This is a genomic window from Rahnella sp. CJA17(1/100) (assembly GCF_963881615.1).
Taxonomy (GTDB): domain Bacteria; phylum Pseudomonadota; class Gammaproteobacteria; order Enterobacterales; family Enterobacteriaceae; genus Rahnella; species Rahnella aceris.
Map to the genome: position 1 here is coordinate 342,501 of NZ_CAWOJA010000011.1, position 57,671 is coordinate 400,171.

Genomic DNA, 57,671 nt, shown 5'->3' on the forward strand with positions numbered 1-57,671 from the left:
TTCACCGGTACGCTGGAACCGCGCATGGCATTGTTGCGTCTCGGGCGTAACCTGGCGGTTTTCCAGAATATTACCGTACCGGATTTAGTGTGTAAGCTGCTGCGCCAGCAGAATATCAGCCACATTGATTTGCGCCTGCGTGCGACTTATCAGCCGCGTGAATACTGCATTCAGTATCGCGAATCCGATTTTGACTTCATTAGCCGTCTTCTTGAGCAGGAAGGGATCTATTACTTCTTCCAGCATGATGCCGGGCAACACACGCTGGTACTGGCCGATCATCCGTCCAGCCATCAGTCTGGCAAAACGGCGGAGTTACCCTTTATGCCGCTGCAGGGGCGAGGCGATGGCGTCGGTATCCTGAACTGGGTGGCCAGTTCTTCACTGGCGGCCTCTTCCGTGATGCTCAAAGGTTTTAACATTGTGCAGGCGGCCAGTGTGGAGGGCGAATCGAAAGCCGTGGAAGCGGAATATTCCGTGCCGGGTGTCAGCTACGTGGACGCGCACGGCCATGAAAAACGCGAATTACTGCAATCAGAAGCCCGGCTGAAGATGGAACAGCTTGAGGCCGATAACCAGCAGTTCTACGCCGAAGCCAGCGTGTGGTGGCTAGGCTGTGGCGATAAATTCCTTCTGAGCGGGCATCCTTCCTGTCGGGGAAACTACCGAATCAAGTCGGTTCATATGCATGCATCAAGTAACATTGATGACGGGCAGCCTGATTTTGGCTACGCGCTCACTGTGTTGAAAGACAGCCTTTCCTGGCGTCCGCCGTGCCTCACCAGACAACCTGAAATCGCCGGTATTCTGACTGCCATCGTTGTCGGGCCAAAATCAGAAGAAGTCCACACGGACGAATATGGCCGCATCAAAATTCAGTTCCCGTGGGATCGCGAAAACAAACATGACGACGGCAGTTCCTGCTGGGTGCGGGTTTCGCAGCCGTGGGCGGGTGGCCGTTTCGGCGCCATGTTCCTGCCTCGCGTCAACAGCGAAGTTACGGTCAGCTTTGTGCATGGCAACCCTGATTATCCTCTGGTGACCGGCTCAGTATACAACGGGCAAAACAAACCGCCGCTGAGCCTGCCTGAGGAGAAAAATCACGCCGGATTCGTTTCACGCAGTTCCCTCAACGGCAATGTTGAAGAAGGCCATGAATTGCGCTTCGACGATAAAAAAGGCGAAGAGCGTCTGGTCATCACCTCGCAAAAAGATCTGCTGCTGACGGTGAAAAACGACGTCACCACCCGTATTACCAAAAACGTCACTGAAACCATTGGTGAGAACCGCACGACCGAGTTAACCAAAGGTAATGAAAGCCTGACGCTCAAACAGGGCGATTATGCCCTGGATATTAAAGGCAATTTGCAGGAAAGCCTGACCAGCGGTAACCATCAGCTAAACATCAGCGGTGGCGGTAGCACGGTCAAAGCGGACAAAGCCTGCGTTATTGAATCTACCCAGTCTATCGAATTAAAAGTCGGTAGCAGCAAAATTACTCTTTCTCCTTCCGGCATTACGCTGAGCGGCACCACGATCAAAATTGAAGGGAAGGGCACGGCAGAACTTAAAGGTGCGATGGTCACTGTTCAGGGTAGCGGTATGACCCAGATCAAGGGCGGCGTGACGATGATTGGCTGAGGAAATGAATAACATGAAAGAAAAACTACTCACGCCGGAAGCGCTTGCTGCTTACAACCCGCTGCAAAACGGCGCTGAAAACGCAGCGCAACTGATGATCGCAGAACGCTGGGAAGATGCGCTGGCAAGCGTGGCGGCTGATTCTGTGCAGGAGAAACTGCTGGCATGGACGCTGCAAAAGGCGCTGACCCGCCCTGAATCACAGGAACCCGCGATGCAGCAATGTGCCAGTGAAATCCATCAGTGGCTGGCAAATCCTGATGATGACCGGCGTTTCCGTATTTTCCAGCAGGCAGAACAGCTCGGGTTTGATACCCCCGTTGGCGCGCTCGGCCTGTCACTGTTCTGGATGCAAGGCAGCATGACACCCGCAGAGTTCGATGCGGTGTACCCAGAACCCCATTTGTCCCGTCTGATGCTCCATTGTGCGTTGAAATTGCTCAGCGTGGCGATCGCGGCGGAAGACGCGCCACTTAAGGGAGCACAGACATTGCTTTCTGAGTGGCACGCTGCCGGGGGAGGTTACTGATGGGACAGCCCGCTGCTCGCGTTGGCGATATGCATGTTTGCCCGATGGTGACACCCGGCTTACCCCCGATTCCCCACGTTGGCGGACCGGTGACCACTCCCGGTACGCCGACCGTACTTATCGGAGGTATGCCTGCCGCGACTATGGGCTCGATGGCAGTGTGCGTCGGACCACCGGATTCGGTCATCATGGGCAGCACGAAAGTGCTGATTGGCGGTAAACCCGCAGCGCGGATGGGCGACAGCACGGCGCATGGCGGAACCATTGTTGCGGGTTGTCCGACCGTACTGATTTCATAGAGTGTATTGAAATGATAATGAATGTTGAGTCTTTGCTCGCCCCGGTCAGTGACGATCGGCCCGCTGGCCGCAATATGGAATATGAGCAGGTCTATAACGAGATCCGTGAGGCGCGGGAAAGCGATCCTGACTATTTGCCGCAGGGCGAATGGGCCACGGAATTACGGAAAGCCGACTGGAGCAAAGTTGTTCGCTTAAGCGCGAAGGTGTTGCAGGCGGAAAGCAAAGATTTTCAGGTTGCCTGCTGGCTGATTGAAGGGTTGAGCCAGCAACACGGCATCGCGGGGCTGCTGGAGGGCGTCGGTTTTCTGACGCCGTTTATCCAGACTTACTGGCAAAACGGCTGGCCGGAACAGGATGAGGACGGCCTGGTGATCCGCCATGGCATGATCAACCGTCTGGACCGCCAGCTGGCGCAACTGCTGCATTGTCATCCGTTGTTTGGTCAGCCGGAAAGCACGCTGGATCACTGGCGCAAGGTGCTCGCTTATGAGCACCGGGTGACGATGAAACCTGACAGCGCTGCGGAACGGGGCAGTGACGATGATTTCTCGATGGATACCTTCAACCGTTGGGCTGCCACACTGGATCCGCAGAAAGTTGCGGCACAGAACGAGGCGTTAACTCAACTGATGACTATGCTGGATACGCTTGAAACCCTCTATGGTCAGCTGAATCCGCAGGCTGATTCTCTGGCAATGGGGCAGATGCGTAGTGCCGTCGCCGAAATGCAGGAATTTGTGAAACGCCTGTTTGACCGTGCGGCACCGGCTTATGACGACGTGATGACCCTTAACGTATTAATGCCTGACGAAGATGAGCAAGCCAATGACGTCAGTTCACTGATGAATAACACCAAAAAACAAACGATGTCACGGGATCTGGCCATCAGCCAGATGCTGACCATTGCCCATTTTTTCCGCCAGACCGAACCGTCAAGCCCCGTCCCTTTTCTGATGGAGCGTGCGGCGCGCTGGGCGGCTATGACGTTGACCGAATGGCTGGAAGAGATGTTGCAGGATGACAGCAGTATGCGCGATATCAACAAAGTATTGAAAGGACACGGCAGAGAATGAGGGGGAAAAGGGGACTGACCGGGCTGATACTGAGTGTCATGCTGCTGGCAGGTTGCGCGTCAGATGATGGGCAAAGCCGTCAGAAGGCGATCAGCGAAGTGGCTGCGCCTTTCGCGAATGGGGCTATCACTCTGCAACTGCGGGCTGAGCCGGGGCTGAACAGCCTGAACGACATGCCCAACAGCTGTACAGTATTACTGCTACAAGCCAAGGATAAACCGACGCTGGATAAAATACTGGATAATCCCGCGACGCTGAAAAGCTTGTTTGCCGGTGCCGGCAGCGAAGGAGACGTTTTGCAGGTGGATCGTTACGTCATGATGCCGGGACAAACCAACACGGTGCATATTGATCGCGCCCGAGATACCCGCAATGTGGCGCTGGTCGCAGGCTACTATCCGTTCCCGGTAAAGAAACACATGGTCAGCGCACTGGTGCCGGTAGAGTCTGAGAGCACTGGCTGGTGGGAGCCTGTCTGGCAGGCGCATTTAGCGCCGGTCACTCTTTCTGTGACCTTAGGCAGTGAAAGCATTGTCAGTGCAGATGTCCCTGTTGCCGGAGAGAAAAAATAATGTATCCAGAACAACAGCAAATTTACTGGCATTCCGGGCTTTATCTGCAACCGCAGCACTTTCAGTCACTTGACCTGCATTATGAATGGAACCTCGCGCAGCATTTGCGGCTGGCGCAGCCCTATAATCACGGGCTGATTGAGGTCAGTATTAATGAAGCAGCACTGAGCGACTACGTGATCAGCGTTGAGCAGATCCGTTGTATTTTGCCCGGCGGTACCTTGCTCTCGCTGCCCGGCAACAGCCGTGTTGAACAACGCAACTTCCGTGACCTCTGGAAACAGCGCGATCAGCCGCTGACCATCTGGCTGGCTTTACGTCGCTTTGATCCGCTGCACAGTAATGTCACCACGCTGGAAAAAGAGCATGATCGCGCCGTCACGCGCTGGATCAACACCAGCGAAGAGCGGGTGATGAAAGATGTCTATGATCATGCGCCGGATGCTGCAGTGGCACGCCTGTGCTACAACGTCAGGTTGCTGACGGACGTTGAAAAAGACGATGCGGTTGACTGCGAATGCATTCCACTCACCCGACTGCGTTATGAAAACGAACGGGTGATCCTCGATCCGACATTCTCGCCACCTTCCGTGACGCTTTTTGGATCATTCAGCCTCGGCAAGCTGATTGACACTATTTATTTTGAACTGAGTGCGCGGGCCAGGAAGCTTGAAGAATACAAACGCTCAGAGCGACTGGTCAGCGATGCCGACCGTGGCGACCAGGTGACACAGTTGTTAGCGATGCGTTCTCTCAACCGTGTGTTGCCACAACTGAAAAATTTCTGTCAGGCGCGCCAGGTTCATCCGTGGCAGGTCTACAACGTGTTGTGCCAGCTGGTGGGCGATCTTTCCTCATTCAATGACAGCTGCACCTTCCTTGGTGAGTGGCACGACGGTGAAAATTCACTGCAAACCTACAACCACAATGAATTGCTGAGTTGTTTCGAAAGCGCCCGTAAGACGCTGATTACCTTGTTGAACAGTCTGGTGCTTGAGGACAATACGTATATCACGCTGGAAAACGATCTTCAGGGCGTGTTCACCGGAAGCTTTGACAGCGCGCAGAGCAAAAATCCCGAAACGGTACTGCTGCTGTTACGTTCCGCCAGCATGCCGATGGAAAATCGTCAGATAAAAAATCCGGGCGGCATCAAACTGGCTTCACCAAGAATGATTGAACCGCTGATCCAGCATGCTCTGCCGGGCATTCCGGTAGTTCGTTGTCCACAGCCACCGCGGGGTGTACCAAACCGCAGAGATTCGCATTATTTCCTTGTCGAGCAGGATAGCGAATTGTGGAACAAAGCCCGGCAGCACAGCAGCATTTCCTTCTACTGGCCAGACATGCCGGAAGATCTTCAGGTGCAGATTATATTTGTGGTGCCTTCATGATGAGTTTGCTCAATTGTTATTTACCGCTGTTTCGCTATGTGACGGCGTTTTTTATTAATCCGCAGGAATATTCTGATTACAGAGAGTTTCGCGAAAAAATTATTACTTTATTACAGCAGGCGCTGCTTGAGTCAGAACGTCATCATGAAAAAGCAGAGTGCGATGATGCTTATTTCGCGGTGGTGCTGTGGGTAGATGAGCGGGTATTAAGATCCCGCGCGGAGTGGGTGAAAGAATGGCGAAGTAATCTGTTGCAGAAATATTATTTTGATATTTCTGTCGGCGGCGAAGCGTTTTTCGACCGGCTGGATCAAACCGATAAAACCAATACACAACTGAGAATGGTATATCTGTTCTGTCTGCTGATGGGCTTCCACGGAAAATATACCTCACAGGATGCGCAGCTTTTGCAACAGCGCATCGAGGATGAGCGGCAGTGCTTGCCACAAGCCTGGCGTCAGTGGCCGAACAATGCCTTGCTGGTTGAACAGGACGCAGGCGGCGGCGAAAAAAATAAAACGGTGGTGAAAAAACTACGCCAGCGTAAAGGGCTGTTACTGGCACTGCCTGTTGTCGTCTATTTAGTGATTTTGTCCACCGGCTTAGGGATATTTTTCAGGTAACCTATCATGTTTAAAAAATTACTTTCCTTTGTCGCATGGACACTATTTCTGTGCCTGTTACTTATTGTTTGCGTTGTCATGTCTGTTGTTTTCGAACAAACACTCCTTCATGCATTAATTTTGTGGCTGATATTGATCATTGCCGTTTTATTTTCCCGGTTTGTCTGGGGATCTGTTTCCGGTATGGCGCAGGCGAAATATCTCTCCTCCCTGAAGGCAAGATTTAAACTCACCCGGCTGGAATATGTTTTATTCGAACACTGGAAAACCGGGGCTGCGGTAATTAAGCGCATCAGAAGACGCAAACAGCCAATACCCTGGTTTATACTCACTGGCGGGCGAAGTGGTAAAACGACGCTGATGGCCGGTGCAGGATTACCGCTGTTTTCCAATGAACCGGAAAGTTCTCTGGTTGTGCCGACCCGCACCTTACGCTGGTGGTTTTTTCGCTCCGCAGGTTTTCTCGACCTCTCCAGCCATTTTCTGAATAAAACCCCGGCCTTCGAGCGCGGCTGGTTGCGTCTGGTGAACTGGTGTGCCCGTCTGCCTGCGCCGGGTGGCATCGTGGTGTGCGTATCGGTCAGTGAGTTGCTCGAAAAAGATGACGCGGAACTGCATCTGCATGCGCGGCATATCCGCACGCAGATCGAACCGCTGGTCAGTAAAGTCAAACGCCGTCTGCCGGTGTATCTGTTTATCACTTGTTGTGACCGGGTGCCCGGTTTCAGCCACTGGGCCAATAATCTCTCCGCCGAGCAGCGCCAGCAACCGCTGGGTTACTACTGGCGCCGTTCGCCTGTCGTCGACGGGAAAGATCCGGCCTTGCTGGATCCGCTGTTTACGTGCGTGAAAGACGGACTGGATAAAGTGCGGGTCAGCATGCTTTCGGGCGGCGAACCGGATGGCGACACGCTGGCGTTGATGGATTTCCCTGAACAGCTACCGAAATTGCAACCTGCACTGCAACGTTATCTGGCCGCCCTGTGTGAGCCGGACGCTTACTTTCAGCCCGCAGCACTGGGTGGTATCTGGTTTACCGCCACTGAACCTGTCAGCAAAAACAGTGCTTCGCGTCAGGCTTTCTTTATCCATGACCTGATGGCCCGATTACTGCCTGAGCTAAGCCGCCAGCGTGAAATTGAGCCTGTCGGGTTTGGCCGTCGCTATCTGCATAAATGGGGGGCGATGACCTTCAGTGTGCTGGCGATAACCTATGTGCTGTTTTCCGGTTATTTCACCAACCGCCTCACCGGGGGCTCGCCCGCGAAAATGGATGTCACGGCGCAGGTTCAGCAGCTTGAGAACATTGAACACTGGAATGCACATCCGCTGAAATACTTACCTTTTGTTCCCGTTCTCAACCATCGCCATACGCAGCTTGAGGCCAGCATTCTTGCTGCATCCCCACGCGATAAGGTGAACCTGCGGGAGATAGCAGATAACTACCAGCAGCTGTTCACCGACGCCGATCCACAGCAAAAACGCGAGTTGATTCTGAACCTGGCAAGCACGCTTATCACTAAACAGGCCATGTGGGAAAAACAGCCGGTCAGTGAGCTGATAAAACAGGCGCTGGTTCCCGCGGCGCTGAGCATGACCGGGGCCACCGTGTCCTTACCCTATCAACAGGATGTGGTGTTGCAACGCGCGCTGTTACAGTTGCCGGAAGGCGGCAAGCAACTTGTGGTACTGCGCGAATTGCTCGGACGTTTGGTCAACAGTGATCCGCAGATGGCATGGCTGGTGGCTCCTTCAGGCGATCTGACGCCAGTGAATCTGACGGATTTCATGCCCTCGTCTGAGGATAAAACGCAGGTCAGTGGTCTGTGGACGCTACAGGGCACCGCACAAATTCAGGGCTGGTTGAAGGAAATCCGTCGCGCAGGAGGTGAACAGGTCCCGATGCCTGCGCTAGTGGCTTTTGAACAGCACTGGCCTGCGCTGCGCCAGACGCAATGGATGACGATGATGCTGGCGATGAACCAGCAACCCGCCCCGGAGCTGACCAGCGAAGAGTGGCAAACCGCGCTGATTACACTCGATCAGGGTAACAGCCCATCAATGAAATTTTCCCGTTACGTCAATGAACAACTAGAAGACATCCGTGCTCAGGATGCCGAGCCCTGGTTGCGTGAGCTGCGTCGGTTGAATCAGTTACAGGCTATGTCGGTACCCGGTGCGCTGATACCGCGTATCAGCAAGGTCCAGCAGTCTTTTCAGAAGAAAATTTCAGCACTGCTGAAAATCGACAGCAAAACCCTGACACCCGTGCTTTCCGATCTCAATGTGAAAAACTGGAATGCCTGGAAAAACAGTCTGCATGCGGCGGTTTCGGACGTGTTTGCTACGCCGAAAAGTAGCGATCGTCTGACGCGCGGACTGTTCCAGACCGGAGCGGCGGGCGACAGCAATCCACTGCAATTACTCGACAGCCGTTTTAACGTGCTGCGTAAGAGCCTGTCGGCGGAACGCGATGATTTTGCCACCAACGCGGTGTGGGCGTTGTATCAGAATGATGCGCACTGGCTGGTGGCGCATGCCATGCAGCGTTCTGCCTGCTGGCTTGAACAGCAATGGCAGAGCCGGGTGCTGTGGCCAATGGAAAATAATGCCAGCCGTCTGGAGTACGACGACCAACAGGATCTGGCGTGGCAATACCTGTCTGACTTTATCCGTGGACCGGCAAAAAGTGTGCTGGTGGTTGAAGATAACGGGCCAAAAGCGGGCGAATTCAACGGGCAGACACCGGGCCTGACACCGGAATTTCTGCGAATGGTCAATCACGTGTTGCGTCCGGATGACGTGCTGGCGATGCCGGAACGTGAAAATACCCGCAATGACGATGCGCTGGCCGCCCTGAAAGATGAGCAGGCCGATCTGGAGGCTCAAATGGCGGCACTGGAAGCAAAACCGCTGGAACTGACGCTTAAAAGCCTGCCTGCCACCATTCCCGGCGGTGCGCGGCTGATGCCGGTGGGTACTCAGTTGACGCTGTTCTGCGATGAGCAACAGTGGAAGCTCAATAGCATGAACTTCAGCGAACAGGCGGCATTCCGCTGGCGTCCGGGGCATTGCAGCCGTGCCACGCTGGTGATCAAGTTCCCCGGTTTTGATCTGACGTACGAATACTTCGGCGACGCCGCATGGCCTGATTTCCTGCAGGACATTTCCGACGGGCAGCATCGTTTCAAAGCGGAAGATTTCCCGGATGATGCCGCTCAGCTGACGGCACTGGGCATCAAAGAAGTCATGGTGCGTTATCAGAGCGGCTCACAGAACGCGTTGCAGGATCGCTGGCATCAGTGGCAGGAACTCAATCAGGCACTGAATGACAACGCTGAGGCGCAGCAGGAAACCGGCCTTAAAAAAGCGGAAAAACAACGACCGACAGCGCTGAAGAGTGCGTTCTCGCAACTGCCTGTCCGCATTACCGGATGTCACTGAGCGTCTGGTCAGGACGCCTTTTGAAAAATTTAGAAAGGATAATTTATGGGTAATTACCTGAAGAAAATTGTAGAGAAAATGAATGTCGAGGCACGTGAGTGCCTTGATGCCGCGATCAGTCTGGCCGTCAGCCGTACGCATCACGAAGTGGACATCGAGCATTTACTGCTCGCACTGGTGACCCGTCAGCCTGCGCTGATTGAGCAACTCTGTCTGAATGCCGGATTGCGGGGTGATGCGTTAGTCGATGCGCTGAAAGTCAGCCTCAACCACCTGCGCAGCGGCAATACGCGTAGCCCGGTATTATCGGAGCTGCTGGTCGAACACCTGAAGAAATCCTGGTTGCACGCCAGTGCCTGCTGGCAGCAAACGCAACTGCCGGTACAGGCCTTTCTGGGTAGCCTGATTGCCAGTGAAAAAGACAATCAGCTCCACCTGTCGTCAGCCTTACAGCAGGCGCTGCTGTGTCAGGCTGATCGCGCTGACCGGTTGCTGCACGATGCCTGCGCACCGGCACAGGCCACGAATCATCCTGCTGCAACCCGCCACAATACGGATTCTGCGGTGATGAAATTTACCCGTAACCTGACTGAACAGGCGCGTGATGCGGCACTGGATCCCGCGCTGGGTCGCGAGCCTGAAATTCGTCAACTGATCGACGTGCTATTACGCCGCCGTCAGAACAACCCGGTGCTGACCGGTGAACCGGGAGTGGGGAAAACCGCGCTGGTTGAAGGGCTGGCACAACGAATTGCGGATGGCACGGTACCGGAAGCGCTGAAGTCAATGGAGATTCTGTCGCTGGATATGGGGTTGCTTCAGGCCGGTGCCAGCGTGAAAGGCGAATTTGAAAACCGCCTGCAAACCCTGTTGCGTGAAGTGAAAGAATACCCGTCTCCGGTCATTCTGTTCATTGATGAGGCGCATACACTGATTGGCGCGGGGGGGCAGGCCGGTCAGAACGACGCTGCTAACCTGCTTAAACCAGCGCTGGCTCGTGGGGAAATGCGCGTGGTGGCAGCCACCACCTGGGCTGAATACAAAAAATATTTTGAGAAAGATGCTGCCCTGGCACGACGTTTTCAGGTAATCAAAGTGGCGGAGCCTGATGAAGAGACCGCCATCGCCATGCTGCGATCCCTGAAACCGGCTCTCAGCAAACATCATGGCGTGCAAATCCTCGAAAGCGCGCTCGTGGCCGCTGTTCGCCTCTCCAGCCGCTATATTTCTGGCCGCCAGTTGCCGGACAAATCCATCAGCTTGCTGGATACCGCCTGCGCTCGGGTGGCGATTTCACAGTGCCATGAGCCCAAAGAGATCGAAGATCTTAATGCGATGATCAGCAACATTCACACTGAGCGGGAAAGTCTGCTGAAAGAGGGCGAGAATCCCTCCCGGGTGAAATGGCTGGACCAGCGTGAAAGCGAACTGAAGCAAAGTTTAGAGGCATTGCTGCCGGTCTGGCGTCAGCAACAGCAGATCGTGGCGCAAATTAATAGTATCGAGGATGTGGCGCAGATTGCCGCATTGCGTGCGCAACTGGCTGAGATGCATAAAGATCAAGCTCTGGTATATGACTGCGTGGATGCGACCTGTGTCGCAGACGTGATTGTTGGCTGGACCGGTATTCCGCTGGGCCGGATGATGGAAAAAGAGCAGCAACAGCTCGGCGATCTGGTTGCACGTCTGGAAAGCCGGGTGATCGGGCAATCCCACGCATTAGCGGACATTGCGCAGCAAATCCGCATCGGGCGCGCCAATCTGGCGGATCCGGTTAAGCCGACCGGCGTCTTTATGCTGGCCGGGCCCTCCGGAGTTGGGAAAACAGAAACGGCGCTGGCCTTGTCTGAGCTGCTTTTCGGTGGCGAGCAAAGTTTAATTACCATCAATATGTCCGAATATCAGGAAGCACATTCTGTATCAGGCCTGAAAGGTTCCCCGCCCGGGTATGTGGGTTATGGGCAGGGCGGTGTGCTGACCGAGGCGGTGCGTCGTCGTCCATACAGCGTAGTGCTGCTCGATGAAGTTGAGAAAGCCCATCCGGATGTGATGGAAATTTTCTATCAGGTATTTGATAAAGGCGTGATGGAAGACGCTGAAGGCCAACTGATCAATTTCCGCAATACCCTGATTATTCTGACCAGCAATCTGGCCAGCGATCGCGTGATGACCGCCTGTGCCGCCGGAAATACGGATCAGAAAGCGTTGACAGCACTCCTGCGGCCTGAATTCGATCAGTACTTCCGTCCGGCGCTGATGGGACGTTTACAGCTGATCCCTTATCTGCCGGTCGTGGGCGAAACACTGGCAAAAATCATCCGTCTCAAAATCGATAAAGTGTGCAAACGCTTTAGCGGTGCCGGTGAAGGTAATTCCTCCCTGAGCTACAGCGAAAAAGTGGTGGAGTTCATGGCCAGCCGCTGTCAGGTCGAACAAAGCGGGGCGCGCGAAATTGATGCCGTCCTGAATCGGGAATTGCTGCCGTTGCTGACCGATCGTCTGCTGGCGGTCGAAAGCAAAGCCGATATCCGCCTGCAGGTTGGTGTCAGTAAAGATCAGCTCACTCTGACGAAACAGCCAGCGTCAAAACGCTCTGCCGCGAAACAACCCGTCTGAGTGACAGGAAAAGGATAACCATGAAAAACCGGGTGAATTTGCGCGCACTGAAAATTAACGGGCACGATCCGAGGCTCAGCAAATCCTTTCTGTTGCTGAGCAGTGAGCTAAGCCCGCTGAATGGCACCATTCCCGCCAGACTGGACTGGAATGCGCTGGAAGAACGGTGTTTTCAGCTGTTCCATGAATATGGCTACGACCTGCAGAGTGGCATGTGGTTTTGTCTTATCAATCTGCGGCTTAAGAGCTGGAAAGGGCTGGCGCTGGCACTCGATCTGCTTTCGACGGCATTTACCCACAACAGCCAGCGCTGCTGGCCGCCGGTGGCCGCCGTTCAGCAGCGACAGCAGTTGATCGACTGGTTCAATGCCAATGTGGCGACGCATATTTATACGCTGGAGTACGGGCCGGAAAACAGCGCGGAAATGCGACAGGTAGAAAGAAGTATCGGCGTGCTGTGCACACAGTCCAAAAACCTGCAATCACGCAGCCATGACTCGCTGAACAATCTGCATTATTTCCTGCAGGTTCGCTGTCGTTCCGTGCCGTATCCGGTCCACGCCAAAGTGACGAAAGCGATACGTGAGCCCGTAGATAAGACTCCTCAGGTATTGAGTGAGAAAAATGTCGCTGCACTGCTGACTGACATCGTACCTGATGTAGAACCGGTTGAAATCCAGCTTGCTGAGACACATCACCCGCGCCCGTTATTGTGGGGGCTCGGTGGAATGGCTGCTGGCATAGCGGTTTGCGCCGTCGCTGCGGCGTTCTGGTTCTCATCACAGACGTTGAGTTTTAGTGAAAAGTTGAGCGTCCCGTTACTGACATTGCAACACAGTGAGCGTCAAATAAATGACGCCTGGAACAAAGCGCCTGAAGCCGATCTGAATGCGCAAAAAGAGGCAGTGCTAGCGCAGGCGGCGCCGGTGCTGACATGGCTGAGCGAACAACCCTCTGATGTATTGCTGCGTCAGGGTGAAATATTGTCTGATCATCTGGAAAAAGCCTATCCGGGAAATCAGTACAGTGCTCAATGGCAGCGCACAGTAGATGAAAAGGCGGGAGATATTCCGGCGCTGGACGGTTTAGTGCTTGCTAATAAACATCTTGATGAGCTTGAAGCCCGGTTGCTGAACGCTGAAAAGAAACACAGCCAATATATGACCGTGTCAGAATTGAAAACAGCGGTATATCAGATACGGCAGGACCTGCAGCGCAATGGTGTGCCCGCTGAAACCCTACTCTGGCAACTCAGTCAGCAAAATGAAAATACCGATCAGTTTAATTCGGCATTATTAAAGCAGGTCTCACAAAGAATCGAAGCGTTAAATTCAATCTATTTTATGTATTTATTTGAAAAGCACATCTGAAGAATTTATTAATAGTAATCATGTAATGGAGTTACATTATGTTCGGTAAAAAACAGTTAAAGTCTCCCGATGCAGATAAAGTCAAAGCGTTGAAGAAATGGGACGCTCGTGATAAAAAAAGGCAACTGCTGATTCACACGGTTTCTGCTAACTATGTGAATACACCACTGCTCATGAAACCGGGCAGAGATGTTTTTAAAACCTGGGATATTATTTCAAGTTCATTCATTGATCTGGATAACGTGCTGGCTGGTTTCCGGCTGGGGGCCGGACTCACGGTCAGATCGCAATCAGGATTATTTTTCGAAGCAGGCTTTATTCTCGATGTGCCGGTGCAAAATATAATGGGAACATTCAGCGGTGATGTATGGTTCCCTAATCATGCGGGTGTCAGTAATGGTATGGTCTATAACCGTTTTGCCCTTGCTGACAATATTTTCGCGGGCAGATCTAAAAAGAAAGAAATCATTGCTCCCGGTGGTTACAATCAAATTCAGCCACCCCAAAAGATACTCAAGAACACTAATTACCAATGGCATAATGAGATCCTGCTTATTGGTCGTCCGGATATTAATACTTATCAGGGATTACCTCCGACGCGTGAGATTAAAATAGCGGGGATTTTTGTAGCACCTAAGACTATACGTCCGACTCGGCAAGCGACCCTAGAGATTAACGAAAGGTTGTACAAGTTAGTTGAACGGATGAAAAAATGTAATCCTGGCGTTCCGGTTATTGACATTTCTCGTTAAAGATCCCTTTCACAGAGATGAGCGTCATGTGTAAGCCCCCTTAAACCGGTTCGCTTTACGCATGACTATCATGCCCTTAATGTCAAAAGTTAGCCTTGAATAATAAAGCGTTCATCTATACCCGATGGCGTACGAGTGTATCTATACTCTTTCTGTGGGACGACCAACGTCGTCCCGGAAATTGTGAAGCCACTCATGAAGCAAACTAAAAATAAATCATCGCTGCTTACTGTGACCGTGGCCTGTATCGGTGTTGTCTATGGCGACATCGGTACCAGCCCGTTGTATACCCTGCGTGAATGCCTGACCGGACAGGCGGGCATCACCGTGACGCAAAGCGCGCTGTTCGGCTTTCTGTCATTGATCTTCTGGCTTCTCATGCTGGTCGTCTCCGTTAAATACATCAGTTTCGTCATGCGGGCTGATAACGACGGGGAGGGCGGCATTCTCACCCTGATGGCGCTGGCTATCCGCAATCTGAATCCGCGCTGGATCCCGTGCATTATGTTTATCGGCCTGGTCGGCGGCAGCTTCTTCTATGGTGACGGCGTTATCACGCCTGCCATCTCGGTGCTTTCGGCGATTGAAGGGCTGGAAATTATCGAGCCATCGCTCGACCGCTTTATCATTCCGTTTTCTATTGCTGTTCTGACGCTGCTGTTTTTTATTCAGAAGAACGGTACCGGTAGCGTGGGGAAAATTTTCGCCCCGGTGATGGTGGTATGGTTTATCACGATTGGCGCGCTGGGCATCGGCGGCATCGTGCGTAATCCTGACGTATTACAGGCGCTCAACCCTTACTGGGCGGTGCATTTCTTTGTGGAATTCAAAACCGTGTCGTTTTTCGCACTCGGTATGGTGGTGCTTTCAGTCACCGGTGGCGAAGCGCTATATGCAGATATGGGGCATTTTGGTAAGAAACCCATCCGCATCGCCTGGTTTGTGCTGGTCGGGCCTTCGCTGGTGATGAATTATTTCGGGCAGGGCGCGTTGTTACTCAGCCAGCCTGCGGCCATTAAGAATCCGTTTTTCCTGCTGGCACCTGACTGGGCGCTGGTTCCGTTGCTGGTGCTGGCCACGCTGGCGACCGTCATTGCTTCGCAGGCGGTGATTTCCGGCGTGTTCTCTCTGACGCGTCAGGCCGTGCGTATGGGCTATTTGCCGCCGATGCGCATTATTTACACCTCCGATGTGGAGTCGGGGCAAATCTACATTCCGGTCGTCAACTGGCTGCTGTATTTTGCCGTGCTGATTGCGATCGTCAGCTTCAAACATTCCAGCAATCTGGCCTCGGCGTACGGTATTGTGGTCACCGGTACGATGGTGATCACGTCTGTGCTGATCGGCATTGTGATGATTAAAAACTGGGGATGGAAAAGCTGGGCTGGCGGCCTGGTGATCACGGCCATGTTGCTGATTGATGTGCCGTTGTTTGCCGCCAACCTGAGCAAAATTTTCTCGGGCGGCTGGTTGCCAGTGGCAATCGGGCTGACCATTCTGGTGATCATGCTGACCTGGAAAACGGAACGTTCGCGGTTGCTGCGCCGCTTGCGTCAGGATCCGGAAGCGCTGGAGGCTCTGATTACCTCGCTTGAAAAAGCGCCGCCACAACGGGTGCCGGGAACGGCCGTGGTGATGTCGCGCGGGCAATATGAAGTGCCGCTGGTGTTGTTGCATAACCTTAAGCACAACAAGATCTTGCATGAGCGCGTGGTGTTACTGACTATCGTCACCGAGGATGTGCCGTATGTGCATAACGTACAGCGGGTGATTATCGAACAGCTTTCACCGGCATTCTGGCGGGTTATCGCCCGTTATGGCTGGCGGGAAAAGCCGAATGTGACGGATATCCTTTATCGTTGCGGGCTGGAAGGCCTGCAAAGCAACATGAATGAAACCTCATTTTTTATGTCGCGCGACACCTTTATTCTCGGCGAGCCGCGCCCGTGGTACCTGAAGGCACGCGGAAAACTATTCCAGGTGTTGCAGCGAAATTCTCTGCGTGCGCCGGAACATTATCATATTCCACCAAACCGGGTGATTGAGCTGGGTGCGGTGGTGAAATTCTGAGGAAGGCCACAGGTCAACCACCGGTGCATCAGGCACCAGCGGTAAAGGCGGATTAAGTTTGCGGAGCGGAGGAGGTTAAATCTGTGATAACAGACGCTGCTGAATCCTGCGTCGCTTGTGATGCTGGCGACTGAGTGACGGGCGTCAGTTCGGTGATGTTCGGCGTCTGCGTCCCCTGCGTGGTTACCGGTGCGGCAGGTGTTGCAGTTTGCGTTTGAGGAGTCGTTACCGGCGCGGCAGGTGTTACAGTCTGCGTTTGCTGAGTTGCTACCGGCGCGGCAGGTGCTACAGTTTGTGTCTGTTCAGCAGCGGCAGGATCTTCAATTTGTGCTGGCATGCTCGGAATGCTCGGAACGGGTTCTGCCGGAATTGATTCTGACTTCGGTTTCGGAACCGGCGTTGACGCGCGAACGAGGAATGTCGGTTTGAGGTTCGCAACCGAATAGGTTACATGACTGATCACATCGCGCGAAGTGGCCACTTCGACAGGGGATATGGTCACGCGGCCAACAAGTGAACGGGCATAGCCGCCGACTTTATGTTTGCCCTCCGGAAGTTGTAATTCCATACTCTCGCCAATCCCCAGCGCACCGGCATCTTTACCATCAATGGTCACATACAGCTTGGTGCCGTCGTCGGTTTTGGTCGGGACGTGCGTTACGGTCACCCGCGTGGAGCCAAAATCGAAAGCCGGTGCCTGGTCGGCGGTTTTCGATTTTGCGCATCCTGTCAGGGCTAAAACGGCTGCTACGGCAGCCAGGGTGAAACGATAACTCATAGTGCGACGTCTTCCTTTAAGGGATTTTTGTGATCTGCGTACCAATATACCCGATCTCCGGTGAGAGATGAATGCGCATTCCGGGAACTCAGAGCAGTCTGTTATCAGCTATTCTTCGGCCTTGCCCGTTTTCTTTCATGCGATGAGGTTAGTCATGCATCAATTCCATTCTTATTGTATTTCAGCCTCAGGGGAAGAAAGGGGGCAAGGGGATTTCGAGGCCCGTTTTCCTTACTGGAGTTTCACCAAAACCACGATAGCGATTTGCGCGCTGAAGCTCAGTGAACGTGGCGTTTTGCAGCCCGACAGCCGCATTGACGGCGCGGCTTATACACTGCGGCAGCTGCTCAACCACACCGCCGGATTGCCGGATTACGGCTCGCTGAAAATCTATCACGACGCTGTCGCTGCCGGTGAGCAACCCTGGGAGCGCCAAAAATTACTCAATGCCGCCTTAGCCAAAGGCATGCTGTTTGCACCCGGTGAAGGCTGGTCCTATTCCAATGTTGGCTACATGCTGGCCCGCGAGCAGATTGAAGCCGCGTCCGGACAAAGTTTTGCGCAACTGGTGGCAGACATCATCACCACACCGCTCGGGCTCACCAGCATTTCTCTTGCCACCACGCGCGAAGAGTTCGCGCAACTTCACTGTGAAGCCGCCGGAAAGTACGATCCGGGCTGGGTGTATCACGGCTGTCTGGCAGGCAATGTGCGGGACGCCGCCAGACTGTTGCACGGTTTATTCACCGGCAAACTCCTCAGCCCGGCGTCGCTGGCTGAAATGCGGGTGACATACCCGCTCGGCGGAGCCCTTGAAGGGCGACCGTGGACCGAATGCGGTTACGCGCTCGGGCTGATGAGCGGCGCAATGGGAAAAGCCGGACGCTCGGCAGGTCACTCAGGCGGCGGTCCGTCGTGCGTGAATGCGGTCTATCACTTCCCGGATCTCAGCGAACCCGTGACCGGAGCCTGCTTTACTGACGGATATCACGAAGGGGAAGCCGAGACTGAACTCGGCAGACTTGTGCAAAACGTCGAATAATGCGGAAAGGGGTTCAGACCTGCGGTTCATGACAACAAATACACAGTTTATTACCATCGGCGTCGCGGAAATACGCGCCGTAATAATCCGCATGATAATGCGGACGTAATCCCGGCTGGCCTTCGTCCCTTGCGCCATTGGCGATAGCGTATTCATAGATCCGATCAACCGTTTGACGTGTTTTTGCCAGCAATGCCACCATCTGGCCGTTACCGGCGCTGGCGGTATCGCCATCAAGAGGTTTGCCTATCAAAAATAACGGGCGCGGTGCATCAGGTGCCATCCACGCCGCCCAGGGTTTTTCATCGTCACAAAACTTCAGGATATGCCCCAGTTCAGCCATCACCGTGGCATAAAATTTGTAGGCGCGCTCAAAGTCGTTAACGCCGATACAGATGTGTGAAATCATGGGTGCCTCCATTGAAACTGAACACTTTTTATAGCCGGTTATGGCATTGCGTGCAGACTTTTGTCGTCAGACAACCGGAGCATTATTCCACTTTGTGCTAAATTAGCCCTCATTCTTACCCGTATTCCCCGAGGCAACATGTTCACTCCGCTCAACCGTACCACCCGTGAAATGAAGATCAACAATGTTGTGCTGGTCACTAATGCATTGAAATCACTGGGGGCGGCAACAAAAGCAGATTTAGCGGTTGCTACCGGGCTGAGCATTGCGACATGTGGTGCGGTGCTTAATGAACTGAGTCTGCGCCATGAGGTACTGGCGCTGGAACTGGAAGTTTCTCGTGGCGGGCGTCCGGCGCAGCGCTATGCATATAACCCGGACTTCTTCTCCGTACTGAGTTTGTATGCACAGGGCAGTGACGCGGCGGCGCAGATTATCTGGTCGGTGAATTCAGCCACGGGTGAAAGCCTGGCTCAGGGCGAAGTTCGTTTTTTGCCGCTGATGCTGGCAACGTTTTATCAGCAGATTGAATCGCTGCTGGCAGATTACCCGAATATTAAAGCGCTGGGCGTTGGATTGCCGGGTGTGGTGGTGAAAGGTACCGTCGCGACCTGCGATATCACGGTGTTTGCCGGTGTTGCCATCGAACAACAACTGCGTGACCGTTTTGGCCTGTACGTGCAAGTCGATAACGACATGAACTATACCGCCTGGGGTTTTTACCGCAGCAGTTGTGCCGGCGTCACTGCGCCGGTTGCCTATGTATTTAAGCCGGATGTCCCTTGTCTCGGATGCGGGATGGTGATTAACGGACAGGTATTACAGGGCGCAAGCCAGTTTGCCGGTGAAGTTTCCAACCTGCCGTTTGAGCATCTGAACACGCTGCCGGTGGCGGAGGAGATGGCAAAAGTGATTGTCTCGCTGACGGCGATTATCAACCCGGTCACCATTGCACTCTCCGGCCCTAAAATCAGCGAAGCGCTGATCCCGCAACTGACGGCACTCTGCCAGCAGTATATTCCCGCGCAACATATGCCTGAACTGACTTACCGCCCCTCCATGCGTAAGGATTATCTGCAAGGCATCACCGAACTGACCCTGCATAATTACAATCTGTACGTCGCTTTCGGTGAGTAATCCGTATTGACTTTTTTTTGCCCTCACCTCTATACTCGCCACTTATTAAAAGTCTTTTAATAATTAATTTTCTGCCGGGGGAACCTGATGTCACTGTCATCTGAAATGGAAAGTGTAAACGCGCATGCCGGAAGTCCTGCCCGACGTGTCGCCACGCGGGCTATATTTTTTGTTACCGGCATGGCGATGGGGTTGTGGGCGGCGCTGGTGCCTTACGCGCAGTTGCGTACGCATTCCGAAGCGGGTGATCTCGGATTACTGTTGCTGTGCCTGGGCGCGGGGTCACTGTTGTCGATGCTGGGTTCCGGTCGGATTATTGGCCGCTTCGGTTGCCGGGCGGTGATTGTGGCCGCCGTGGTGCTGTATTGCCTGATGTTGCCGTTGCTGGCGGTATTCAGTGATATCGGGTTGCTGGCGCTGAGTCTGTTTATTTTCGGCATGGGAATTGGTCTGGCTGATGTTGCGGTCAATGTGCAGGGAACGCTGGTTGAACAGGCAGCGGATAAACCGCTGATGTCTGGCTTTCATTGCCTGTGGAGCGTCGGCGGTATTGCCGGGGCCGGTGGCGGCGCGTTACTGCTCAGTGCCGGTATTTCGCCGCTCGGCAGCACGTTTTTTGCCGTGGCGCTGGTTATCATCGTGACTGCCTGGTCTTTCCGCGGCATGTTACCGTTTGGCGCGCATGAGGAAGAAGGGGCTGAGGGCAAACCTAAAGCGAGACCGAATTTTCGCCTCGCGCTGATGGCCGTGATGGCGATGATCTGTTTTATGGCTGAAGGTGCGGTGCTCGACTGGGGTGGCGTATTTCTGACTCGTGAGCGCGGGCTGGCGCTGGAACATGCAGGCTGGGGCTTTGCCGTGTTTGCTGTCGCGATGTCGCTGATGCGCCTGACCGGCGATGCCATTGTCAGCGCGCTGGGACGCAAAAGAATTCTGGTGGTAGGCGGTGTGCTGGGGATCGCCGGTTACCTGATGGTGGTGCTGTTACCGGGCTGGATCCTGCCGTTATGCGGGTTTGCGCTGGTCGGTATCGGTGCGGCCAATATCGTACCAGTACTGATTACCCTCGCAGGCCAGGAGAAAGTGATGCCGGTGAATATGTCTGTGGCGATGGTTGCCACACTTGGGTATCTCGGTGTGCTCGGTGGCCCGGCAGTCATTGGCTTTATCGCCCATTTATCCAGTTTATATGTGGCATTTTCGGCGGTAGCTGCCGCGTTTCTAATCATCACGTTTGGCGCATACAAACTGAAGTATTGATTGTTTTCAAAGATCAAGGTTTTATAACTGAGTAGCAAATTTGCCCGCTGGCGCCTCAACCCCGCCAGCCTTCTTTTACTGTTAATGATAAAAATCCGACCCTGCAAGGAGCTGTGATGGCCGTAAAACTTATTGCCGTAGACATGGATGGAACCTTTCTGAACCCGCAACATGAATACAATAAAATCCGTTTTCGCGAGCAATATCAGCAACTGCTGGCGCGCGATATCAAATTTGTGGTGGCCAGCGGTAATCAGTATTACCAGCTTAAATCTTTCTTCGATGACATCGATGAACAGATTGCCTATGTGGCGGAAGGTGGGGGTTATGTCGTCGACAAAAAAGAAGAAGTTTATTGCGGCAAACTCGAACCTGAACAGGTCGCTGACGTACTGCACTGGATCAGCCGGACACCGGGCATTAACACCATCGTTTGCGGCAGAAAGGGCGCGTATGTACTGAACGGCACCGATGAAGCCTTTATCAGCCGGATGCGTCGTTACTATCACCGCCTGAGCAAAGTGAGCGATTATGCCGAAATCAACGACACGATTTTCAAATTCGCGCTTAGCTATAGGGAGGATGACGTTTATCCGCTTATGGGCGAAATTACCCGCCATCTGGGCAATATTGTTGCGCCGGTTACCAGCGGGCACGGTTCGGTGGATCTGATCATCAGCGGAAATCACAAAGCCTGCGGCCTGCAAAAAATCCAGAAAATCTACGGTATCCGGGATGAGGAAGTGCTGGCCTTCGGTGATAGCGGAAATGATCTCGAAATGCTCAGCTATTGCGGATTTGGTTTTGCGATGGAAAACGCCTCGGCAGCAGCCAAAGCTGCCGCAAAATACACGGCACCATCAAACAGCGATGAGGGTGTGCTGAACATTATCGATGATGTGCTTAATGACCGTGCGCCGTTTGCCTGAACGACGAAAGACTGAAAAAAAGTGAACTGAAACAAAAGGCTGCCAGAGAACGGGCAGCCTTTTTAATTGTGCAAAAACTTAAGGTACGTAGTCCGGAGGAACATCGTTGTTTCCCGGCGGGGCCGGATAGTAGTCCGGTGGCACCTCTGACTGTGCCTGAGGTTGCGCACTGTAACCATAGCTGGCATCGACCGGCACTTTATTGCCTTTGGCGTACATACACTGGGTGTAGACGGTATCGTATTGATCCTGCAAATTACCGCTGCTGGCACCTGCGCCGTTACTGCCCATCGCGCTGCCAATCAACAAACCACTGCCTGCGCCAACCAGCGCGCCCGCTCCGGCCTGATGAGACGCCGCGCCTAGCAGCGCACCCGCCGCCGCACCCACAACGGTCCCCGCTGCGGCGGTATTGACCGCGTTATTATTGGCTGTTTGTGCGCCGCCGTTAACACTGTTGTAGGCGTCATTCCGGCAGGCCATTTCATCCATACGGAATTGCTGATAATCCTTACCGGTGCCGGGTAACACCATCACATCGGGCCGGGTGGGAGGAGAAACGCAGCCGGAAAGCGCTGCAGTCAGGGCGATAACCGCCAGCGGAGTGAACCTGTTCATGAAATTATCGCCTGTTAACGCGGTGCGGAATCACCTACAACCACCTTCATCCAGCCGCGCGGACAGCGCTGCACATGCGGATAGTAGCCCGCAGGATTCTGGCAGTAATAGGCATAGTCAGGAGTTTTCTCAACATATGTCTGCGGTTGTGCTGGTGTAACGTAGACCACCGGCGGCGGCCCGTAATACACCGGAGGCGGTGGTGGTCCCCAGGGGATGCCGACGATAATGCGCGGTCCACCGTATCCACCGTGATAGTAGCCGTGACCATAATAACCATGCCCGTAATAGCCATAGGCAAACGATGCAAAGCTGGCAGACATCAACACGCCAGCGGTCAGCATCAACAACAACCTTTTCATAACAACCTCGACGCGCAATGATCGGATACAGGGAATGGCTTAAATGCCACCATTCCTGAGCGTAACGATACGCCCAAGTGTGGGAAAAGGTTGGCGGGAGATCAGGGTGAATCTGACAAGGTAACGCCAGCAATTGTGAGCAAAAAATTCACGGGAAAAGATTACTTTACGAACATCGGGGAGGGCGTGGGAATATCGGGGAAAACCGCCCGGTTCTGTTAAAAAACCAACCCGGCGGCGGATGAGATGCGGCGTTAAATCAGGATTTTTTCTCTGCCGTAAAGCGTCTGAACGCTTCAAGCGTTTCATCGCTGACGTGATGCTCAACACCTTCTGCATCGAGGCGCGCGGTTTCGGGGCTGATCCCAAGGGCAATAAAGAACGCTTCTACGACGTTATGACGCTCGCGGTTTTCCGCTGCCAGCCGCTCACCTTCAGGCGTAAGGAAGGTTCCGCGATAGGGTAACTGATGAACCAGCCCGGCATTGGCCAGCCGTTTGAGCGTTTTTGCGACGGTAGGCTGAGAAACCCCCAGCCGCGCGGCCAAATCGACCTGACGCGCTTCGCCAAATTCGTGGATTAAGTCTGAAATCAGCTCAACGTAATCGTCCATTAATTCCCGGCGATGTGCCTCGCGCACCTGTAAAAAACCCTGAGCGTGTTCTTCCACATCCAGTAATGGATTTATTTTTTTTTCTTTCACTACGCCTGCCTCTTTCTTGCTCAACGGTTTTTACCGTTGCCGCGTACACCACGGCAACTCACGCATTGTAAACCAAGTACACACATCTACCAATTTCTGAAAACTTTGCCTTGGCTATGGAGTATAGCCTGTGCTATATCTGAATAATAAACCGCCGGTTAATGCGCAGAGTGACAGGAGAGATTTGATGGAAAAAGGACAAAGCATCTTAAAATTATTCAGCTATTCGCCGTTTCGTTTGCGACTGATGCTGGTCGGGATGATCGTGGCGCTGATCACCGGAAACGCGCAGGCGGCCGAAAAAGACAAAAAGAAGTTTAAAGTCGTCACCACTTTCACAGTGATCCAGGATATCGCGCAGAACGTTGCCGGTGATGCGGCAACGGTAGAATCCATCACCAAACCCGGCGCAGAAATTCACGATTACCAGCCGACGCCGCGCGACATCGTGAAAACCCAGTCGGCGGATCTCATTTTGTGGAACGGTTTTAACCTTGAACGCTGGTTTGGTCGTTTTTTTGCCAACATCAGGAATGTGCCCTCTGCGACAGTGACGGACGGCATCGCGCCTCTGCCTATTCAGGAAGGACCGTATGTCGGCAATCCAAACCCTCATGCCTGGATGTCCGCGAAAAATGCGCTGGTTTACGTCGAAAATATCCGCGCCGCGCTGGTGAAATATGACCCTGAAAACGCCGCCGTTTATGACCGCAATGCTAAAAATTATGCCGAAAAAATCAGCCTGCTCGATGCGCCGCTGCGTGAGCGTCTGGCGAAAATCCCGGAAGGACAGCGCTGGCTGGTGACCAGCGAAGGCGCGTTCAGTTATCTGGCGAAAGATTATGGATTGAAAGAAGCCTACCTGTGGCCGATCAACGCGGAAGAACAGGGTACGCCGCAGCAGGTGAAAAAAATCATCGATCTGGTGCGTCAGCAAAATATCCCGGTGGTATTCAGCGAAAGCACAATCTCGGACAAACCGGCGAAGCAGGTCAGTAAAGAGACGGGCGCGAAATATGGCGGCGTGTTGTATGTCGATTCACTGTCTGCCGCTGACGGGCCGGTGCCGACTTACATTGATTTGCTGAAAGTCACGGTGAGTACCATCGCAGAAGGGTTCGGACAATGAGTGACACCAGGCTGCATCTCAAGGTTGATGATATTTCGGTGACCTACAACAACGGGCATACCGCGATTGAGAATGCCTCGTTCACGCTGCACGGCGGCTCGATTTGCGCACTGCTGGGCGTGAACGGCAGCGGTAAATCCACGCTGTTTAAAACCATTATGGGGATTATCCGTCCGACGCACGGGCGGGTGACACTTGATGGTCTCAATGTTGCCAAAGCACTGAAACAAAATCTGATCGCGTATGTGCCGCAGTCGGAAGAGGTGGACTGGAATTTCCCGGTGCTGGTGCGGGATGTGGTGATGATGGGGCGCTATGGCAAAATGTCGTTTCTGCGCATTCCCTCACAGGAAGATAAAAAACAAGTTGCTTCCGCGCTGGCGCGTGTTGGGCTGACGGAGCTGGCCCACCGCCAGATTGGCGAGCTTTCCGGCGGTCAGAAAAAACGCGTTTTCCTGGCGCGTGCGCTGGCACAACAAGGGCGGGTGATGTTGCTTGATGAGCCGTTTACCGGCGTGGATATCAAAACTGAAAACGCCATTATCGAATTGCTGCGGCAACTGCGCGAGGAAGGACATCTGATTCTGGTGTCGACGCACAACATCGCCAGCGTGCCCGATTTTTGTGATCGCGTGGTGCTGATTAACCGCACGGTGATGGCTTCCGGTCCGCTGGAAACTACCTTTACCCATCAGAATCTTGAAAATACCTTTGGCGGTGCGCTGCGTAATATCGGCTATCTGGTGCCACAAGAACCGGTGAGGCGGGCGGTATGACCGAACTGTTGCTGGAGCCGTTTCAGTACAACTATATGGTGAAAGCCATCTGGGTGAGTGCGGGGGTCGGTGCAGTGTGTGCCTTTTTATCGGCGTATCTGATGCTCAAAGGCTGGTCACTGATGGGCGATGCGTTGTCGCATTCGGTAGTGCCCGGTGTCGCGGGCGCTTACGCGCTGGGCTTTCCCTACGCGATCGGCGCATTCGGGACCGGTATTCTGGCCGCACTTTGCATGACACTGTTGCGTCACTTCACCAAACTGCGGGAAGACGCGATTATCGGTTTCGTGTTCTCCACGTTCTTTGCCCTTGGCCTGTTACTGGTGTCGCTTAACCCGACATCCGTTAACGTGCAGTCGATTCTGTTCGGCAATATTTTAGGGATTGATGACGCCGATATTTTACAGGTACAAATTATTGTCGGCGTTTCGCTGCTGGTGCTGTGTCTTATCTGGCGTGACCTGCTGGCGGTATTTTTCGACGAAGCGCATGCGGTTTCGGTCGGCCTTTCGCCGCTGTGGCTGAAAGTGATTTTCTTCACTATTTTCAGCGCGTGCAGCGTAGCGGCGTTACAAACTGTCGGCGCAATTTTAGTGATCGCAATGGTCATCACACCCGGCGCAACGGCCTATCTGCTGTCAGACCGTTTTTCACATCTGCTCATTATTTCTGTGATCATCGGTGCAGTGACCAGTGCAGCGGGGGCATGGCTGAGTTATTTCCTCGATGGTGCAACCGGCGGGGTGATTGTTTGTCTGCAAACCACCGTCTTCCTGCTGGCGTTCTTGTTCGCGCCGAAACATGGCTGGCTGGTGAATCATTTCCGCATTAAAAACCGGAGCCGCGCATGATGTCCTGGTTTGATGTGCTGATGGAGCCGCTGAGCTTCGATTTTATGCAACGTGCTCTGCTGACTGCCGCGGCCACCAGTATCGTCTGCGCAATGTTTTCCTGTTTTCTGGTACTCAAAGGTTGGTCGCTGATGGGGGACGCCATTTCTCATGCGGTCCTTCCGGGCGTAGTGCTGGCCTATCTGGCAGGAATCCCGCTGGTGATTGGCGCGTTCGGTTCCGGCCTGTTTTGCGCGGTCGCGACGGGTTTCATCAAAGAACATTGCCGGGTGAAAGAAGATTCGGTAATGGGGATCGTCTTCTCCGGTATGTTTGCCGGTGGTCTGGTGCTGTTCTCGCGGGTGAATACCGAGCAGCATCTCAGCCACATTTTGTTTGGCAACGTGCTGGGTGTGACCGACAGTGAAATGTTGCAAACCCTGATTATCGCCGCTGTCGTGACGCTGGCGATTATCCTCAAATTTAAAGACCTGATGCTGTTTTGTTTTGATCCTGTACAGGCGAAAGTCATCGGGCTGCCGGTACGTTTTTATCACTATGCGTTGTTGTGTATGCTGGCACTGACCATCGTCGCAGCGTTACAGGCTGTCGGTGTGGTGCTGGTGGTGGCGATGCTGATTACGCCGGGCATTACGGCGTTTCTGCTGTGTAAGACGTTGACGAAGATGCTGGTGGTTTCCGTGACGACGTCACTTTTTGCAGCCATCTCAGGCACTTTTATCAGCTTCTATATTGATGCTGCGACCGGGCCGACAATCGTTCTGGTGCAGGCGGCCATTTTCCTGCTGGCGCTGACGGCGAATTTACTGCGCAAATCGATTAAGCCGCGTCAGGCCGCACCGAATACTTAGTACCGGCGCGTCAGGACGCCGTATTCCCTTTTTGAGCGATTCTGATGACGCCGCTGGCTACCTGCCGCATAAAAGCCTACCATCGATCAGCAACACACGGGTTTATTGAAGTTCAATGAAGTAAGAGTTAAGGATTGTTATGAGCGAAGTTGCAAGTTCCATCAGTGTTGGCGATAGCTTTACTGTCAAGAACGGCTCAACCCATGAAGTCACTGGCTTTGTGAAGAAAGGCGAAAGAATTTACCCGACGATCAAAACTGATCACGGCGATTCGAACTTCACCTTCATCAAAGAAATTGTTTCAGTGAATAAAGCGTAACGTTAACGACCTTCTCTATGAGCGCGGCCTGTTTGTATTAAGCAAAGAGCAGGCTGCGTGATGTGGTTGCCTTCAGAAATCCTTCCTGCCTCACCTCTGTCTTTGCTATACCCTATGTCTTTTGATGCACCAGCCCTGTCCGACGGAAGAAACGGGTGCAAATCATTTAACGATATACCGGCAGTAAATTTACGCTCGACAGAATGTGCACTACCGCATTCAGTACGCCAAACAACAGCACCAGCACAATCATTTTATTGCCGCCCCATACACGGTAGAGCGGGCTGCCGAAGCGCTGGCGTGATGCCCGTGCCATCAGTGCCGGAACAATCACCGCCCAGACCGTGGCGGCGAGACCGGCAAAACCAATCGCGTAAATAAAACCATCCGGGTAGATCACACCGCCAATGATCGGCGGCACAAAGGTGATCAGTGCGGTTTTAAATCGACCGGTACGGCTGTCGTCGAATTTGAAAAGGTCAGCCAGATAGTCGAATAACCCGAGTGTCACGCCCAGGAATGAACAGGCCACGGCGAAGTTGGAGAAAATGGTCAGCAGCAAATCCAGCCCCGCACTGTTGAGGATCTGACTCAGGGATTGCACCAGCACATCAATATTGCCACCACGTTCGGCGATGCCAATAAACGCCGTGCGTGGAATGTTACCCATCGTGCCCAGCATCCAGATGACATACAGCCCGAGCGCCATAAGGGTACCCAGCAACAGGCATTTTTTGATGATCTGCGGGTTCTTGCCGTAATATTTCATCAGGCTCGGTACGTTACCGTGATAGCCAAACGAGGCGAGACAAAACGGCAGCGTCGCCAGCACATACGGTGTGTAACTCGGGTTCAGCTCCACGCTGTTAAGCAAATTCACCGGTTTGATGTGCCACAGTAAGCTGCCAAATGTCAGGAAGAAGGCGATGATTTTGGCACCCAGCACAATTGCAGTCATGCGACTCACGGCGCGGGTGCTGAGCCAGACAATAAACGCAACTGCCAGTGCGGTCAGCAGGCCGCCGAGGCGGGGAGAAAAGCTCACTGCCATTTCGCGTAGCGTATGTTGAATAACCGAACCGCTGGCAGAAATATAAGCGTAAGTCAGGATATACAGCACGAACGCGATGGTCATGCCATTCAGCCGGTTCCAGTTTTTCCCCAGCAAATCGCCGGTGACGGTATTAAAACTCGACCCTACCGGATAGTTAAGATTCGCTTCGAGGATCATCAGGCCGGAGTGCAGCATACAAAACCAGATAAAAATCAATGCGGCAACTGACCAGAAAAACCAGGCTCCGGACATCACCACTGGCAAAGAAAACATCCCTGCGCCGATGATAGTTCCACCGATAATCATTGCGCCACCCAATACAGAATGCTGCGGAGCGGTCACGGAAAGCGTCGCCATAGTGCGGATCCTCGCGTGGCTTTTATCACGATTCGTTAAGTGAATTGCTGTAAAAGATTTGATATGAAAATTGTCCGAAAATCGCGCGTTTATGCTGCGGTCAGGGCCATGAGCGCAGCAATATAGTGGATTTGAGCACTGATGTACACTGTTGAACTAGCTTGCTGGTACAAAAGTAGTTGTTATCACGTTCAGCGGGGCGGGGAGGCAGGAGATGTGCACGCAGGATTATTTTTATTCGACTTTTTGGTTACTTGCCTTATCAATATCTTTGGTATAGGTCACAGATTTCATTATGTTTTCTAATATGGCATAGATTAAAAAACCTGTTCGTAAATACAGGGTTGACACACGATTTATAACGAGTAGATTAGAACTCAGCACCAGAGAGAAATGGGATGAAAATTTTATTTCGCGGTGCATTTAGCAGGTTGATAAACTTGCAAGTAATGAGATGCGATAAAGGCCACGAAGTATTTTAGTTTGGGTGATTCAACACCGGATTGTCATTTAAAATCCGTGAGATGATGCTTTAAGGCCATGCAGTAAAGCTGTAAAATCGCATGATGTGGAAGAAAACGCGATGATGTAACGCCTTGTTAGTCAGAGTAATGTTCGCGATTTGGGTACGTTAAGTCTGAAATCGAGAATATCGCGACGAGAGTAAGGTCACGCATCAAAGAGTATATATCGCGAGGGTGATGTACTCATTTATTCCGACTGAAAACCGGTATAAGTGAAATTAACAGGATACCGATGTTATTCCACAAAATTATAGGAGGATAGCGTTACCTGGCTTCAAAATATATCCTGTGAAAATATGTGCATCTTTAGAAGTTGTAATATGTAATTAAGTTGATGAATGTTAAATATTAATTTGGTAGTACCTTAAAAGCCTCGGTTTAACGACTGGGGCTTTTATATTTTAACTGCCAGATTTTAATTACTTTCCGCTAATCGCCCCTTCCAGAATGGCTTCCGCACCCAGACAAACGAGGAAACACACCAGGGTGGTTTCTTTTTTTGCCGAGGCGGCAGGCAATGCACTTTCCTCATCACTGATCGCATCACCTTTTGACAGGCTGACGTCCGCAATGCTGATTTCGCCATCCATGACATACAACCACTGTGCAAATCCCGGATGTGCCGGAATTTCCGTGGTGGTATTTTCATCCATGCGGATGTCATAAACATATACTGCCTGACGAATTTCCAATGGGGATTCAATCCCTTCCGGCGCGGCCAGCAGCGTCCATTCGTTTTGCTTTACGCCGTCCGGACGTTCCATGAACTGCACACGACTCTCGAGATTTGCTTTGCGCGGACGAATGAAAATCTGCAACATTTCGGCGGGCACCAGCGGTGTGGATTCTTCATGCCAGAAGCTTTCTCCGGCATTCATCATCATCAGCTTTTTCGGTGAGAGCGATATCCGATGACCGGCAGAATCTTCGTGCACCATCGAACCGCGCCACATATAGCTGAAGATTTCATCGTTGTTATGCTCATGCATTTTCACCAGCGTACCCAGTTCCAGGTTGGCATGATCGATAACACTGAGCGGTCCGAATGCATCATCGCTATTTTCGGGCAGAATTTTCCCGGGGCGCATGCGGCGGATACGGAACGGGCCGTATTCGAAGGTGGTTTTAGGCTCAGCACGTAAAACGTTAAACATAATTTCTCCGGCAGGAACAGCAATGCGTTGTGTAAGTAAAAATCAATATACAGTTTCTTAACATATGTCTTTAAAGCAGATCCAGCAACGCATTCAGTTCATCAATCTTTTGTTGCCACTGGCGTTGCAATTCCGGTTTCTGATGCTTTGGTTTGCGCGCCAGGTCGTCTTCCAGCTTGTTTTCCAGCGCCATCAGTGTCGCCAGCAAGCGTTCCTCTTCAGTTTCCTGAATCACCACGCTTTCCAGCCTCACGTCCGACACCGGCGCGTCGGCAGGAGGAACCGTGCCTGCCAGAATCGCATACACCGGCGCGGGGGAATGCCATTCTTCCAGACGCTGCTGGTCTATCAGCCAGAAGCGGTTGCAGCTTTGCTCGATCAGCGTCCTGTCATGGGAAACCATCAGCACTGCGCCGCTGAAGGTTTTCAGCGTTTCCGCCAGCTCCTCTTTACCTTCCAGATCCAGATGGTTGGTCGGCTCATCAAGTAACAAAAGGGAATAGTTCGCCAGCGTCAGGCCGATAAACAGCAGCCGTGAACGTTCGCCACCGCTGAGCGTGCTCACTTTTTGCTGATGACGGATATACGGAAATCCCGCGCCAATCAGCGCCATTTTTCGCTGTTCTTCGGTCAGCGGCGCGAAATGCGCCAGGGCATCAGAAAGCGAATCGTTATCCTGCAATTGATGTTGGTTCTGATCGTAATAACCCATTCGCACGCGCGGGTGGAAAATCACGCCTTTGACCGTCGTTTCCGGGCAGATAAACGCCTGCCACAAACTGTGCAGAAGGGATGATTTACCGCAACCGTTAGCGATGTTATCGCCGAATACAAACGCTGGAAATCCGAGTCATGGCGTTACGGCACGTCCGAACAATTCCCGTGGCGCCACCCGATTTTGTATCACATCTGCGTCGAGATGCGTCGAGAAGGCATAGAACGCCGCCTGACACAGCCGGAAATGGACAAGCTGGCCGGTGTGAAGCTGGCGCGCTGGGAGAAAAAATTAGCCGCGGGCTTTTCGGTACCGCCAATCCGCCGACAGATTGCTGCACCAAAGACGCCAGTAGGCCCAACACCGGCCATGCAGATGGCAGCAGGGAAACGCTATGTCGAATGAGTACGAACCGGACGACGATGCCTGCTGGCCAGTCGAACCGGATGAAGAACTGGAATGCCAGCTACTGCAAACGCCAGCCGGTCGCCAGATGTTAGCGAAGTCAAAACAAAACAGCGAGGAATGACCAATGAGCACCACCGTAGAAAAAATACTGAATGAACTGCAGGAAACCGGGAAGGCAACTGCCCTGATCGTCGCGGATTCTCTGGGGCTGGAACCAGGTATCGCTGTGGCGATGCTGAATAACCAGGTCAAAACTGGGAATGTGAAATGCCTGAATGGGTTTTACTCGATCACCGAGAAAGGTCGCGATTACTCTCCTGAAGCATCCGTGCCAGCAAAAACCAACAAACCGCCAAAACCACGCCCTGCGCGTCCTTTGAAAGCAGAACCTGTCAAAAAAGCCGAGGTAACCCCGAAGCAGCCACCCGCCCTGGTCGTCATTTGGAGTGATGATGATTTTCTGACTCTGAGCATCCCGACACCGGAATCCCTCACTAAGCAAATCCGTAAGCATGAAGCCAACGCCAGACGGCTGAAAAAACTTCGCGCCACCATCCGCTCACTGCAGCGCCAGAACGTGCAGGCGGTGCGCCATGTCTGATACCAACAACCTGATTCAGAAGGTCCGCCCTCTGCAGGATGACGGCTGCGACTACACCGCAACCATCATCGACCGCTGGAACTGCGCCGCGCGTGCCCGTAGCCGCGTACCGGCAACACCTCCAGTGAAGCCTGCGCCTGTCACTGAAGCCGCCAGAGCAACTGGTGTTGTTGTGAAGATCGGCAACAGAATTTCTTACGTTAAACGCGTTGTCACCGGCATTTATCAGCTGCACCTGTCCGGTAAAACCAATCGGGAAATTGCTCGAGCACTCTGCATATCAGAAGACTCAGTGAATCACCTGCTCAAGCGCGGAACGCAGGTTTATGGCGCCAGCGAATTACCGGAACTCGAGCCGGGTGCTGATGGGCTGATTACCGTTCACCGGACACCGGAGGAGGTTTTCAGCGAAAAGACTATCGCATCGTTTGAAGGTATGGCGGTAACGATCGGTCAGCGTCGCAGGGATAAAAGCGATCGGGTACGCAGCAGCACAGACAGGTTCCAACGCAGAATCTGCGCGCGGTTCGCTGGAAAGCTTGGCGCGCTTTATGCGTAATAATCCGGGTGCGGAAGGATTTCTGAATCGCCTGGGTGTGCAGACGCGGGACGCCAGCGGCAACATGCGTGACATGTCTGCCGTATTTACCGGTGTTGGCCAGCAACTCAGCAAAATGCCGTATTACCGCGCTAATCAGTATGCTCAGATGCTGGGTATTGATGAAAACACGCTGATGGCAATGCGTCGCGGTATGGGTACGTTCAGCGCTGAATATTCGGCCATGGCAAAAACCATCGGGTATAACGCCGATCAGGCTGCTGTCGGTTCTAACCGTTTCATGACCTCACTGCGTGATTTCAGCGCGATGGCGGGCATGGCGCGGGACAAAATCGGGTCTAATCTCGCTAATGGACTGGCTGGCTCGATCGATAGCCTAAGAAAACAAATCCTCGATAATTTCCCGAAAATTGAAGACACCATTACGCGCGGCGTGCGCGGGCTGTTATGGCTGGCGGATACCATCGGGCGAGTTGTGTTCCGGCTGATTCAGGCCGCCGGTGATATCCGGGAGTGGTGGAACAAACTCGATAAGGGGACTCAGCAGCTTATCGGCACGTTCGGCGCGTTGATGTTGGCATGGCGTCTTCTAAATACCGCCTTCATGACTTCACCGATCGGCATTATTACCACGCTGATTTTATCTCTGGGTTTTCTCTATGATGATTACAAGTCATGGAAGGAAGGCAGTAAAAGCCTGATTGACTGGGAGCAGTGGCAGCCCGGTATAGAGTCGGCCAAAAAAGCACTCGACTGGTTTACCGATAAGCTGAATGACCTCAATACCGGCACTCTCACCTGGAAAGGAACGCTGAAGGGCCTTTCTGATTTCATGAAAGGTGACTGGTCGAAAGCCATTAATGATGCCATTAACTATGTGAATCTCCGGTTCAATGGTTTCTTTGAAGATTTCGGCCGTAAGCTGGCAAACAGCCCGTTCTGGCGACTTCTGCGAAAAGCTCACATCATGTCCGACAAAGATACGCAGGACATGCAGAACTTCTTTAGCGGTACGCCTGATGGCGGTGATCCTGCGCAGTTTGCTCAATCGGTGAGGCGGCCACAAGCATCGGCCAGTGGTGCGGCGTTGCTGGGGTGGTTAAGCCCCACACTGGATAAGCTGGAAGCGCTCTATCATTTGCCTGATGGTTTACTGAAAAGCGTCGCTATCACTGAATCCAGCGGAGATCCGAACGCCCTCGGCCCTCAGACCAAATACGGGCAGGCGCAGGGATTATTCCAACTGATGCCAGGAACAGCTAAAGAATTGGGATTGAAAGGTAATGATGCCTTTGACCCGATTAAATCTGCACAGGCTGCCGCTAAATATCTGGCTCAGTTGCTAAAGGCGAACGGTGGCGATTTGGATAAGGCGCTGGCATCGTATAACTGGGGGATCGGGAACGTCCAGAAGTATGGTTTGGGTCTGATGCCTCAGCAAACGCGGGAATACGTGCCGAAGGTGCGCAGCAATATGCCGGGGAATGGCGTAAATCAGCAGAACGAAACCCACATTTATATCTCCGGCGTGAGCGATCCGCGCGAGGCCGGGAATATCGTTGCTGATAAACAAAACTCCGTAAATTCCAGAAACACGCAACAACTCAAGAGGGGTAATGGCTGATGGATGTTCTCTCTGTTCTTTTTTCCCAGCGTTCGCGCAGGATAGGGATAATTATTCCAGATGTAGTCATTACGGAGAAACACAGTGATTCGCTGGAAATCACAGATCATCCCGTAGAGGTCCCAACATCGAGCAGCGGCGGAGCGAGTGGTGACGGTGTCGGTTATATCGCTGACCATGCTTTTCGCAGACCATCAGAGTTAGTTATGGAAACGGGATTTTCCGGAGGCGGCTCGGTACTGGATTTTGCTGATACGTCAGGGCTTGGTCTGACGCTGGGGAAAAGCCCGAAAGAAATGTACGAGGAACTGCTCGCGCTCCAGCGTTCCCGGAAACCCTTTGATGTAGTGACGGGTAAGCGGATGTATACCAATATGCTGATCCGCGTTCTGGATGTCACCACTGATAAAACGAGTGAAAATGTTCTGATGGCGACCCTCACCCTCAGGGAGTTGATTACCACACAAACGCAGGTGATCGCGGGCGCTGCCAAGGAAAACATGGCTCAGGGTGTGAATACCAGCGCGACGCAAAACACTGGTATTAAAACGCCAAAGGCTGTGAGTCAGTCGATTCTCAGCAGTATCAGCGGGTTCTTCGGAGGATAAATGGTCGTCACTGAAATTCCTTTAACGGCCGATAATCAGACTTTCAACATTACGTTAAACGGTAACGCTTTGACAATGCGGATAGTCTGGCGTGATGCTTTAGGTTGGGTTATGGACCTGCAAGATAGCAGCGGCTCGGATCTTGTAGCAGGTATCCCAATGGTCACGGGGACCAACCTGCTGGCTCAATATGCCTATCTTGGTCTTGGGTTCGGTTTATCTGTAGCGTGTGATGAGCCTGGCGTGGAGTATCCCACTCAAACTGGTCTCGGAACAACGAGCCATCTTTATGTGATAACGGAGTCATAATGTCCGAGAACTGGATGCGTCACTTTGAGATACAGCTCCTTGATGATAATGGCAACGGGATTGTGCTATCTGACTTGAAGGTGACATTCGACATTCAAAAAATGCCTGCCACTGTATTTAACGGTTTTGTTGGAAATTTCAAAATTTACAACCTGTCGCCAACAACACAGAACCGGATACAAAAGAAAGAATTTGGACGCATTCGTGTTATCGCTGGCTACGATGGCAATATGGACGAGATGGGGAATTATCCCGATCAGAATATCGGTATGATTTTTAACGGTGAGATCCGCTTTACCGTTGCGGGGAAAGATAACATCACCGACACATGGATACTGATTCAGTCAATTGATAGCTGGAATGGGCACATGTACGCAGGAATGCGTACCACGATTGCCGCGGGCTGGAAGTGGGACGATGTTTTCAGGGCCGCAATGAAAACGTACGCGCCTTTTGGGATTACTGTTGGGGCGGTGCCGGAAATGCCAAAAACCGTTTTCCCGCGTGCAAAAGTCATTGTTGGCAACACCTCTGATGTGATGAACAGCATTGCGGAACAGTGTAAGGCGGACTGGTGGTTTGAAAATAACCAGGTTCATATCCTTCCAGAAACGGCATACCTTGATTACACAGTTGTCCTTAATGCAAATACCGGTCTTATTGGGATGCCACAGCAGACCATGGAAGCGGGGGTAAACGTTCGCTGCCTCATTAATCCGAACATAAAACTGGGTGGCGTTATTCGTTTGGATCAGGCATCCGTATATCGTGCAAGCCTGTCAAATGAAGCTGTTGGCGTGTCTCCAAGCGCGCTGGGCGAGACAACGATAGATGGGAATATATACGTAAATGGATTGCCTGGCGCACAACTAGCAGCAATCAATACTGATGGCGATTACAAGGTTGGGGCGATAAACTATACTGGCGACACGCGCGGGCAGAGTTGGTATATGGATCTTCTTTGCCTTGCGAATAACGGGAAAGATAAGCTGTCTCAAGCCACCATTGACATAACGACACCGATACCATGAAAAAACTGATTGCATGTGTCATTTTTATTTTTGCTTGCCCTGCCATGGCATCGATAACTTGCACCACAACCGTAACAGGGACAACGTACTGTACCGGAACTGACAATTCCGGACGAGCAGTTGACACTCAGTCGCATACAACAGGAACAGGAGCAACAATGAAGACTGGTAGTGAGAATGGTAGGCAGATTAGTCGTGAGTGTTACACAACTAATACTGGCACAACCTATTGCGAATAGTCATTGGTTAGTCATGGTGATTATGTGTTTGCGGTTTATAATGAATTGGTTTTTTTAACTATATAAATTATTGGTCAGGCTTATGGCTATAACAAAATCCGGCGTAGTAATTTTTTTAGCGTTTATCGGTTTGCTTTACTATGGTACTGCGGAGAAGAACAAGGACAATGATAGATATAATTCTTTAAAAGGAAAGCCGCTATCTGAGTTGTCAATTGAAGATAAATCATTTTTAGAAATAAGAAAAAAAGAAGAAGCAGAAAAAGCTACACGCGAAGCGCTCCAAAGAAAAGAAGCTGCTGCCAGCGCACAAAAAGCAAAAGAGAAAGGAAAGGAGGGTAGAGCAGAGCCCTTATCTGAACAGGTACTTTTACAGAATGAAGTGATTTTTACTTGTAATGATCTTGCCAGAAACATGCTGGCATACCCCGATTCTTACAGTAAAGAACAAACCGAAAGTGGCATCAGCAATGAAAATGGCAAAAAAGTATATTATTACACCCTTCATTTTTCAGGCCTTAACGCTTTTAATGCAAGAGTTATCCACACGATAGAGTGCTACGGGACTATTGGCGACCAATCCAGACGAGTTACCTATAGAACATTCTAACAACCCGCTTCGGCGGGTTTTTTTATGGGGTCCATATGCCAGTTTCTCTAAGTTCCCAGGTCGGTAACCGCGAGCACCTCGACGCCGCACTGTCCAAAGCCATCTCAGCGGGTTTGCGGGTGGCAATGCCGGGGATCATCCAGTCTTTCGACCCGGAAACCGCTACCTGTGTCGTCCAGCCCGCAATCATGGGTACTAAAACTGACGAGGCAGGCAATGAGCAGTCGGCCCCGCTTGCCCTTCTGGCAGACGTTCCTGTGCATTTCCAGTGCGGCGGCGGGGTTACTTTGACTTTCCCGATTAAAGCTGGTGATGAATGTCTGATTATTTTTTCCGATCGTTGCATCGATTTTTGGTGGCAAAGTGGCGGTGTCCAGGAGCCAGTAGATTCCAGACAGCACAATTTATCTGATGCTATTGCTATTGTCGGGCTACGCTCTGAGCCACGAAAAATCAGCGGCATCAGCACCAATACGGCACAGATGCGCAGTGACGACGGTTCAACGTATTTCGAACTTAATCCGGACACACAAAAGATCACTATTGTCGCCCCTGGCGGATTCAGCGTTATAGCGCCGCAATCCACGTTCTCGGCGGCCGTGACTATTCATGGCCTTTTATCGTGGATGGGCGGCATGATCGGCACCATTGCATCCGGCACGGCGGCAACGATTACCGGCGCCATCAAATTTATCGGCTCGCTGACTTCCAACGGCAAAGACATCAGCGATCAGCATACGCACGGCGGCGTCCAGACGGGCAGCGGGAATACCGACAAGGTGAACTGATATGAGATATCGACGCGAAGACGCTGACGGAGATTACACGTTTGGCCGGGGCGATAACACGTTTCTGATTAACTCGCCGGATACTGTGGCGCAGGCGGTGAAAACGCGATTTTTACTCTGGCGCGGGCAATGGTTCCTCGACACGACCGCCGGAACGCCTTACATCCAGTCAGTTCTCGGAAAGCAAAGCCCCGACGTTTATAACCTGGCGATCCGCCAGCACATCCTGCAAACGCAGGGCGTGAATTCAATTATCTCCTTTGATACGTCCGTTGACAGCGCCACACGGCGCGTATCTTTCACGGCTACCATAGACACCATTTACGGCAAGTCCACAGTAACAAGCGAGGCGTAATGGCTATCAATCTTGACACACTGGGGTTATCGGCGACGGTAACAGCTCAGGGGATCAGCGCGCCTGATTACCAGACCATCCTCAGCACATTAACCGGCTACTTTCAGCAAATTTACGGGTCTGATGCCTACTTAGACCCGGACAGTAAAGACGGGCAAATGGTGGCGTTGTACGCGCTGGGAATCCACGACGCCAACAATACTGCGATTGCCACCTATAACTCATTCTCTCCGGCAACGGGTATCGGTGTTGGCCTGTCCAGCAACGTGAAGATAAACGGCATTTCTCGCGGAGTGGCGAATAACTCGACCGTAGATCTGCTGATTACCGGCACCATCGGGCTGATAATCGCCAACGGTTCAGCGAAAGATTCAAACAACATTATCTGGACCCTTCCCGCGTCAGTGGTGATCGGGACCGATGGAACTGTGCTGGTAACGGCCACTTGCGCCACTGCGGGTGCGGTCGCCGCTCTGGCTGGTACGGTCACCGGCATCAATACACCGACACGCGGCTGGGTATCGGTCACTAACCCGAGCGCGGCCACGGTCGGCACTGCAGCAGAGACCGATGCGGCTCTGCGCACGCGGCAAACTCAGAGCGTAGCTTTATCCTCAATAACGCCATTTGATGCGCTTGATGGGGCTATCGCTAACATTTCCGGCGTTAAACGCCATGTGCTTTATGAGAACGATACCGGCAGCGTGGATAGCAACGGATTACCGGCGCACTCGATCACCGCCGTGGTTGATGGTGGTGACGCGACGGAAATTGCAACGGTCATCCGCTTGAAAAAAGGTCAGGGCGTCACGCCGAACGGCAGCACAGTTATCACTATTCTGGACGCCTACGGAAACCCTCACCTCATTGGTTTTAATCGTCCAGTTCCGGTCCCGGTATATGTCGATATAACTATCCAGGCATTTTCCGGGTATACGTCTCAAGTCGGTGAGGACATCAAAACAGCGGTTGCCGCTTACATTAACTCCCTGAGCATCGGGGCTGATGTGCTTTTAAGCCGGGTCTATTCCCCGGCAAACCTCGGCGTGGTCAGTGGTGGAGAAAGTCGCTATTACGATATTACCAGTCTGCTGATAGGGAAAAGCACTGGTTCATTATCGGCCAGCAATATCACCATTGTTTTTGATGAGTCAGCAACCTGTGATGTTGCAAACATCAATATAACGGTTTTGCCATGAGTAAATACACCGAACTCATCACCAACTACCATCGGCAAAAACCTCTCTTTGTCGATCACATTGACCTGATAACGCGACCTTTCACCGATGCTATTGGTTCGATATCAGGTTTAATTTCAAAGTTTGATATTGATGCTGCAGAGGGCGTCCAGTTAGATATTTTGGGGAAATGGATTGGCAGGTCGCGCGTTGTTAGCCAGCCAATCTCCGGCGTCTACTTCTCTTTTGATACCGATAATCTTGGGTACGATCAGGGTTCATGGCAAGGACCGTATGACCCAGATGAAGGTTTCACCAGTCTTAGCGATGAAGTTTACCGGATTGTGCTGAAGGCAAAAATTGCCATTAACCACTGGGATGGCACAAACGAAACCTTACCTGAAATCCTCGATACAGCCTTAGCGGGTTCCGGCGTCAGAATGGCGATAGTCGATAATCAGGACATGACTATTTCAATCTGGGTTTTATCCGAACCGCAAACCCTCAGCGATACTGACCGGCTTATTCTGGACAACAGTTTAAACGGGGATGGGTTTGTGACGCTGCCAGATGGATATGTGGCAACAGATTACACGGCATTATCAATGAACTCCGCATCGGCTGAAATAATCGCGGTAATTAAACAGGGTTATTTAACGGTCAAAGCTGCGGGGGTTTTCTCCGGTGAAATTATTACACCTTCTGATGGTTACCAATTTTTTGGTTTCGATGTGGATAATGATTATGTTGCCGGTTTTGATAATGGAGCGTGGGAGCGAAACTTATAACCTGTTCCGCTAATTAAATTATGAAAGTTATTAGTAAGGAATAAAAATGTCACAGCGTTATAACACCGATAATCCAGTGCCATCAAGCGTTCTCACGGATTTAAATGATAACCTGCTTACCATTGACGAGTTTGTAAATAATACTTCAGGTGAGGCTACAAACCGAAAAGGGGAGTCATTTCCTGTTCTTCAGGCTCAAGTTGCAGCCAGAATTGATGAAATAACCGGTGCGGCTCAGCAGGCTTTTGACAGCGCTGAACAAGCTTCAGGTTTTGCAGACTCTGCTGAAGCAAGCAACCTAAGCTCACAGGCAGCCGTGACTGCTGCCCAGGCCGCCGCAACGGACGCGCAGTCCATCTCTGACGGCGGATCAACATTTTCCACGAAAGAAGCTGGGCTCGCGGCTATTCCATCTGGAAGCTATTTCAGAATTCCTCAAGGCGTTGGAAACGTTAAAAGTTTCATTTATTATCTCAATAGCGGCGGCGTAGCTGTTCCTGTATCTGAGCAGGCTGGATTTGCGGCTATTGATGCGCAAAATAAATCACTTGGTCTAACTTATTCTCAAGGAAATTTATTTACCCTTGAAAATCTCGACTTAATCACGTCAATCACCCTTAAGTCCGGGAGCGCTTTAACACCAATCGCCTCTGCTATATTAGGTCTTCCTGCGTGGATGCTAAGCACTACCGTGGGGAAAACAACAGAACAGGGTACTTACCTTGAGTATTTTCCATCGTCAAAATTCCCTACTGGTTTTATTTCTGGCTCGATTCAGATAGTCAATGTTTCAGCAACTGACGGTACTACAGCAAACTGCCGAGTGGGTGTTTTCCAATTCAACTCATCTGGCGTAGAAATCACAGCAGCCAGAAATATTATTTCCGTTTCTGGCGCGGATGGGGTTTCATCACCAACGGTATTTGAGTTTACGGCCATCCCTCTGGATGCATCTTGTGCTTATGTTTCAATGTATATCGGGGTGTTATCAGGCAGTACGACGGTAGCACGATCTTTATATTTTAGAGATATGATGATTGCGGATGGTAAAAATGCATCCTTCCGAAGGACGAGCATTAATAAAGCATCATCTGCAGCCGCTATCCTGGGTTCTAACAGTACCGATTATCTGACATCTGCTACTTCACTGGCACAAGCCACAGATATTGCCGGGTTCAGTGCTTTTGAAAATCTTTACCCTGACAGCACGCTGAGCCGTTGCGTTGTAGGGGATGCCGTACCTGGCTGGCCGGTCCAGTTAGTTGTCTCTGAAAAAAATGGCGAACTATGCCTGGTTACTCCCGCCGGGATTACCGGCGCTGGCGGATATGACTTTGCTAAAATCCCGGTATCTAACGTTAAATCCGGAAAGTTATCAGTTTCATGTGTAATTTTGGAAAAGATAGGCGATCAGGGGGTTAATGCCTCATCAGGGCTTGGCAATCTCCGCATCAGACTATCTGCGTATGACAGCTCAGGCAATTTGATTAATACCGCGTGGCAGAATGCCAGTGGAAACGATGATCCGACAGTTGGGACCGGCTGGCAGTATTACACCAGAAATATTCCGAGAGCGGATATCACGCAAAAGACAGTCCTGAACATCGCGTCGAACATTACGCTGCCGTCTAACGCTGTATCAATATCTCTAAATATTCGTGTTGAAGGTCTTAATGGCGTAGCTGTTCCACGAGTTTATGCGGGCCGTTTTTCTATTCGCGAAGGACGAAGCGCAAACTGGGTTCGCCATGGTGAAAAAGGGGTAGCCTACGTAGCACCATCAGGAAATGACTCCACAGGTACAGGCAGTGCTACGTTACCCTTTGCAACGCTGGATAAAGCGAATGACGCGATAAACGGCATGGGGACGATTTACCTTGCTGCTGGTGAATATACCAACCTGTCAATCAGCAACAAAAAAGTGAAGGATGTAAAAATAGTTGGCATTGAGGGTAATTATTTATCCCGTCCGCTCATTCGCTACGGTACTCCCCTTGCTGGGATCACCAAGACAGCAGGCCAAAATTATGTTTATCAGGCCGCATGCACAGGCTTTACCGCGGGTATGTTGCCGCCGTGGATTTGGCTTGATGGCGTGAATGATGTGGATACTCTTGTACCGCAAAGTGAAATGCACGCTGGTTTACGCGGAAGATCCCACCGTCTGGAATGCACAAAATTATGGAGAACAACAGCGGCAGATAAAGCTGGGGCACTGGCAGAAATGGATGTCAACACGGGGCTACCGAAATCTCACTGGGAAGCATCGGAAGGTATTATTTATTTCACGCTTCCTGACGGCGGTGATGCCACTGTTGCAGGGGTTAATATTTATGCGCCTCGGACGGTAACAGGGCTTGTATCAGATGTTTGCGATTACTTCAGCGCCCGCGGCTCACTAGAGATAACCGGCATTGATATTCGCTATGGTGACGTACAAACATCAGGCTTTCGTGTATCACAGAATACTGATGTTAGGGTCCTTGGGGCGCCGGTTAACTGTTTCGATAACGGAAATTGGCATAAAGACTCAAAATGCGAAGCGGCTGGTGCTGGCTCTAATGGCTCATCAACAACAAGTGACGGGTTCAATACTCACGCCTGGTCTGTATATATCCATGAGTATATTTACACGCATGACAATGTGGATGATGGGGAATCTGCTCATGAAAACTGCCTGGTACATGGTCTAAACCCAATATCCGAATACAACGGCGGCAGCGGCTTAACACCTGCCTATGGATGTCAGGCTACGTACATAAACCCGGAAACCCGGAAGAATGCACTGGGTACGCGACTACCGACCGGTAAGCTTGGTGGCATTGAGGCCAATGCCAATCCACTGGATGGGGCTACCTATGCCCGCAGAACGCTAATCCAGGTGTACAACGGGCGATCATATGGTGACAGGAATGGCTATACCTCTCAGGGGTATAGCGGCGCTGATAATCAGCCATATTTGATAGCCTATGATTCATTTGCACAAGATTCCATGTTCTATGGTTTTAACTGCGCTCAGGCGGTTAACTGCAGATACCTTGGATCTGGAACCCCATACAATTCCGCAAGATGTAATCTAGTTACCGGAATACCTCTTTCATAAGGTGATAACATGTCTTTTAAATATGAGATGGGACAGGAAGTTAAAGTTAAAGTTAATGGTATCGATGATATTTCAGGAGTGGTAACTGGCAGGGCTGAATATTCCAATTCAGTTAACCAATATGTCATAACTTACAATGATGGCAACGCATCTGACTGGTACCTTGAATCAGATATAACTGTTTAAATAACCCTGATCACATCACAACCCGCTTCGGCGGGTTTTTTATTGGATAAAAATAATGCCGACAAATAATTTTAAACCGTTCGGGATCGGGTCTGGTGCGAACGTAACAGATCAGACCGCCTATGAGGCGCTGGCCGCTTTATTGACGGGATTCCAGTCAGGCAAGGCATCATCTGCTCAGATCAATAAGGCTTTACGTCAGGGTACGGTGATGGCTAACGTGCTGGCGCAGTACATCGCTGACAGCGCTGCAGTTGATGTCCTTGATGACGGAGTGCCCGCGACCATTCTTGCCAATCTCAAGGCAGGTATTCTGGCTGCTAATACTGGGCGACTGATCGGGGCACCTAAAATCATCACCGCTAACCAGACCTATACTCCGTCACCAGGAACAAAAAAGATCTTTGTTCAGGGGATTGGTACGGGTGGGAATGGTGCGGGGAGTATTGCAACCGGATCGACTGGATGCGCCTGTTGTAGCGGCGGAGCCTCTGGCGGCTACGCTGAAGCATGGTATGAATCCGGATTCGATAGCGTCTTGGTTACTATCGGTGCGATCGGTGCACTCAATTATGGGAATGGTGCATCAGGAGGAACATCAAGTTTCGGGTCCCTGATGATTATCCCTGGTGGTGGTGGTGGCGTTGCTGTAACCCAAACAAACAGCATTACTTATTTTGAAAATGGCGGCGGTTCTGTTGGCGGAGTTCCAACCCTATCAGGGCATTTGAGTGGATTTGTTACCCCCGGTTCATTTGGGATAGGTGGTAAAGTCTTTAACGGTTCAGCGGTTTCTGGCACGGGCGCTACGTCTAAGCTTGGTACTGGCGGCGGCAATGTCGCAATAGCATCGGGCAGTTCTGCTGGCGGCAATGGTGCTGGCTATGGCGCTGGCGGCGGCGGCGCTGGCGTCTCTGTCAGTGGTAGTGCAGTTTATGGCGGCAATGCCACTAAAGGCATGTTTATCGTTTGGGAGTACTCATGATGGGAACTTTGGAATTAGGCACCTGGGCTGTGATAGACAGCGTAACGAATATCGTCGTCAATCGGGTTTGGTGGGATGGTGATTCCACAGACCCAGCCGATCACTGGACGCCACCGGAAGGCACGTACGTTGTCAGGGTGGATGACCCTACACAAGGGGGTATTGGTGACACTTATGACCCTGTGACAAAAACATTCACAAAGCTTGTAAGTGAAGATTAATCGTTTGAATTAAAGGCTGTGACCTGACGGTTGCGGCCTTCAAGGAATACCGGTTATTGAGGCGATGAATAACGGAACCTTTCTGCAAAACGTTTTTTGTTTATACTCAAATCAATGAGTTACGAGGGGTGTTTTTTATGGCGGGATTCAAGAAAAATAACGATAATTTTTAATAAAAACATGTGGTTAATTTACTTTTACCGCCCTGCGTACAAGGCAGGCGGATAAATTGCAGCGTTTTATCGCGCAGGATCCAGGTTGAGTTGGTTACGCTATCCAGCAGACTGCGGTCATGGGAAACCAGCACAAAGCTGCCCGCCCAGTTTTTCAAAAACTGCTCCAGCCACAGTAATGTCGGCAGATCCAGATGGTTACTTGGCTCATCGAGCAGCAGTAAATCCGGCTGGTGGATCAGCGCCCGCGCCAGCAGCAGACGGGTATGCTGGCCGCCACTGAGCGTACCCGCCGTCAGTTCCCAGGCATTTTCATCAAAACCCAAGTCCGAAAGCAGCACCTGCGCCTGCCAGGGTTCGGGCTGATGAAGGCTGCCGGGCAGATGACCGAGCACCGATTCCAGCAGGGTACAATCATTGAGTTCTGCGGGAAGATGCTGTTCGACGCGCGCCATCAGGCATTGATTCGCCAGTGTCACGGTGCCGGAGGAGGCCGCCAGTTCACCGCTGAGGATTTTCAGCAAGGTGCTTTTGCCGCAGCCGTTATGGCCGATGAGACCAATGCGGTCGCCTTTTTTCAGGCCGAAGGAAATCTCAGCCAGCAACGGGCCGAAGGCGTTATCGAAAGATAAAGATTGTGCGGATAATAAAGTCGTCATGAATGCTTACTCAGGTTTTCAGGCACAAAGATGCCTGTCGTCAGAAAAGCCGACGATAACCGGTAAGCCGGAGGGAAGTTCTCAGGTTGTCAGTTAGCTTCGCTCAAGCAGGTTATCGCGGCACGGTGCCGGAAATGCCTGAGCAGTGACGATCGCTAAGGACGAGTGAAATTAAAAAAACTTCACGGGTCAGCATGGCAATCCTCCTTATATAACGTTGGTGAATGAATGAGCTGATTATATTGGGGATTATTGAATTATTCCAGTCAGAGCAACTCGTTAAAACGCATAACGCCATCCCAGCCGTCTACTCATGAGAGGGACGGCGCTGATTTGCGTGTCGTGATGCGATTAAGCTTCAACGACTTCATTTTCCAGCTTCTGCCTTTTTCGCAGGCCGGGGAACCAGGTCATCCACAATCCGACCACGATCAGCGTGCCGACACCGCCGATGGCTGCGGCGGGAACTGCGCCAACCCAGGCGGCCAGCAGACCGGATTCAAATTCACCGAGCTGATTCGAGGTGTTGATGAAGATGGAGTTCACGGCGCTGACACGACCGCGCATGTCATCCGGTGTATCAAGCTGTACCAGCGCACCGCGGATCACCATGCTGATCATATCGAAACCGCCGAGAGCAAACAGCGCCAGCATCGATAACCAGAGCGAAGTGGAAAACGCGAAAACCAGTGTGGCGGCACCGAAACCGGCGACGGCGGCGAACATAATTTTTCCGACATTACGGTTGAGTGCGCGGTGGCTCAGCCAGAACCCGACGATCAGACCGCCGACCGCCGGTGCGCCACGTAGCAAGCCTAATCCCCACGGACCGGTATGCAGAATGTCGTGAGCGAAAATGGGTAGCAGGGCGGTTGCGCCACCGAGTAAAACCGCGAACAAGTCGAGCGAAATCACGCCCAGCACGTCCGGGCGGGCGCGGATAAAACCAATGCCTGCGAACAGCGTTTTGAAGGTTGCCGGTACACGATGTGGCTGTGCCTGTTCATAGCGTAAACGGCTGACCATTACGATAGATAACAGATACAGACAGGCGCACACGGCGTACGCCACACCCGCGCCCGCGACATACAGAAAGCCACCCAGCGCCGGGCCAACCATCGACGCGGCCTGTCCGGAAACGCTGGTGGCGGCCATTGCGCGGGCCAGCAAATTCGGTGGCACCAGCGCGGGCAACATCGACTGTAAGGAAGGGGCTTCCATCGCTTTGGCAGTCGAAATCACGAAAATCAGTCCGAGCACGACCACTTCATTGACGTGATGTGTCAGCGTCAGATAAGCCAGCGAGCCAATCGCCACCCATTCGGCGATTTGCCCGAGCAGTACCACGCGGCGGCGGTCAAACTGATCGGCAACGTGGCCTGCCACCAGCGCAAGCGCGACGGAAGGTAAAAACTGCACCAACCCGATCAGTCCGAGATCAAACGCCCGGCCGGTGATCGAATAAATCTGCCAGCTCACCACGATGGAAAGCATCTGGAAGCCAAAGCTGGACGCTGCACGGGCGATCCAGAAAGCGACAAACGAGCGGTGCCGTAACAGTGAGTCTGAATTACCGGAAGCAGCAGACATGACAAATCCCTGAAAAATGAAAGATGCCGTGTCTGTGGTTTTTGAAAACTCGTTAGCCCGGCAATTATTGTGGATACAAATTATTAACAAACAATCCGAGTTGTATGTTTATCATAAAAAGTTCAGCAAATCTTCATCTCACATTGTGAAGAAACTATGCAGGTGACGGGCTAAGACTTCCGGTTGTTCCTCCGGAATGAAATGGCCGCTGTGAGGGATGATGATGCCGGTGACATTTTCAGCGAAAGCGCGCAGGGGAACGGCCATATCCGGGATCGAACCCTGATCGGCGCTGACCGCCAGTACCGGCATTTTTAATTTTCCGGCACGGTTAAGTGTGCGGTTCTGTTCCGCAGATTCAGTAACCGAACGATAATACGCCAGCCCGGCGCGCAGGCCGCCGCTTTTGAGGAACACCCGCAGATACTCGCTGATATCGTCATCTGTGAAGGCATCCGGCGCAGCGGTTTTCCGGCGCAAAAACCAGTCGAGATACACACGTTCGTTACCGGCGATCAGCGCTTCAGGCAAATCAGGCAATGTGTGGAAGGCAAAATGCCAGGTTTTCCACGATTTGTCCGGTGTGACCGGCAGCACGTCCGGCAAGGTGATTCCGGGGATCCCCGCATCCAGCAGCGCCAGATGTTGTACTTCCTCGCCATACATCGCCGCGCAGGGATAAGCGACCCACGCGCCGACGTCATGCGCTGCCAGCGAGTAACGCTTATGCCCGAGAAGCTGCATTAACCCGTGGATTTTCTGCGCCAGACTTTGTGTGTCGTAACCGGTCTGCGGGCGATCCGAATCACCCTGACCGGGCAGGTCTGGTGCCACCAGCCAGAAATCCTGTGCCAGCGCGTTCATCACATTACGCCATGCGTACCAGGTTTGCGGAAAACCCGCCAGCAACAGCAAGACTTTGCCTTGCGGATTACCGCCGCTGACGTAATGCATCCTCACGCCTTCGACCGTGGCGTAGCGATGGGTAAAACCGCAAAGGATGGGGTCAGCCACTGCAAAGGGTTCGGCAGTAACAACAACAGAAGGGGTCATCTCGTTCATAGCCAATCTCCGTTATAGTCATATTTAGGAAATAATCATTTCCTAAATGAGAAAAAATTTTTAATCGAGAATTTTAAGCGCCAGTTCCAGCGTGTTTTCGCTGGCGTGATTGTTTTCGACTTTACCGGCGACACGCATGCCCAAAACAATCCATAACATCAGGAATGACGCGGCCTGCGCATCGATATCCGGGGTGACAGAACCGTCTTGCTGGCCCTGTTCAATGAGGGAGGTCAGGAACAATTTATTGCGCATAATAGCCTGACGCACCAGTGCGGCGAGTTCCTCATCCAGCGTGAGTAATTCGACGGTGCTGCCGACGACCAGACACCCGCGGCGGCCTTCAATTTCATGAGAAGAACACAGGTAAAAGCGCAGCACTTCGGCAATGCGTTCGCGGCCGGTGGAGATGCGTTCAATTTGCTGGCGTAACTGGGTATTTCGCCGTGAGGTGTAACGTTCAAATACGTTGAGAAACAGGGTCCTTTTATCGCTGAAGGCTTTGTAAATACTGCCTGCAGTAAGGTTCATGGCCTGACTCAGATCGCTGATGGACGCCGCATGAAAGCCTTTTTCGCGAAATACCGTCATGGCGTTATCCAGTGCAAGTTCAGTATCGAATTCACGCGGACGACCGCGATCCTTCGGTGAAGGGAATGCCATAAAAAATGCCACCATTAGGAAACGTTTATTTCCTAATGGTGGCATTAACACAAAAACTGATCAAGCCCTTTGTCAGCTCACTTCATATTTACCAGCGCAGTTCACGGCCTGAATATTCAACAAAGTGATGGCCACCTTTGCCGCGCCAGGCTTCGAACTGATCAACAATGCCGGTGGCGCTTTCGGCCACGGTCAGCGTGGCATTTTCACCGCCCATATCGGTCTGTACCCAGCCCGGATGCACGGAAAGCAGCGTCAGTTCTTGTTTTTCAATCTGTGCCTGCAACCCGCGGGTCAGCATATTCAGCGCAGCTTTACTGGCGGAATAAAGCGGATAAGTTGCCACGTCATTCTCATTGAGACTCGACAGCTCAGAGGTCATCAGCGCCAGCACACCGGTGCGGTGGTTCAGGAAAGGCAGTAATTCACTGGCGCAACGCACAGGGGAAATGGCGTTAGTCAAAAATAGTTGAATAATTTCTTCGTCGCTGGCCTGATCAATATCCTGATGATCCGGACCAAATACGCCTGCATTCACAAAAATCAGATCAAAATGGCTTTCGGACAGCGCGTCTTTCACCGCTTCCCGCGCTTCGGATTTATTGATGTCCAGTTTTACCCATTCAACAGCCGCCGGTGTTTTGGCAGGAACGGCATCACGTGTTGTGGCGGTAACCTGCCAGCCGCGTTTTGCGAGTACATCCACCACACCCAAACCGATACCGCGTGATGCGCCGATGATCAATGCTTTCTTAGAGTCAGTCATATTCATCCTTTTATAATCAAAGCGTTAACGTCAATTTATTGTTTTCATTTAATGCGCGAAATCTCTTCAGTGTTACGGGCAGTATGAGTCAGCAAGGCGGCTGCAACAATGGGCTGGAGTCTGATTTTGGCCGCCGGACTGATAGATAACCGGGACGCGCCGGCGGAGGCCTGATGATGGACGGGGACTTTATGGACTGCTGAAAGGCGGCTTCAATCACCTGTGAGCCCAGTGACTATGGCGCGATTGTGGTTGAAGGCGTGGTAACGTTCATTGTTAACGATGCTGGCAACCAGGTGTTTGATGACACACTGTACATCTTAAAAAGATGCCCGCGACAGGCGGGCAATAAACATCAGTTTTGAAATTTGATCGGGTAGAACCAGATAAGCATAGCGGAGTAATAATTATCCAATCAAAAGGATAACTGCCCATAAATAGCTGTGTTCGCTGCATGAGGTCAGTATTGGGACGCAAAAAAGCCCTCGCGAACGAAGGCCAGTGAATCATCACTAAATATTTAGTTTTGGAACGAGAGCGATGCTCCCGAAAACATACTAGCCGCTCCCGGGAATTTGGCTTAATGAAATGGGTTTAGTAATTAAAGAAAATTCACTGCCGTTTTGAGCAATTCAGATGAGAATGGGATGAAATTCATGAATCGCGCAAACTTTATCCAATTATTTCAGTTATTATGTTAAATCTGATGTTCAGGTTTACTGTTTACTGGAGTAATTATGCAAGGTAAGAATTCGGCTTTTGGAGAAGGGTGCAGGATGGTAGGCGAATGCTGCTTAATGTTTGCTCAGGCAGGCGAAGATTTTAGCGCGGGACGCATAGTCTTATGCCTTAAGCGCGCGCAGGACGAGGCTATAGACACAAATGGCAGACCCAACGTTGCTTTAAAACTCGCGATACGACGGCTTCAGGGCTGGTAACGTTAAACATAAAATAACCGCCTGGTGACGGTGCTTTTTCAAATTCTCAAACGAGATACAGCCCTTCTTAACTAATTGCAGGTGCATCTGAAGTAATAGAGACCTGTCTGCAAAAAACGCCTCACATTTATTGATGTTCTTTCAGCCGCCAGGCATTGCAGCTCCGCTAACAAAGAACCACACCATAAAACCGACAGCACCTGCCAGTACAATGATTGGCGGTATGAATTTCATTTTCATCTTATCGTTACTCTAATTAGTCAAATTTCCCGACATGGGCGCGCTTCATACCTTAATAAACTCAACCTCGAGGCTGATTGAAATCGCCCATAAGGAAGAGTGCCCTACCATCCTGTACCCGGGAAAAAAGATAATGATAGTTTGGGTGCCAGGAGTGGCATTGCACTTTACAGATCAGGCTGACATCAGTCATCCGCATTTTTCCATATATTTTGCAACATCGCATGATTCACGTTTCTATCCCCTGGCATTCCCCCAATCACAAACAAGCTATCCTGGCTGCCGCCCGGCATGTGCGCGGGTTATCACGGTCGCCAGAAATTGAATGTAATGTTTGAAAAATCCCAATCGGCTATTTGCAGCAAATTTTGTGATTTACAACAGACTTTCACGTTGCCAGCCTCTCGGTGAATGAGTACCGTTGTTCTTTTGAACGGACCGGCAAAGGTGAATAAAGCATGATCGCCATAAAATGGGTAAGTCTCGGGTTTGTTCTGGTTTTACTGCTGTCTTTCGGATACAGCTACGCGAAAGCGACACAAACACGGACAGAACCTGCAGGCCAGAGCTGGTCAACGGCACGACGGACTTCAGCCGGTATTGCGCCGGATCCTGCCAGACTGAAAAGTATCGCTATTATCCAGATTTATGCTGCACCGACTTATGGCTGGCGCGGGCTGGTGGCGGTGCATCCGTGGATAATTTACAAACGTGAAGGGGAAACAGAGTTCACCCGTTATGACGTGATCAGCTGGGGCAGCACCAACGTAGTACGCCGCGATTATGCTATTCCAGATGGTTATTGGTTTGGCTCGCAGCCCCGTATACTGGTTGATCACCGCGGCGCGCAGGCGCAGATTATGATCCCCAAAATAGAAGCGGCGATCAAAAGTTACCCGTATCCGCATACCTATCACGCATGGCCGGGGCCAAACAGCAACACGTTTATCGCCCACATCGGGCGTGAAGTGCCGGATCTGCAGCTTGATCTTCCTTCCAATGCGATCGGCAAAGATTACCGCGGCATTACCAATCCGATCGGTTTACCGCCATCCGGGCGCGGCGTGCAGGTTTCTTTGCTGGGACTGCTGGGTGTGACGCTGGGCGTGGAAGAGGGCATTGAAGTCAATGTGCTGGGGCTGAACCTGGGCATTGATGTGAAGAATCCGGCGTTGCGTTTGCCGTTTGTCGGGCGGGTAGGCTTTGATAATCCGGGGAAAGCGGAGCTTTAACGATGTCAGTGCGCAACAGGCCGGTACGAGGTACCGGCCATACACATCAGAACGACGAATGTTTATAAGACCGGTATTCCGGTTTCCAGAATTCGCTGGTGAGACGACTCTGTAACTCGTCTTCTGAAACTTCCGGTGCCACGCCTTCCCGTTGCGCAACACGCGCCACTTCGGCGGCAATGATTTTAGACACATGCTGAATATCGGCAATAGCCGGTAATAATGACCCTTTTCCGGTGGTCGCCAGCGGAGAAAGGCTGGCCAGCGCCTGACTGGCAGCCAGCAACATGCTATCGTTCACGCGGCGCGCTCCCGACGCCAGAATGCCTAACCCCAGCCCGGGGAAAATATACGCGTTGTTACATTGCGGGATCGGGTACGTGTGATCCTGATAATGTACCGGTGCGAACGGGCTGCCTGTCGCCATCAGCGCGGCACCTTCGGTCCAGGCGATCACGTCCTGAGGACGGGCTTCTGCACGGGAAGTCGGGTTAGAGAGCGGCATGATGATTGGATGATGGCAGTTGTGATGCATCTCGCGGATGATCTCTTCGGTAAACAGCCCCGGTTGCCCGGAAACGCCAATCAGAATGGTTGGTTTGGAATGATGCACCACGTCCTGCAACGAGATATTCTGGCTGTCCACATTCCAGTGGCTGATTTTGTTTTTACTTGTCACCAGTTTGCGCTGGAAATCGAGCAAATTCGGCATGTCATCTGTCAGCAGGCCAAACCGATCCACCATAAAGACCTGACTGCGCGCTTCGTCTTCGGAAGCACCTTCTGCCACCATTTGCGCGATGATTTTCTCAGCGATACCGCAACCGGCAGAGCCTGCGCCGAGGAAGGTGACCCGCTGGTCGCGTAGCCGGGTGCCTGCGGCATGACTGGCGGCAATCAGACAGCCCAGCGTGACCGCCGCGGTGCCCTGAATATCATCATTGAAACAGCACAACTCCTCGCGGTAGCGCTCCAGAAGTGGCATAGCATTGGTTTGCGCGAAGTCTTCGAACTGAAGCAGGACATCCGGCCAGCGGGTTTTTACCGCCTGAATGAACATATCCATGAATTCATTGTATTCGCCGTCGGTAATGCGCGGGTGGCGCCAGCCCATGTACAGCGGATCGTCGAGGCGCTGGGCGTTATTCGTTCCGACATCAAGCATGATCGGCAGCGTGTTGGCCGGGTTGATCCCACCGCAGGAGGTATAAAGCGAAAGCTTGCCGATAGGAATGCCCATGCCGCCAATCCCCTGATCACCGAGTCCCAGAATGCGCTCGCCGTCGGTGACAACGATCACCCGGATGTCATTTTTGGAGAAGTTTTGCAGCATTTCATCGATATGCTCGCGATCAGGATAAGAGATGAACAGGCCACGGGCACGGCGGTATATATCGGAGAAGTGTTCGCAGGCCTCGCCGACCGTCGGGGTGTAGATAATCGGCAGCATTTCTTCCAGATGTGAATTCACCAGATTGTAGAAAAGGGTTTCGTTGGTGTCCTGAATATTGCGCAGGTAGACATGCTTGGAGATATCACGTTTGAAATCAGAGAATTGAGAATAAGCGCGGTCAGTCTGTTCGTTGATAGTTTCAACCTGATTGGGCAGCAGTCCGTTAAGATTGAGCGCCAGACGTTCATCACGGCTGAAGGCCGAGCCTTTATTGAGCAGCGGGTTTTCGAGTAATAATGAACCTGTGTAGTGGGTGTAGAGCGGGCGTTTTTTTAACATCATTAAGCCTTAGAACATTTGAACTCAGTTAATTTCCGGTACGTTATTTCCCGTTGCCGGATCCCTCACAGTAAAATCCTATAACCGGTCGAATTAGTGTATGAACTACCAAAATAAAACCAATGGCCATAGCAGCCTGAATAAGATGATTGTTTATTATTTGTTTTTTATAACACGACACAGGCACTGATTCCGGTTACTTAAATTACAAAAACGTTTTAATACTTTTTTAGTGATGAGTTCTGCATAATCTTTTTGAATGTTTCCGGATGGTTCAAGTTGAGTAAATACATTATATGATATTTAAGTGAAATTAATGGTTTAATCATAACTCATTGTATTTGATGTGATTTGTTATTAAGTAATTATTGTTATTATTGCCATAAAGGCAGATGTGACACGGGTCACAATGATGTTGGTTTTTAAATAATATAACTAACCGCCATTTTGTTCCTTCAATTATCTCATCAACAATAATAAAGAAAAGGTCATATTATGCCGACATTACTCTTATCCTCATTATTTCCTTTAGTGTTTATTATGGTATTAGGCTGGCTGAGCGGAAAACTGGGTTATATGAAACGTGACGATGCTACGGTATTAGCCACGGTAGTGATCCGTTTCGCGCTGCCATTACATCTTTTTATCGGTGCATTACATACTGATCCGGCCAAGATTCAGAATTTATCGTTTATGGCAGTGTTGGTGATTGGCCTGATGGGCTCTTATTTGTTGACGTTGTGCATCTCGCGCTGGTTTTTCCGCCATGACATCAAAACCAGCGCCATTCAGTCGCTGGTTTGCGCGTTCCCGGATATGGCTTACTTTGGCGCGCCTGTACTGGCGGTGCTTATCGGGCCGGAAGGTTTTCTGGGGGTGCTGGTCGGTAATCTTATCACCAGCGTGCTGATGATCCCGCTGACGATTGTGTTGATCCGCATGGGTGACAAAAACAGCGATTTGGCTCAACAGGGCAGCCTCGGCAAGATGATCCTGAATAATCTGTTCAAAGCCGTACGCAATCCGATTGTCTGGATCCCGGTGCTGGGTGTGGCGATGAGTCTGGCCGGCATTAAAATTCCGGAACTGCTGTCTTCGTCGGTGGAAATGATGGGTAAAACCGCAGGCGGGATTTCGCTGTTCGCGCTGGGTCTGTTGTTCTTCGGCGAGCGCCCGACGCTGAATATTCATACGGTCACTAACATCGGCATGAAAAACCTGATCCAGCCCGCGATTATGGCCGCTGCCGGTCTGGCATTTGGGCTGAGCCATACGCTGATGCAGCAGGTGGTGATCATCGGCGCAACGCCTTCCGCCATTGCTGCAGGCATGTTTGCCGTGCGCAGCGACACCTATGTGGAATCTGCATCTTCCTCAATACTCATCGGCACCGCACTGGGCATAGTGACAGAAGGTCTCGTGATTTACATGATGTCGTAAATGCGCTGATTTGCGACGTTTTACCCATAAAAAAGGCCCGCCATTTCTGGCAGGCCTTTTGTCTTTCAGCAGGCGTTTATTTCACACACTTCGCGCAGGTATTTGCATGAATTTGCTGGAAGAAATCGTTGCCTTTGTCATCCACCAGAATGAATGCCGGGAAGTTTTCGACTTCGATTTTCCAGATGGCTTCCATTCCTAATTCAGGATATTCCACGCATTCCAGGCTCTTGATGCTTTGCTGCGCCAGCACCGCTGCCGGGCCACCGATGCTGCCGAGATAGAAACCGCCGTGTTTATGGCAGGCGTCGGTCACCTGCTGGCTGCGGTTACCTTTGGCCAGCATGATCATGCTGCCGCCGTTGGATTGCAGAAGATCCACGTAAGAATCCATGCGTCCTGCGGTGGTCGGGCCGAGAGAACCAGAAGCGTATCCTTCCGGGGTTTTCGCCGGGCCTGCGTAGTAGATCGGGTGATCTTTGATGTATTGCGGCAAGCCTTCGCCGTTATCCAGACGCTCTTTCAGTTTGGCGTGTGCGATGTCACGACCAACGATAATCGTACCGCTCAGGGAAAGACGGGTAGATACCGGATATTCAGAAAGTTGCGCCAGGATTTCAGGCATCGGACGATTCAGGTCAACTTTCACCACACCCGCTTCGCCTTGCTCACGCAGGGCCTCAGGGATGTACTGGCCCGGATTGTCTTCCAGTTTTTCGATCCAGATACCGTCACGATTGATTTTGGCTTTGATATTACGGTCTGCGGAGCAGGAAACGCCCATCCCGACCGGACAGGATGCACCGTGACGCGGCAGACGTACTACGCGGATATCGTGGGCAAAGTATTTGCCGCCGAACTGCGCGCCGAGACCAAGATTGTTGGCTTCCACCAGCAGTTCCTGTTCCAGATTGACGTCGCGGAATGCCTGACCGTGTTCGTTACCTTCCGTTGGCAGACCGTCATAGTAATGGGTGGACGCCAGTTTTACGGTTTTCAGCGTTGCTTCAGCAGACGTACCGCCAATCACGAACGCGATATGGTACGGCGGACAGGCTGCCGTGCCCAGCGTGCGCATTTTCTCAACCAGGTAATCTTTCAGCTTCGCCGGGGTAATCAGCGCTTTGGTTTCCTGATACAGGTAGGTTTTGTTGGCAGAACCGCCGCCTTTGGCGATGCACAGGAATTTGTACTCGTCACCATCGACACTGTAGAGGTCGATTTGTGCAGGCAGGTTGGTGCCGGTGTTTACCTCTTTGTACATATCCAGTGCGGCATTCTGGGAATAGCGCAGGTTATCCTCGATGAAAGTGTTATACACACCCTGAGACAGGCTGGCTTCGTCGCCGCCGCCGGTCCATACGCGCTGCCCTTTTTTACCCATGATGATTGCGGTGCCGGTGTCCTGACAGGTCGGCAGAATGCCTTTGGCCGCAATTTCAGAATTACGCAGGAATTGCAGCGCAACGTATTTGTCGTTTTCGCTGGATTCCGGGTCATGAAGAATGGAAGCCACTTGTTGCTGATGTGCAGGGCGCAGCATGAAAGAGGCATCGTGGAACGCCTGTTGCGCGAGAAGCGTTAACGCCTGCGGTTCCACTTTTAACACTTCTTCGCCGTCGAAGGTGCTGACGGAGACATGTTCTTTGGTCAGCAGATAATATTCGGTGTCATCTTTGGAAACGGGGAAGGGATTTTGATAATAGAACGGTTTGTTCGACATTGTTTTCTCACTTTTTCCGTTTTTGCCGCCACGGGTGGGACTGTTGACGCGGTATAGCAGGGGTGTTCGGGGCGACGTTTATATTCGTTCTGTATGTTGCCAGCCAAATACACAGGCTGGCAACGGGGTTTATATGTTTTCTTTCAGTAAATGCTCTGTTAATGCTTTGTGGGTGATTTTATCGCCACAATCAGAACATCATCATCATCCACGGATAACCGATGACCAGTAAGGCAATCAGGAAGATGGCTCCGAAGATAGTGCCGAGACGCCAGTAATCTTTGGTTGGCAGATAACCGCTGCCGTAATAAATCGGGCTTGGGCCGGTACCGTAAGGTGTGATGATCCCCATAACACCCAGAGACGTCACCATCAGCAAACAGAATACCTGCATGTTAATGCCAGGGATTGCCGCGCCGATGGTCAGCATAGCCGGTAACAGGGCGGTGGTGTGCGCCGTGGTGCTGGCGAAAAGGTAATGCAGCAGGTAGAACGCCAGCAGCAGG

The 57,671-nt window shown here is 51.9% G+C and carries 53 protein-coding genes and 3 pseudogenes (2 of these 56 cut by a window edge); 39 read left to right on the forward strand and 17 right to left on the reverse strand.

Going from position 1 to position 57,671, the window contains the following annotated elements:
- The 12 genes from AACU55_RS07890 to kup all read left to right on the forward strand — a co-directional run.
- Positions 1 to 1,641: the 3' portion of a type VI secretion system Vgr family protein gene (locus tag AACU55_RS07890; protein ID WP_037032869.1), read on the forward strand. The gene continues 273 nt to the left of window position 1, outside the view; the window shows 1,641 of its 1,914 coding nt (coding positions 274-1,914); its start codon lies beyond the left edge, outside the window; it ends in the stop codon at positions 1,639 to 1,641.
- Between the two features lie 13 nt (positions 1,642 to 1,654).
- Entirely contained in the window at positions 1,655 to 2,170 is a 516-nt protein-coding gene (locus AACU55_RS07895) for a DUF6931 family protein (protein ID WP_037032872.1), read from the forward strand.
- The gene (locus AACU55_RS07900; protein ID WP_013578181.1) at positions 2,170 to 2,469 is read left to right on the forward strand and encodes a PAAR domain-containing protein; all 300 of its coding nucleotides are present in this window, start codon (positions 2,170 to 2,172) and stop codon (positions 2,467 to 2,469) included. The genes AACU55_RS07895 and AACU55_RS07900 overlap by 1 nt, the downstream gene beginning before the upstream one ends.
- A gap of 11 nt (positions 2,470 to 2,480) precedes the next feature.
- Positions 2,481 to 3,545, forward strand: a complete 1,065-nt coding sequence (gene tssA / locus AACU55_RS07905; RefSeq protein ID WP_037032874.1) for a type VI secretion system protein TssA — start codon at positions 2,481 to 2,483, stop codon at positions 3,543 to 3,545.
- Positions 3,542 to 4,117 carry a type VI secretion lipoprotein TssJ gene (locus tag AACU55_RS07910; protein WP_037032877.1) on the forward strand — a complete coding sequence of 192 codons (576 nt, stop codon included), beginning with the start codon at positions 3,542 to 3,544 and terminating at the stop codon, positions 4,115 to 4,117. The genes tssA and AACU55_RS07910 overlap by 4 nt, the downstream gene beginning before the upstream one ends.
- Positions 4,117 to 5,511 (forward strand): type VI secretion system baseplate subunit TssK, encoded by a 1,395-nt coding sequence (gene tssK / locus AACU55_RS07915; RefSeq protein ID WP_013578184.1) that lies wholly within the window; start codon positions 4,117 to 4,119, stop codon positions 5,509 to 5,511. The genes AACU55_RS07910 and tssK overlap by 1 nt, the downstream gene beginning before the upstream one ends.
- Complete coding sequence (locus AACU55_RS07920; protein ID WP_013578185.1) at positions 5,508 to 6,134, forward strand: DotU family type IV/VI secretion system protein; 627 nt, start codon at positions 5,508 to 5,510, stop codon at positions 6,132 to 6,134. Before tssK ends, AACU55_RS07920 begins: the two co-directional genes overlap by 4 nt.
- A gap of 6 nt (positions 6,135 to 6,140) precedes the next feature.
- Entirely contained in the window at positions 6,141 to 9,578 is a 3,438-nt protein-coding gene (locus AACU55_RS07925) for a type VI secretion protein IcmF/TssM N-terminal domain-containing protein (protein WP_134705366.1), read from the forward strand.
- Between the two features lie 45 nt (positions 9,579 to 9,623).
- Positions 9,624 to 12,194, forward strand: coding sequence for a type VI secretion system ATPase TssH (gene tssH, locus AACU55_RS07930; protein WP_134705367.1), 2,571 nt, complete (start codon positions 9,624 to 9,626; stop codon positions 12,192 to 12,194).
- Between the two features lie 20 nt (positions 12,195 to 12,214).
- Positions 12,215 to 13,564, forward strand: a complete 1,350-nt coding sequence (locus AACU55_RS07935) for a VasL domain-containing protein (protein WP_134705368.1) — start codon at positions 12,215 to 12,217, stop codon at positions 13,562 to 13,564.
- A 38-nt stretch (positions 13,565 to 13,602) separates the two neighbouring features.
- A complete protein-coding gene (locus tag AACU55_RS07940) occupies positions 13,603 to 14,316 on the forward strand; it encodes a hypothetical protein (RefSeq protein WP_134705369.1) in 714 nt (237 codons plus the stop codon).
- A gap of 195 nt (positions 14,317 to 14,511) precedes the next feature.
- Positions 14,512 to 16,386, forward strand: a complete 1,875-nt coding sequence (gene kup / locus AACU55_RS07945; RefSeq protein ID WP_037032889.1) for a low affinity potassium transporter Kup — start codon at positions 14,512 to 14,514, stop codon at positions 16,384 to 16,386.
- 52 nt (positions 16,387 to 16,438) lie between these two features.
- On the opposite strand, the gene AACU55_RS07950 is transcribed toward kup, so the two are convergent.
- A complete protein-coding gene (locus AACU55_RS07950) occupies positions 16,439 to 17,164 on the reverse strand; it encodes a hypothetical protein (RefSeq protein WP_134705370.1) in 726 nt (241 codons plus the stop codon).
- A gap of 154 nt (positions 17,165 to 17,318) precedes the next feature.
- Between AACU55_RS07950 and AACU55_RS07955 the strand changes: the two genes are divergently transcribed.
- The gene (locus AACU55_RS07955; protein ID WP_037032892.1) at positions 17,319 to 18,206 is read left to right on the forward strand and encodes a serine hydrolase domain-containing protein; all 888 of its coding nucleotides are present in this window, start codon (positions 17,319 to 17,321) and stop codon (positions 18,204 to 18,206) included.
- A 13-nt stretch (positions 18,207 to 18,219) separates the two neighbouring features.
- Here the strand turns inward: AACU55_RS07955 and AACU55_RS07960 are convergent, their stop codons facing one another.
- Positions 18,220 to 18,615 carry a VOC family protein gene (locus AACU55_RS07960; RefSeq protein ID WP_037032896.1) on the reverse strand — a complete coding sequence of 132 codons (396 nt, stop codon included), beginning with the start codon at positions 18,613 to 18,615 and terminating at the stop codon, positions 18,220 to 18,222.
- Between the two features lie 138 nt (positions 18,616 to 18,753).
- Between AACU55_RS07960 and AACU55_RS07965 the strand changes: the two genes are divergently transcribed.
- The 3 genes from AACU55_RS07965 (at position 18,754) to AACU55_RS07975 (ending at position 21,941) form a co-directional block, all read left to right on the forward strand.
- The gene (locus tag AACU55_RS07965; protein WP_134705371.1) at positions 18,754 to 19,752 is read left to right on the forward strand and encodes an ROK family protein; all 999 of its coding nucleotides are present in this window, start codon (positions 18,754 to 18,756) and stop codon (positions 19,750 to 19,752) included.
- Positions 19,753 to 19,839: 87 nt separating this feature from the next.
- A complete protein-coding gene (locus AACU55_RS07970; protein ID WP_134705372.1) occupies positions 19,840 to 21,012 on the forward strand; it encodes an MFS transporter in 1,173 nt (390 codons plus the stop codon).
- A 116-nt stretch (positions 21,013 to 21,128) separates the two neighbouring features.
- The gene (locus AACU55_RS07975; protein ID WP_037032902.1) at positions 21,129 to 21,941 is read left to right on the forward strand and encodes a Cof-type HAD-IIB family hydrolase; all 813 of its coding nucleotides are present in this window, start codon (positions 21,129 to 21,131) and stop codon (positions 21,939 to 21,941) included.
- A 78-nt stretch (positions 21,942 to 22,019) separates the two neighbouring features.
- Here AACU55_RS07975 and AACU55_RS07980 read toward each other — a convergent pair whose 3' ends face one another.
- From AACU55_RS07980 to mntR, 3 genes are all read right to left on the reverse strand, one after another.
- Complete coding sequence (locus tag AACU55_RS07980) at positions 22,020 to 22,559, reverse strand: glycine zipper family protein (protein WP_013578197.1); 540 nt, start codon at positions 22,557 to 22,559, stop codon at positions 22,020 to 22,022.
- A 14-nt stretch (positions 22,560 to 22,573) separates the two neighbouring features.
- Positions 22,574 to 22,921, reverse strand: a complete 348-nt coding sequence (locus AACU55_RS07985) for a hypothetical protein (protein WP_013578198.1) — start codon at positions 22,919 to 22,921, stop codon at positions 22,574 to 22,576.
- 259 nt (positions 22,922 to 23,180) lie between these two features.
- On the reverse strand, positions 23,181 to 23,624 hold the full coding sequence (mntR, locus tag AACU55_RS07990; protein WP_013578199.1) for a manganese-binding transcriptional regulator MntR: 444 nt from the start codon (positions 23,622 to 23,624) through the stop codon (positions 23,181 to 23,183).
- 247 nt (positions 23,625 to 23,871) lie between these two features.
- On the opposite strand from mntR, the gene AACU55_RS07995 reads away from it, so the two are divergent.
- The 5 genes from AACU55_RS07995 to AACU55_RS08015 all read left to right on the forward strand — a co-directional run bounded on the left by AACU55_RS07995 (position 23,872) and on the right by AACU55_RS08015 (position 27,550).
- Positions 23,872 to 24,753 carry a metal ABC transporter substrate-binding protein gene (locus AACU55_RS07995; RefSeq protein ID WP_370447456.1) on the forward strand — a complete coding sequence of 294 codons (882 nt, stop codon included), beginning with the start codon at positions 23,872 to 23,874 and terminating at the stop codon, positions 24,751 to 24,753.
- Positions 24,750 to 25,529 (forward strand): ATP-binding cassette domain-containing protein, encoded by a 780-nt coding sequence (locus tag AACU55_RS08000; protein WP_037032910.1) that lies wholly within the window; start codon positions 24,750 to 24,752, stop codon positions 25,527 to 25,529. The genes AACU55_RS07995 and AACU55_RS08000 overlap by 4 nt, the downstream gene beginning before the upstream one ends.
- Positions 25,526 to 26,380, forward strand: coding sequence for a metal ABC transporter permease (locus AACU55_RS08005; RefSeq protein ID WP_013578202.1), 855 nt, complete (start codon positions 25,526 to 25,528; stop codon positions 26,378 to 26,380). Before AACU55_RS08000 ends, AACU55_RS08005 begins: the two co-directional genes overlap by 4 nt.
- Entirely contained in the window at positions 26,377 to 27,231 is an 855-nt protein-coding gene (locus AACU55_RS08010) for a metal ABC transporter permease (RefSeq protein ID WP_014416695.1), read from the forward strand. Before AACU55_RS08005 ends, AACU55_RS08010 begins: the two co-directional genes overlap by 4 nt.
- 139 nt (positions 27,232 to 27,370) lie before the next feature.
- A complete protein-coding gene (locus AACU55_RS08015) occupies positions 27,371 to 27,550 on the forward strand; it encodes a hypothetical protein (RefSeq protein WP_013578204.1) in 180 nt (59 codons plus the stop codon).
- Positions 27,551 to 27,716: 166 nt separating this feature from the next.
- Here AACU55_RS08015 and mtr read toward each other — a convergent pair whose 3' ends face one another.
- From mtr to AACU55_RS08030, 3 genes and pseudogenes are all read right to left on the reverse strand, one after another.
- On the reverse strand, positions 27,717 to 28,961 hold the full coding sequence (gene mtr / locus AACU55_RS08020; RefSeq protein WP_134705373.1) for a tryptophan permease: 1,245 nt from the start codon (positions 28,959 to 28,961) through the stop codon (positions 27,717 to 27,719).
- Positions 28,962 to 29,904: 943 nt separating this feature from the next.
- Positions 29,905 to 30,639, reverse strand: coding sequence for a pirin family protein (locus AACU55_RS08025; protein WP_014416696.1), 735 nt, complete (start codon positions 30,637 to 30,639; stop codon positions 29,905 to 29,907).
- Positions 30,640 to 30,709: 70 nt separating this feature from the next.
- Positions 30,710 to 31,465, reverse strand: a pseudogene (locus AACU55_RS08030) (ATP-binding cassette domain-containing protein); the annotation flags it as partial.
- On the opposite strand from AACU55_RS08030, the gene AACU55_RS08035 reads away from it, so the two are divergent.
- The 16 genes and pseudogenes from AACU55_RS08035 to AACU55_RS08110 all read left to right on the forward strand — a co-directional run bounded on the left by AACU55_RS08035 (position 31,460) and on the right by AACU55_RS08110 (position 44,726).
- Complete coding sequence (locus AACU55_RS08035) at positions 31,460 to 31,759, forward strand: replication protein P (protein ID WP_167686135.1); 300 nt, start codon at positions 31,460 to 31,462, stop codon at positions 31,757 to 31,759. The pseudogene AACU55_RS08030 and the gene AACU55_RS08035 overlap by 6 nt on opposite strands.
- Positions 31,749 to 31,883: a hypothetical protein gene (locus tag AACU55_RS08040; protein ID WP_256369588.1), complete on the forward strand. Its 135-nt coding sequence runs from the start codon at positions 31,749 to 31,751 to the stop codon at positions 31,881 to 31,883. Before AACU55_RS08035 ends, AACU55_RS08040 begins: the two co-directional genes overlap by 11 nt.
- Before the next feature lie 3 nt (positions 31,884 to 31,886).
- Positions 31,887 to 32,363: a hypothetical protein gene (locus tag AACU55_RS08045; RefSeq protein WP_134705374.1), complete on the forward strand. Its 477-nt coding sequence runs from the start codon at positions 31,887 to 31,889 to the stop codon at positions 32,361 to 32,363.
- Positions 32,356 to 32,922: a DUF2213 domain-containing protein gene (locus tag AACU55_RS08050; protein ID WP_240785617.1), complete on the forward strand. Its 567-nt coding sequence runs from the start codon at positions 32,356 to 32,358 to the stop codon at positions 32,920 to 32,922. Before AACU55_RS08045 ends, AACU55_RS08050 begins: the two co-directional genes overlap by 8 nt.
- A pseudogene (locus AACU55_RS08055) lies at positions 32,819 to 34,546 on the forward strand (transglycosylase SLT domain-containing protein); the annotation flags it as partial. The gene AACU55_RS08050 and the pseudogene AACU55_RS08055, both read left to right, overlap by 104 nt.
- The gene (locus AACU55_RS08060; protein ID WP_134705375.1) at positions 34,546 to 35,154 is read left to right on the forward strand and encodes a phage baseplate protein; all 609 of its coding nucleotides are present in this window, start codon (positions 34,546 to 34,548) and stop codon (positions 35,152 to 35,154) included. The pseudogene AACU55_RS08055 and the gene AACU55_RS08060, both read left to right, overlap by 1 nt.
- The gene (locus tag AACU55_RS08065; RefSeq protein WP_134705376.1) at positions 35,155 to 35,463 is read left to right on the forward strand and encodes a phage baseplate plug family protein; all 309 of its coding nucleotides are present in this window, start codon (positions 35,155 to 35,157) and stop codon (positions 35,461 to 35,463) included.
- Positions 35,463 to 36,494 carry a hypothetical protein gene (locus AACU55_RS08070; protein WP_134705377.1) on the forward strand — a complete coding sequence of 344 codons (1,032 nt, stop codon included), beginning with the start codon at positions 35,463 to 35,465 and terminating at the stop codon, positions 36,492 to 36,494. Before AACU55_RS08065 ends, AACU55_RS08070 begins: the two co-directional genes overlap by 1 nt.
- Positions 36,495 to 36,815: 321 nt before the next feature.
- Positions 36,816 to 37,343, forward strand: coding sequence for a hypothetical protein (locus AACU55_RS08075; RefSeq protein ID WP_134705378.1), 528 nt, complete (start codon positions 36,816 to 36,818; stop codon positions 37,341 to 37,343).
- A 35-nt stretch (positions 37,344 to 37,378) separates the two neighbouring features.
- A complete protein-coding gene (locus tag AACU55_RS08080; RefSeq protein ID WP_134705379.1) occupies positions 37,379 to 38,131 on the forward strand; it encodes a Gp138 family membrane-puncturing spike protein in 753 nt (250 codons plus the stop codon).
- Between the two features lies 1 nt (position 38,132).
- Positions 38,133 to 38,486, forward strand: coding sequence for a hypothetical protein (locus tag AACU55_RS08085; protein ID WP_013578268.1), 354 nt, complete (start codon positions 38,133 to 38,135; stop codon positions 38,484 to 38,486).
- Positions 38,486 to 39,685, forward strand: coding sequence for a baseplate J/gp47 family protein (locus tag AACU55_RS08090; protein WP_134705380.1), 1,200 nt, complete (start codon positions 38,486 to 38,488; stop codon positions 39,683 to 39,685). Before AACU55_RS08085 ends, AACU55_RS08090 begins: the two co-directional genes overlap by 1 nt.
- Positions 39,682 to 40,452: a DUF2612 domain-containing protein gene (locus tag AACU55_RS08095; protein WP_134705381.1), complete on the forward strand. Its 771-nt coding sequence runs from the start codon at positions 39,682 to 39,684 to the stop codon at positions 40,450 to 40,452. Before AACU55_RS08090 ends, AACU55_RS08095 begins: the two co-directional genes overlap by 4 nt.
- A 46-nt stretch (positions 40,453 to 40,498) precedes the next feature.
- Positions 40,499 to 43,555 (forward strand): hypothetical protein, encoded by a 3,057-nt coding sequence (locus tag AACU55_RS08100; RefSeq protein WP_205960124.1) that lies wholly within the window; start codon positions 40,499 to 40,501, stop codon positions 43,553 to 43,555.
- 9 nt (positions 43,556 to 43,564) lie between these two features.
- Positions 43,565 to 43,741, forward strand: coding sequence for a hypothetical protein (locus tag AACU55_RS08105; RefSeq protein ID WP_167686127.1), 177 nt, complete (start codon positions 43,565 to 43,567; stop codon positions 43,739 to 43,741).
- Between the two features lie 55 nt (positions 43,742 to 43,796).
- Positions 43,797 to 44,726, forward strand: a complete 930-nt coding sequence (locus AACU55_RS08110) for a hypothetical protein (RefSeq protein WP_205960125.1) — start codon at positions 43,797 to 43,799, stop codon at positions 44,724 to 44,726.
- Between the two features lie 429 nt (positions 44,727 to 45,155).
- On the opposite strand, the pseudogene AACU55_RS08115 reads toward AACU55_RS08110, so the two are convergent.
- From AACU55_RS08115 to AACU55_RS25735, 6 genes and pseudogenes are all read right to left on the reverse strand, one after another.
- Positions 45,156 to 45,779: pseudogene (locus tag AACU55_RS08115) on the reverse strand (ATP-binding cassette domain-containing protein); the annotation flags it as partial.
- 351 nt (positions 45,780 to 46,130) lie between these two features.
- Complete coding sequence (locus tag AACU55_RS08120) at positions 46,131 to 47,369, reverse strand: MFS transporter (protein ID WP_013578276.1); 1,239 nt, start codon at positions 47,367 to 47,369, stop codon at positions 46,131 to 46,133.
- Between the two features lie 138 nt (positions 47,370 to 47,507).
- Entirely contained in the window at positions 47,508 to 48,431 is a 924-nt protein-coding gene (locus AACU55_RS08125) for an alpha/beta fold hydrolase (protein WP_037032917.1), read from the reverse strand.
- Positions 48,432 to 48,491: 60 nt separating this feature from the next.
- Positions 48,492 to 49,094, reverse strand: a complete 603-nt coding sequence (locus AACU55_RS08130) for a TetR/AcrR family transcriptional regulator (RefSeq protein ID WP_240785619.1) — start codon at positions 49,092 to 49,094, stop codon at positions 48,492 to 48,494.
- A gap of 88 nt (positions 49,095 to 49,182) precedes the next feature.
- Positions 49,183 to 49,860, reverse strand: coding sequence for an SDR family oxidoreductase (locus tag AACU55_RS08135; protein ID WP_013578279.1), 678 nt, complete (start codon positions 49,858 to 49,860; stop codon positions 49,183 to 49,185).
- Positions 49,861 to 51,223: 1,363 nt separating this feature from the next.
- Positions 51,224 to 51,331 carry a DinI-like family protein gene (locus AACU55_RS25735; RefSeq protein WP_134705385.1) on the reverse strand — a complete coding sequence of 36 codons (108 nt, stop codon included), beginning with the start codon at positions 51,329 to 51,331 and terminating at the stop codon, positions 51,224 to 51,226.
- A 165-nt stretch (positions 51,332 to 51,496) separates the two neighbouring features.
- Between AACU55_RS25735 and AACU55_RS08140 the strand changes: the two genes are divergently transcribed.
- Positions 51,497 to 52,270, forward strand: coding sequence for a DUF3750 domain-containing protein (locus tag AACU55_RS08140; protein WP_013578282.1), 774 nt, complete (start codon positions 51,497 to 51,499; stop codon positions 52,268 to 52,270).
- Positions 52,271 to 52,316: 46 nt separating this feature from the next.
- On the opposite strand, the gene AACU55_RS08145 is transcribed toward AACU55_RS08140, so the two are convergent.
- A complete protein-coding gene (locus AACU55_RS08145; protein WP_134705386.1) occupies positions 52,317 to 54,002 on the reverse strand; it encodes an NAD-dependent malic enzyme in 1,686 nt (561 codons plus the stop codon).
- A 495-nt stretch (positions 54,003 to 54,497) separates the two neighbouring features.
- Between AACU55_RS08145 and AACU55_RS08150 the strand changes: the two genes are divergently transcribed.
- Complete coding sequence (locus tag AACU55_RS08150; protein WP_013578284.1) at positions 54,498 to 55,442, forward strand: AEC family transporter; 945 nt, start codon at positions 54,498 to 54,500, stop codon at positions 55,440 to 55,442.
- A 76-nt stretch (positions 55,443 to 55,518) separates the two neighbouring features.
- Here the strand turns inward: AACU55_RS08150 and fumA are convergent, their stop codons facing one another.
- Together fumA and AACU55_RS08160 are read right to left on the reverse strand one after the other, a co-directional pair.
- Positions 55,519 to 57,165 carry a class I fumarate hydratase FumA gene (fumA, locus tag AACU55_RS08155; RefSeq protein ID WP_013578285.1) on the reverse strand — a complete coding sequence of 549 codons (1,647 nt, stop codon included), beginning with the start codon at positions 57,163 to 57,165 and terminating at the stop codon, positions 55,519 to 55,521.
- A 190-nt stretch (positions 57,166 to 57,355) separates the two neighbouring features.
- Positions 57,356 to 57,671, reverse strand: the 3' end of a protein-coding gene (locus AACU55_RS08160) for an anion permease (protein ID WP_013578286.1). It continues 1,196 nt past the right edge of the window; 316 of the gene's 1,512 nt are visible here — the last part of the coding sequence; its start codon lies beyond the right edge, outside the window; it ends in the stop codon at positions 57,356 to 57,358.

Coding starts and splice junctions, on each gene's coding strand:
- AACU55_RS07895 (WP_037032872.1), top strand. CDS start 1,655: ATGAAAGAAAAACTACTCACGCCGGAAGCGCTTGCTGCTTACAACCCG.
- AACU55_RS07900 (WP_013578181.1), top strand. CDS start 2,170: ATGGGACAGCCCGCTGCTCGCGTTGGCGATATGCATGTTTGCCCGATG.
- tssA (WP_037032874.1), top strand. CDS start 2,481: ATGATAATGAATGTTGAGTCTTTGCTCGCCCCGGTCAGTGACGATCGG.
- AACU55_RS07910 (WP_037032877.1), top strand. CDS start 3,542: ATGAGGGGGAAAAGGGGACTGACCGGGCTGATACTGAGTGTCATGCTG.
- tssK (WP_013578184.1), top strand. CDS start 4,117: ATGTATCCAGAACAACAGCAAATTTACTGGCATTCCGGGCTTTATCTG.
- AACU55_RS07920 (WP_013578185.1), top strand. CDS start 5,508: ATGATGAGTTTGCTCAATTGTTATTTACCGCTGTTTCGCTATGTGACG.
- AACU55_RS07925 (WP_134705366.1), top strand. CDS start 6,141: ATGTTTAAAAAATTACTTTCCTTTGTCGCATGGACACTATTTCTGTGC.
- tssH (WP_134705367.1), top strand. CDS start 9,624: ATGGGTAATTACCTGAAGAAAATTGTAGAGAAAATGAATGTCGAGGCA.
- AACU55_RS07935 (WP_134705368.1), top strand. CDS start 12,215: ATGAAAAACCGGGTGAATTTGCGCGCACTGAAAATTAACGGGCACGAT.
- AACU55_RS07940 (WP_134705369.1), top strand. CDS start 13,603: ATGTTCGGTAAAAAACAGTTAAAGTCTCCCGATGCAGATAAAGTCAAA.
- kup (WP_037032889.1), top strand. CDS start 14,512: ATGAAGCAAACTAAAAATAAATCATCGCTGCTTACTGTGACCGTGGCC.
- AACU55_RS07950 (WP_134705370.1), bottom strand. CDS start 17,164: ATGAGTTATCGTTTCACCCTGGCTGCCGTAGCAGCCGTTTTAGCCCTG.
- AACU55_RS07955 (WP_037032892.1), top strand. CDS start 17,319: ATGCATCAATTCCATTCTTATTGTATTTCAGCCTCAGGGGAAGAAAGG.
- AACU55_RS07960 (WP_037032896.1), bottom strand. CDS start 18,615: ATGATTTCACACATCTGTATCGGCGTTAACGACTTTGAGCGCGCCTAC.
- AACU55_RS07965 (WP_134705371.1), top strand. CDS start 18,754: ATGTTCACTCCGCTCAACCGTACCACCCGTGAAATGAAGATCAACAAT.
- AACU55_RS07970 (WP_134705372.1), top strand. CDS start 19,840: ATGTCACTGTCATCTGAAATGGAAAGTGTAAACGCGCATGCCGGAAGT.
- AACU55_RS07975 (WP_037032902.1), top strand. CDS start 21,129: ATGGCCGTAAAACTTATTGCCGTAGACATGGATGGAACCTTTCTGAAC.
- AACU55_RS07980 (WP_013578197.1), bottom strand. CDS start 22,559: ATGAACAGGTTCACTCCGCTGGCGGTTATCGCCCTGACTGCAGCGCTT.
- AACU55_RS07985 (WP_013578198.1), bottom strand. CDS start 22,921: ATGAAAAGGTTGTTGTTGATGCTGACCGCTGGCGTGTTGATGTCTGCC.
- AACU55_RS07995 (WP_370447456.1), top strand. CDS start 23,872: ATGCTGGTCGGGATGATCGTGGCGCTGATCACCGGAAACGCGCAGGCG.
- AACU55_RS08000 (WP_037032910.1), top strand. CDS start 24,750: ATGAGTGACACCAGGCTGCATCTCAAGGTTGATGATATTTCGGTGACC.
- AACU55_RS08005 (WP_013578202.1), top strand. CDS start 25,526: ATGACCGAACTGTTGCTGGAGCCGTTTCAGTACAACTATATGGTGAAA.
- AACU55_RS08010 (WP_014416695.1), top strand. CDS start 26,377: ATGATGTCCTGGTTTGATGTGCTGATGGAGCCGCTGAGCTTCGATTTT.
- AACU55_RS08015 (WP_013578204.1), top strand. CDS start 27,371: ATGAGCGAAGTTGCAAGTTCCATCAGTGTTGGCGATAGCTTTACTGTC.
- mtr (WP_134705373.1), bottom strand. CDS start 28,961: ATGGCGACGCTTTCCGTGACCGCTCCGCAGCATTCTGTATTGGGTGGC.
- AACU55_RS08025 (WP_014416696.1), bottom strand. CDS start 30,639: ATGTTTAACGTTTTACGTGCTGAGCCTAAAACCACCTTCGAATACGGC.
- AACU55_RS08040 (WP_256369588.1), top strand. CDS start 31,749: ATGTCGAATGAGTACGAACCGGACGACGATGCCTGCTGGCCAGTCGAA.
- AACU55_RS08045 (WP_134705374.1), top strand. CDS start 31,887: ATGAGCACCACCGTAGAAAAAATACTGAATGAACTGCAGGAAACCGGG.
- AACU55_RS08050 (WP_240785617.1), top strand. CDS start 32,356: ATGTCTGATACCAACAACCTGATTCAGAAGGTCCGCCCTCTGCAGGAT.
- AACU55_RS08060 (WP_134705375.1), top strand. CDS start 34,546: ATGGATGTTCTCTCTGTTCTTTTTTCCCAGCGTTCGCGCAGGATAGGG.
- AACU55_RS08065 (WP_134705376.1), top strand. CDS start 35,155: ATGGTCGTCACTGAAATTCCTTTAACGGCCGATAATCAGACTTTCAAC.
- AACU55_RS08070 (WP_134705377.1), top strand. CDS start 35,463: ATGTCCGAGAACTGGATGCGTCACTTTGAGATACAGCTCCTTGATGAT.
- AACU55_RS08075 (WP_134705378.1), top strand. CDS start 36,816: ATGGCTATAACAAAATCCGGCGTAGTAATTTTTTTAGCGTTTATCGGT.
- AACU55_RS08080 (WP_134705379.1), top strand. CDS start 37,379: ATGCCAGTTTCTCTAAGTTCCCAGGTCGGTAACCGCGAGCACCTCGAC.
- AACU55_RS08085 (WP_013578268.1), top strand. CDS start 38,133: ATGAGATATCGACGCGAAGACGCTGACGGAGATTACACGTTTGGCCGG.
- AACU55_RS08090 (WP_134705380.1), top strand. CDS start 38,486: ATGGCTATCAATCTTGACACACTGGGGTTATCGGCGACGGTAACAGCT.
- AACU55_RS08095 (WP_134705381.1), top strand. CDS start 39,682: ATGAGTAAATACACCGAACTCATCACCAACTACCATCGGCAAAAACCT.
- AACU55_RS08100 (WP_205960124.1), top strand. CDS start 40,499: ATGTCACAGCGTTATAACACCGATAATCCAGTGCCATCAAGCGTTCTC.
- AACU55_RS08105 (WP_167686127.1), top strand. CDS start 43,565: ATGTCTTTTAAATATGAGATGGGACAGGAAGTTAAAGTTAAAGTTAAT.
- AACU55_RS08110 (WP_205960125.1), top strand. CDS start 43,797: ATGCCGACAAATAATTTTAAACCGTTCGGGATCGGGTCTGGTGCGAAC.
- AACU55_RS08120 (WP_013578276.1), bottom strand. CDS start 47,369: ATGTCTGCTGCTTCCGGTAATTCAGACTCACTGTTACGGCACCGCTCG.
- AACU55_RS08125 (WP_037032917.1), bottom strand. CDS start 48,431: ATGAACGAGATGACCCCTTCTGTTGTTGTTACTGCCGAACCCTTTGCA.
- AACU55_RS08130 (WP_240785619.1), bottom strand. CDS start 49,094: ATGGCATTCCCTTCACCGAAGGATCGCGGTCGTCCGCGTGAATTCGAT.
- AACU55_RS08135 (WP_013578279.1), bottom strand. CDS start 49,860: ATGACTGACTCTAAGAAAGCATTGATCATCGGCGCATCACGCGGTATC.
- AACU55_RS25735 (WP_134705385.1), bottom strand. CDS start 51,331: ATGCCGGGCGGCAGCCAGGATAGCTTGTTTGTGATTGGGGGAATGCCA.
- AACU55_RS08140 (WP_013578282.1), top strand. CDS start 51,497: ATGATCGCCATAAAATGGGTAAGTCTCGGGTTTGTTCTGGTTTTACTG.
- AACU55_RS08145 (WP_134705386.1), bottom strand. CDS start 54,002: ATGTTAAAAAAACGCCCGCTCTACACCCACTACACAGGTTCATTATTA.
- AACU55_RS08150 (WP_013578284.1), top strand. CDS start 54,498: ATGCCGACATTACTCTTATCCTCATTATTTCCTTTAGTGTTTATTATG.
- fumA (WP_013578285.1), bottom strand. CDS start 57,165: ATGTCGAACAAACCGTTCTATTATCAAAATCCCTTCCCCGTTTCCAAA.